This window comes from Bacillus sp. ms-22, from assembly GCF_009759805.1.
GTDB classification, from domain to species: Bacteria; Bacillota; Bacilli; order Bacillales; family Bacillaceae; genus Bacillus; species Bacillus xiamenensis.
Map to the genome: position 1 here is coordinate 2,995,821 of NZ_CP046653.1, position 57,367 is coordinate 3,053,187.

The 57,367-nt window shown below is 41.0% G+C and carries 61 protein-coding genes and 1 pseudogene (2 of these 62 only partly in view); 25 read left to right on the forward strand and 37 right to left on the reverse strand.

All coding sequences use genetic code 11. The features are described 5' to 3' along the window. On the reverse strand, positions 1-118 hold the beginning of the coding sequence (locus GPA07_RS15635; RefSeq protein WP_008360607.1) for a YfhJ family protein. 155 nt of this gene lie to the left of the window's left edge; 118 of the gene's 273 nt are visible here — the first part of the coding sequence; it begins with the start codon at positions 116-118; its stop codon lies off the left edge, out of view. Positions 119-234: 116 nt separating this feature from the next. Between GPA07_RS15635 and GPA07_RS15640 the strand changes: the two genes are divergently transcribed. Both GPA07_RS15640 and GPA07_RS15645 read left to right on the forward strand, forming a co-directional pair. Further along, positions 235-384 carry a small, acid-soluble spore protein K gene (locus tag GPA07_RS15640; RefSeq protein ID WP_157292936.1) on the forward strand — a complete coding sequence of 50 codons (150 nt, stop codon included), beginning with the start codon at positions 235-237 and terminating at the stop codon, positions 382-384. 25 nt (positions 385-409) lie between these two features. After that, positions 410-583: a YpzG family protein gene (locus GPA07_RS15645; protein WP_008360604.1), complete on the forward strand. Its 174-nt coding sequence runs from the start codon at positions 410-412 to the stop codon at positions 581-583. Between the two features lie 424 nt (positions 584-1,007). Here GPA07_RS15645 and GPA07_RS15650 read toward each other — a convergent pair whose 3' ends face one another. Next, positions 1,008-1,322 (reverse strand): YfhH family protein, encoded by a 315-nt coding sequence (locus tag GPA07_RS15650; protein WP_008359305.1) that lies wholly within the window; start codon positions 1,320-1,322, stop codon positions 1,008-1,010. Positions 1,323-1,325: 3 nt separating this feature from the next. Then, positions 1,326-2,117 carry a recombination regulator RecX gene (recX, locus tag GPA07_RS15655; RefSeq protein WP_157292937.1) on the reverse strand — a complete coding sequence of 264 codons (792 nt, stop codon included), beginning with the start codon at positions 2,115-2,117 and terminating at the stop codon, positions 1,326-1,328. 94 nt (positions 2,118-2,211) lie between these two features. Between recX and GPA07_RS15660 the strand changes: the two genes are divergently transcribed. From GPA07_RS15660 to GPA07_RS15670, 3 genes are all read left to right on the forward strand, one after another. After that, positions 2,212-3,108 (forward strand): TIGR01777 family oxidoreductase, encoded by an 897-nt coding sequence (locus GPA07_RS15660; RefSeq protein WP_071167881.1) that lies wholly within the window; start codon positions 2,212-2,214, stop codon positions 3,106-3,108. Positions 3,109-3,161: 53 nt separating this feature from the next. Then, complete coding sequence (locus GPA07_RS15665) at positions 3,162-3,272, forward strand: YfhE family protein (protein WP_017358836.1); 111 nt, start codon at positions 3,162-3,164, stop codon at positions 3,270-3,272. A gap of 61 nt (positions 3,273-3,333) precedes the next feature. After that, positions 3,334-3,489, forward strand: coding sequence for a YfhD family protein (locus tag GPA07_RS15670; RefSeq protein WP_157292938.1), 156 nt, complete (start codon positions 3,334-3,336; stop codon positions 3,487-3,489). 39 nt (positions 3,490-3,528) lie between these two features. On the opposite strand, the gene GPA07_RS15675 is transcribed toward GPA07_RS15670, so the two are convergent. Then, positions 3,529-4,116 (reverse strand): nitroreductase family protein, encoded by a 588-nt coding sequence (locus GPA07_RS15675; protein ID WP_034739279.1) that lies wholly within the window; start codon positions 4,114-4,116, stop codon positions 3,529-3,531. A 271-nt stretch (positions 4,117-4,387) separates the two neighbouring features. Here GPA07_RS15675 and GPA07_RS15680 point away from each other — a divergent pair, with 271 nt between their 5' ends. Further along, positions 4,388-5,644, forward strand: coding sequence for a transcriptional regulator (locus GPA07_RS15680; protein ID WP_008359300.1), 1,257 nt, complete (start codon positions 4,388-4,390; stop codon positions 5,642-5,644). Between the two features lie 36 nt (positions 5,645-5,680). Here GPA07_RS15680 and GPA07_RS15685 read toward each other — a convergent pair whose 3' ends face one another. From GPA07_RS15685 to mprF, 3 genes are all read right to left on the reverse strand, one after another. Then, entirely contained in the window at positions 5,681-6,148 is a 468-nt protein-coding gene (locus tag GPA07_RS15685) for a thiol-disulfide oxidoreductase DCC family protein (RefSeq protein ID WP_008359299.1), read from the reverse strand. Positions 6,149-6,485: 337 nt separating this feature from the next. Beyond that, positions 6,486-7,034 (reverse strand): thioredoxin family protein, encoded by a 549-nt coding sequence (locus tag GPA07_RS15690; RefSeq protein ID WP_008359296.1) that lies wholly within the window; start codon positions 7,032-7,034, stop codon positions 6,486-6,488. A 92-nt stretch (positions 7,035-7,126) separates the two neighbouring features. Then, complete coding sequence (mprF, locus tag GPA07_RS15695; RefSeq protein WP_071167883.1) at positions 7,127-9,697, reverse strand: bifunctional lysylphosphatidylglycerol flippase/synthetase MprF; 2,571 nt, start codon at positions 9,695-9,697, stop codon at positions 7,127-7,129. Between the two features lie 168 nt (positions 9,698-9,865). Between mprF and GPA07_RS15700 the strand changes: the two genes are divergently transcribed. Then, a complete protein-coding gene (locus tag GPA07_RS15700; protein ID WP_008359293.1) occupies positions 9,866-10,345 on the forward strand; it encodes a MarR family transcriptional regulator in 480 nt (159 codons plus the stop codon). 31 nt (positions 10,346-10,376) lie between these two features. Here the strand turns inward: GPA07_RS15700 and GPA07_RS15705 are convergent, their stop codons facing one another. From GPA07_RS15705 to GPA07_RS15715, 3 genes and pseudogenes are all read right to left on the reverse strand, one after another. Beyond that, positions 10,377-10,667, reverse strand: coding sequence for a hypothetical protein (locus GPA07_RS15705; protein ID WP_008359291.1), 291 nt, complete (start codon positions 10,665-10,667; stop codon positions 10,377-10,379). Further along, positions 10,660-10,872: pseudogene (locus GPA07_RS15710) on the reverse strand (DinB family protein); the annotation flags it as partial. The pseudogene GPA07_RS15710 and the gene GPA07_RS15705, both read right to left, overlap by 8 nt. 95 nt (positions 10,873-10,967) lie before the next feature. Beyond that, a complete protein-coding gene (locus GPA07_RS15715) occupies positions 10,968-11,975 on the reverse strand; it encodes a zinc-binding alcohol dehydrogenase family protein (protein WP_157292939.1) in 1,008 nt (335 codons plus the stop codon). 949 nt (positions 11,976-12,924) lie between these two features. On the opposite strand from GPA07_RS15715, the gene GPA07_RS15720 reads away from it, so the two are divergent. Next, positions 12,925-13,251 carry a YnfA family protein gene (locus GPA07_RS15720; protein WP_071167887.1) on the forward strand — a complete coding sequence of 109 codons (327 nt, stop codon included), beginning with the start codon at positions 12,925-12,927 and terminating at the stop codon, positions 13,249-13,251. A gap of 17 nt (positions 13,252-13,268) precedes the next feature. On the opposite strand, the gene GPA07_RS15725 is transcribed toward GPA07_RS15720, so the two are convergent. From GPA07_RS15725 to GPA07_RS15755, 8 genes are all read right to left on the reverse strand, one after another. Continuing rightward, entirely contained in the window at positions 13,269-14,984 is a 1,716-nt protein-coding gene (locus GPA07_RS15725) for an ABC transporter ATP-binding protein (RefSeq protein WP_071167888.1), read from the reverse strand. 12 nt (positions 14,985-14,996) lie between these two features. Continuing rightward, on the reverse strand, positions 14,997-15,365 hold the full coding sequence (locus GPA07_RS18900) for a TroA family protein (protein ID WP_232532057.1): 369 nt from the start codon (positions 15,363-15,365) through the stop codon (positions 14,997-14,999). 32 nt (positions 15,366-15,397) lie between these two features. Further along, positions 15,398-15,919: an ABC transporter substrate-binding protein gene (locus GPA07_RS18905; protein ID WP_232532058.1), complete on the reverse strand. Its 522-nt coding sequence runs from the start codon at positions 15,917-15,919 to the stop codon at positions 15,398-15,400. A gap of 110 nt (positions 15,920-16,029) precedes the next feature. After that, a complete protein-coding gene (locus GPA07_RS15735; RefSeq protein ID WP_157292940.1) occupies positions 16,030-17,634 on the reverse strand; it encodes a helix-turn-helix domain-containing protein in 1,605 nt (534 codons plus the stop codon). A gap of 78 nt (positions 17,635-17,712) precedes the next feature. Beyond that, a complete protein-coding gene (locus GPA07_RS15740; protein ID WP_008359275.1) occupies positions 17,713-18,753 on the reverse strand; it encodes an NAD(P)/FAD-dependent oxidoreductase in 1,041 nt (346 codons plus the stop codon). A 152-nt stretch (positions 18,754-18,905) separates the two neighbouring features. After that, complete coding sequence (locus GPA07_RS15745; protein WP_071167891.1) at positions 18,906-19,535, reverse strand: rhamnogalacturonan acetylesterase; 630 nt, start codon at positions 19,533-19,535, stop codon at positions 18,906-18,908. 103 nt (positions 19,536-19,638) lie between these two features. Continuing rightward, the gene (locus tag GPA07_RS15750; RefSeq protein ID WP_008359271.1) at positions 19,639-20,154 is read right to left on the reverse strand and encodes a DUF6884 domain-containing protein; all 516 of its coding nucleotides are present in this window, start codon (positions 20,152-20,154) and stop codon (positions 19,639-19,641) included. Then, positions 20,151-20,699, reverse strand: a complete 549-nt coding sequence (locus tag GPA07_RS15755) for a VanZ family protein (protein WP_008359269.1) — start codon at positions 20,697-20,699, stop codon at positions 20,151-20,153. The genes GPA07_RS15750 and GPA07_RS15755 overlap by 4 nt, the downstream gene beginning before the upstream one ends. Before the next feature lie 167 nt (positions 20,700-20,866). Here GPA07_RS15755 and GPA07_RS15760 point away from each other — a divergent pair, with 167 nt between their 5' ends. The 3 genes from GPA07_RS15760 to GPA07_RS15770 all read left to right on the forward strand — a co-directional run bounded on the left by GPA07_RS15760 (position 20,867) and on the right by GPA07_RS15770 (position 22,182). After that, complete coding sequence (locus GPA07_RS15760; protein ID WP_157293162.1) at positions 20,867-21,445, forward strand: TetR/AcrR family transcriptional regulator; 579 nt, start codon at positions 20,867-20,869, stop codon at positions 21,443-21,445. Positions 21,446-21,521: 76 nt separating this feature from the next. Beyond that, the gene (locus GPA07_RS15765; RefSeq protein ID WP_008359264.1) at positions 21,522-21,866 is read left to right on the forward strand and encodes a DMT family transporter; all 345 of its coding nucleotides are present in this window, start codon (positions 21,522-21,524) and stop codon (positions 21,864-21,866) included. Position 21,867: 1 nt separating this feature from the next. Next, complete coding sequence (locus GPA07_RS15770) at positions 21,868-22,182, forward strand: DMT family transporter (protein WP_008359262.1); 315 nt, start codon at positions 21,868-21,870, stop codon at positions 22,180-22,182. Between the two features lie 53 nt (positions 22,183-22,235). On the opposite strand, the gene GPA07_RS15775 is transcribed toward GPA07_RS15770, so the two are convergent. The 3 genes from GPA07_RS15775 to GPA07_RS15785 are packed head-to-tail and all read right to left on the reverse strand — an operon-like array spanning position 22,236 to position 29,328. Continuing rightward, positions 22,236-22,571, reverse strand: a complete 336-nt coding sequence (locus tag GPA07_RS15775; protein WP_157293164.1) for a hypothetical protein — start codon at positions 22,569-22,571, stop codon at positions 22,236-22,238. Next, positions 22,564-23,166, reverse strand: a complete 603-nt coding sequence (locus GPA07_RS15780; RefSeq protein WP_157293163.1) for a class D sortase — start codon at positions 23,164-23,166, stop codon at positions 22,564-22,566. The genes GPA07_RS15775 and GPA07_RS15780 overlap by 8 nt, the downstream gene beginning before the upstream one ends. 21 nt (positions 23,167-23,187) lie before the next feature. Further along, positions 23,188-29,328 (reverse strand): SpaA isopeptide-forming pilin-related protein, encoded by a 6,141-nt coding sequence (locus GPA07_RS15785; RefSeq protein WP_157292941.1) that lies wholly within the window; start codon positions 29,326-29,328, stop codon positions 23,188-23,190. 672 nt (positions 29,329-30,000) lie between these two features. Here GPA07_RS15785 and GPA07_RS15790 point away from each other — a divergent pair. Further along, complete coding sequence (locus tag GPA07_RS15790) at positions 30,001-31,509, forward strand: AcpB/EbpR/MafR family transcriptional regulator (RefSeq protein WP_157292942.1); 1,509 nt, start codon at positions 30,001-30,003, stop codon at positions 31,507-31,509. A 125-nt stretch (positions 31,510-31,634) separates the two neighbouring features. On the opposite strand, the gene GPA07_RS15795 is transcribed toward GPA07_RS15790, so the two are convergent. From GPA07_RS15795 to GPA07_RS15805, 3 genes are all read right to left on the reverse strand, one after another. Then, positions 31,635-31,916, reverse strand: coding sequence for a hypothetical protein (locus GPA07_RS15795; protein ID WP_008359250.1), 282 nt, complete (start codon positions 31,914-31,916; stop codon positions 31,635-31,637). Positions 31,917-32,421: 505 nt separating this feature from the next. Further along, positions 32,422-32,991 carry a TMEM14 family protein gene (locus tag GPA07_RS15800; RefSeq protein WP_071167893.1) on the reverse strand — a complete coding sequence of 190 codons (570 nt, stop codon included), beginning with the start codon at positions 32,989-32,991 and terminating at the stop codon, positions 32,422-32,424. Between the two features lie 217 nt (positions 32,992-33,208). Beyond that, positions 33,209-34,390 carry a DUF1835 domain-containing protein gene (locus tag GPA07_RS15805; RefSeq protein ID WP_008359244.1) on the reverse strand — a complete coding sequence of 394 codons (1,182 nt, stop codon included), beginning with the start codon at positions 34,388-34,390 and terminating at the stop codon, positions 33,209-33,211. 148 nt (positions 34,391-34,538) lie between these two features. Here GPA07_RS15805 and GPA07_RS15810 point away from each other — a divergent pair, with 148 nt between their 5' ends. Together GPA07_RS15810 and GPA07_RS15815 are read left to right on the forward strand one after the other, a co-directional pair. Next, positions 34,539-35,366, forward strand: coding sequence for a nuclease-related domain-containing protein (locus GPA07_RS15810; RefSeq protein ID WP_157292943.1), 828 nt, complete (start codon positions 34,539-34,541; stop codon positions 35,364-35,366). A 103-nt stretch (positions 35,367-35,469) separates the two neighbouring features. Beyond that, a protein-coding gene (locus GPA07_RS15815; RefSeq protein ID WP_145939419.1) for an IS3 family transposase occupies positions 35,470-36,623 on the forward strand; the annotation gives its coding sequence in 2 pieces (ribosomal slippage) (positions 35,470-35,743 and positions 35,743-36,623; 1,155 coding nt in all). Between the two features lie 127 nt (positions 36,624-36,750). On the opposite strand, the gene GPA07_RS18910 is transcribed toward GPA07_RS15815, so the two are convergent. The 4 genes from GPA07_RS18910 to GPA07_RS15835 form a co-directional block, all read right to left on the reverse strand. Beyond that, a complete protein-coding gene (locus GPA07_RS18910; protein WP_232532060.1) occupies positions 36,751-36,999 on the reverse strand; it encodes a hypothetical protein in 249 nt (82 codons plus the stop codon). Between the two features lie 232 nt (positions 37,000-37,231). Further along, positions 37,232-37,642, reverse strand: coding sequence for a DUF6508 domain-containing protein (locus GPA07_RS15825; protein WP_157292944.1), 411 nt, complete (start codon positions 37,640-37,642; stop codon positions 37,232-37,234). 140 nt (positions 37,643-37,782) lie between these two features. Continuing rightward, entirely contained in the window at positions 37,783-39,180 is a 1,398-nt protein-coding gene (gene rlmD / locus GPA07_RS15830; RefSeq protein WP_157293165.1) for a 23S rRNA (uracil(1939)-C(5))-methyltransferase RlmD, read from the reverse strand. Positions 39,181-39,276: 96 nt separating this feature from the next. Next, the gene (locus GPA07_RS15835) at positions 39,277-40,143 is read right to left on the reverse strand and encodes a DNA-3-methyladenine glycosylase family protein (RefSeq protein ID WP_071167896.1); all 867 of its coding nucleotides are present in this window, start codon (positions 40,141-40,143) and stop codon (positions 39,277-39,279) included. A gap of 431 nt (positions 40,144-40,574) precedes the next feature. Between GPA07_RS15835 and GPA07_RS15840 the strand changes: the two genes are divergently transcribed. From GPA07_RS15840 to GPA07_RS15850, 3 genes are all read left to right on the forward strand, one after another. Then, positions 40,575-41,084 carry a stress protein gene (locus GPA07_RS15840; RefSeq protein ID WP_157292945.1) on the forward strand — a complete coding sequence of 170 codons (510 nt, stop codon included), beginning with the start codon at positions 40,575-40,577 and terminating at the stop codon, positions 41,082-41,084. A gap of 133 nt (positions 41,085-41,217) precedes the next feature. Continuing rightward, positions 41,218-42,177 (forward strand): magnesium/cobalt transporter CorA, encoded by a 960-nt coding sequence (gene corA / locus GPA07_RS15845; RefSeq protein ID WP_157292946.1) that lies wholly within the window; start codon positions 41,218-41,220, stop codon positions 42,175-42,177. Positions 42,178-42,210: 33 nt separating this feature from the next. After that, positions 42,211-42,705: a DUF2716 domain-containing protein gene (locus tag GPA07_RS15850; RefSeq protein WP_157292947.1), complete on the forward strand. Its 495-nt coding sequence runs from the start codon at positions 42,211-42,213 to the stop codon at positions 42,703-42,705. A 34-nt stretch (positions 42,706-42,739) separates the two neighbouring features. On the opposite strand, the gene pdaA is transcribed toward GPA07_RS15850, so the two are convergent. Both pdaA and GPA07_RS15860 read right to left on the reverse strand, forming a co-directional pair. After that, positions 42,740-43,519, reverse strand: a complete 780-nt coding sequence (gene pdaA / locus GPA07_RS15855; protein ID WP_442859336.1) for a delta-lactam-biosynthetic de-N-acetylase — start codon at positions 43,517-43,519, stop codon at positions 42,740-42,742. Between the two features lie 114 nt (positions 43,520-43,633). Next, the gene (locus GPA07_RS15860; RefSeq protein ID WP_003218031.1) at positions 43,634-43,825 is read right to left on the reverse strand and encodes an SE1561 family protein; all 192 of its coding nucleotides are present in this window, start codon (positions 43,823-43,825) and stop codon (positions 43,634-43,636) included. A gap of 158 nt (positions 43,826-43,983) precedes the next feature. On the opposite strand from GPA07_RS15860, the gene yfkAB reads away from it, so the two are divergent. The 3 genes from yfkAB (at position 43,984) to GPA07_RS15875 (ending at position 47,056) form a co-directional block, all read left to right on the forward strand. Further along, positions 43,984-45,105: a radical SAM/CxCxxxxC motif protein YfkAB gene (yfkAB, locus tag GPA07_RS15865; RefSeq protein ID WP_157292949.1), complete on the forward strand. Its 1,122-nt coding sequence runs from the start codon at positions 43,984-43,986 to the stop codon at positions 45,103-45,105. Between the two features lie 7 nt (positions 45,106-45,112). Then, positions 45,113-45,949: a mechanosensitive ion channel family protein gene (locus tag GPA07_RS15870; RefSeq protein ID WP_157292950.1), complete on the forward strand. Its 837-nt coding sequence runs from the start codon at positions 45,113-45,115 to the stop codon at positions 45,947-45,949. 387 nt (positions 45,950-46,336) lie between these two features. After that, on the forward strand, positions 46,337-47,056 hold the full coding sequence (locus GPA07_RS15875) for a YebC/PmpR family DNA-binding transcriptional regulator (protein WP_007496614.1): 720 nt from the start codon (positions 46,337-46,339) through the stop codon (positions 47,054-47,056). Between the two features lie 374 nt (positions 47,057-47,430). Here the strand turns inward: GPA07_RS15875 and GPA07_RS15880 are convergent, their stop codons facing one another. From GPA07_RS15880 to GPA07_RS15890, 3 genes are all read right to left on the reverse strand, one after another. After that, on the reverse strand, positions 47,431-48,213 hold the full coding sequence (locus GPA07_RS15880; RefSeq protein ID WP_071167902.1) for a YfkD famly protein: 783 nt from the start codon (positions 48,211-48,213) through the stop codon (positions 47,431-47,433). Between the two features lie 67 nt (positions 48,214-48,280). Continuing rightward, the gene (gene cax, locus GPA07_RS15885; RefSeq protein WP_157292951.1) at positions 48,281-49,348 is read right to left on the reverse strand and encodes a calcium/proton exchanger; all 1,068 of its coding nucleotides are present in this window, start codon (positions 49,346-49,348) and stop codon (positions 48,281-48,283) included. A 65-nt stretch (positions 49,349-49,413) separates the two neighbouring features. Continuing rightward, positions 49,414-49,791 (reverse strand): OsmC family protein, encoded by a 378-nt coding sequence (locus GPA07_RS15890; RefSeq protein ID WP_008357720.1) that lies wholly within the window; start codon positions 49,789-49,791, stop codon positions 49,414-49,416. 75 nt (positions 49,792-49,866) lie between these two features. Here GPA07_RS15890 and GPA07_RS15895 point away from each other — a divergent pair, with 75 nt between their 5' ends. Continuing rightward, complete coding sequence (locus GPA07_RS15895; RefSeq protein WP_157292952.1) at positions 49,867-51,030, forward strand: MFS transporter; 1,164 nt, start codon at positions 49,867-49,869, stop codon at positions 51,028-51,030. Between the two features lie 14 nt (positions 51,031-51,044). Further along, positions 51,045-51,554, forward strand: a complete 510-nt coding sequence (locus GPA07_RS15900; protein WP_008357716.1) for a GNAT family N-acetyltransferase — start codon at positions 51,045-51,047, stop codon at positions 51,552-51,554. A 206-nt stretch (positions 51,555-51,760) separates the two neighbouring features. On the opposite strand, the gene GPA07_RS15905 is transcribed toward GPA07_RS15900, so the two are convergent. From GPA07_RS15905 to GPA07_RS15915, 3 genes are read right to left on the reverse strand one after another with little or no spacing between them, the layout of a single operon-like run. After that, positions 51,761-52,579: a YihY/virulence factor BrkB family protein gene (locus tag GPA07_RS15905; protein WP_071167904.1), complete on the reverse strand. Its 819-nt coding sequence runs from the start codon at positions 52,577-52,579 to the stop codon at positions 51,761-51,763. Between the two features lie 18 nt (positions 52,580-52,597). Beyond that, positions 52,598-52,930: a YtxH domain-containing protein gene (locus GPA07_RS15910; protein WP_008357711.1), complete on the reverse strand. Its 333-nt coding sequence runs from the start codon at positions 52,928-52,930 to the stop codon at positions 52,598-52,600. 20 nt (positions 52,931-52,950) lie between these two features. Then, positions 52,951-53,421 (reverse strand): low molecular weight protein-tyrosine-phosphatase, encoded by a 471-nt coding sequence (locus GPA07_RS15915; protein WP_008357709.1) that lies wholly within the window; start codon positions 53,419-53,421, stop codon positions 52,951-52,953. 173 nt (positions 53,422-53,594) lie between these two features. Here GPA07_RS15915 and GPA07_RS15920 point away from each other — a divergent pair, with 173 nt between their 5' ends. After that, on the forward strand, positions 53,595-54,950 hold the full coding sequence (locus GPA07_RS15920; protein WP_157292953.1) for an alanine/glycine:cation symporter family protein: 1,356 nt from the start codon (positions 53,595-53,597) through the stop codon (positions 54,948-54,950). 75 nt (positions 54,951-55,025) lie between these two features. Continuing rightward, on the forward strand, positions 55,026-55,244 hold the full coding sequence (locus tag GPA07_RS15925) for a DUF1128 domain-containing protein (RefSeq protein WP_008357705.1): 219 nt from the start codon (positions 55,026-55,028) through the stop codon (positions 55,242-55,244). Between the two features lie 304 nt (positions 55,245-55,548). Here GPA07_RS15925 and GPA07_RS15930 read toward each other — a convergent pair whose 3' ends face one another. Further along, complete coding sequence (locus tag GPA07_RS15930) at positions 55,549-56,067, reverse strand: type 1 glutamine amidotransferase domain-containing protein (protein WP_008357704.1); 519 nt, start codon at positions 56,065-56,067, stop codon at positions 55,549-55,551. Positions 56,068-56,321: 254 nt separating this feature from the next. On the opposite strand from GPA07_RS15930, the gene GPA07_RS15935 reads away from it, so the two are divergent. Beyond that, positions 56,322-57,367: the 5' end (the start) of a multifunctional 2',3'-cyclic-nucleotide 2'-phosphodiesterase/3'-nucleotidase/5'-nucleotidase gene (locus tag GPA07_RS15935; RefSeq protein WP_071167907.1), read on the forward strand. The gene runs 3,223 nt beyond the window's last position; the window shows 1,046 of its 4,269 coding nt (coding positions 1-1,046); it begins with the start codon at positions 56,322-56,324; the stop codon falls past the right edge of the window.

Below are 57,367 nucleotides of genomic sequence, written 5' to 3' on the forward strand. Positions count from 1 at the left end.
CATAGGTCGTTTCAAAATCACTCCATAGCAGTTCTACCCATGTACGTGCTTCTTCATATGTCAGCATATTGTTTTTTTCCATCAATTGTTCGGTTAATCGCTCAAAGTATTGTTCCATACCGGTTCCTCCTTCGTCTAGCAGAAAGTGCCTTATTAAAAAAATCTCTTTTTTCATATACTACCCTTACGTCTTCAAAAGACGCAAATGATTTGTATTGTTTGGAGGGAATCAGTATGCGTAATAAAGCAAAGGGCTTTCCAAATCAAGTGAATCACAAGTTTGAAGGCGAACCAGGCGCCACAGATGCGTATGCATCTAAAAGGACGAATGGTGAGACGAATACTCGTCCACAGGAACGTATGAGGGCATCAGGGAAACGCTAATTTTTCCAAAGGGAGTGCTTGAGATATGAGTTCAAATGGGAAATCGTATATGGCAGATTTTGTTCAATTAAGGACAACCGCTTACCCTCAACCATGGGCGAATGCAAAGCATTCTGCCTCTCAGGTCAACGGAGAAACTCAGCAAACGCAGCACGACATCGTACTTCAGAACAACGTCCGTAAACAACGTTCGAAGTAAAGAGAAGGACTGATCTTAGGATCAGTCCTTTCAGATTGTTGACAAAGGGCTAAAATGAACTTGATTTTAACCCTTTGTCTTCTTTCCAGCGTGATCTGAAAACCTTTGCAGTCTAGGAAGGACGAGTACCGGCGCGGAGCGAATTTGACATTCGTGAGCACCGGCACGCAGGACTGACAAAGAATGCGAGGGTTTGTCTACACGCTGAGGACTGATCTTAGGATCAGTCCTTTCATTGTTGACAAAGGGCTGAAATGACCTTTATTTTAGCCCTTTGTCTTCTTTTCAGCGTGATCTGAAAACCTTTGCAGTCTAGGAAGGACGAGTACCGGCGCGGAGCGAATTTGACATTCGTGAGCACCGGCACGCAGGACTGACAAAGAATGCGAGGGTTTGTCTACACGCTGAAGGACTGATCTTAGGATCAGTCCTTTTTCGTGAGCAATGAAATCGGCAGTGCATCTTCTGTTTCTGGCGCTGATACTCGGTATCCCCAAGCAAAAACCCCATTCAAATACTCTACATAAAACTGCTCGTCCGTATCTTTGATGTGATAGGTCGTCTTCGTCTGAATGGCCGATGGATCTAATAAATAGGCTTTCGCCATGTCAATTTTCCGCTCCAACACAGCATATTCATTCACAATGCCGAGCTGCTCAGCCTTTCTTGCTTTTTCAGAAAGGGCGGCAATCTCCTGCTTTAATTCGTATTCTGTCATCTCACTATAGCGTTTTTCCATCCGTCATTCCCCTTTGTCTAAAACGTGATCAATTGTATTAAGATCAAAGCCTTTCCGGTAAAGAAACTGCTTCACTTTCATCTTCTTTTCAAATGACCCGTCATATCCTACCTTGCGTTTTGCCTTCTCCAGCATATAGTGGAGGGCTTCTTCTTCCTTTTCCTCTTCTTGTCCATCATAGGCTTCTTGAAGGGCTTTATCAATGATATCAAATGAAAATCCCTTGCGCTGAAGCTGCAGCTTGATGCGCTGCTCAATCTCTTTTGCAGAACGATTTTTCTCTTTCTTTACAAGCTTGAGAACTTGTTTGACAGCTTCCTCTAGCTGCAAATCGTTCGGATATTGCGATAGCGCTTGTTCAATGGTGTCATCGTCTATGCCTTTTAGCTTTAATTCTTTTTTTAGGACGGACGGGCCTTTGCTGTTCGTTTTTCGGTGAGTGCTCACATATGCTTCAGCAAATTCAAGATCATTGACATACTTGTAATGCTTTAATTTGTGTATAATTTCACTAATAGCAGGTGCAGGTATGTCTTTTTTCGTCAAATAATCGGTGACTTCCTTCACCGATCTCATGCGATAGGATAAATAATCAACGGCCTGCTGAAATCCTTTTTTCACTGCATCACCGAATTGAATCTCTATGATATCGGCTTCGTCCAGTTCTTTCCCCTTTTTCAAATCGTGTTGGACGAGCACATCTAGATCCACGCTAAACGCGTACTTTTCATCAAGAAAGATGTTCACGCGCTCTGTATTGTTTTTCTGAGCAGAAATTTTCGTAATATACGGCATCCTGTGATCACTCCTTTTTTCAAACAGTCAGGATGTTTCTTCTGATTCAAAATCGTGAAAGATATAGGTATGTATATGAGAGGAGAGATGTCAATTGAATATCGCCATCACCGGAGGAACCGGTTTTATTGGCCAGCACGTCACAAAGGTGCTCGCAGCTGAAGGACATCATCTATATATTTTAACAAGAAATCCGAAGGAATCCGAACAAAATCATTTACATTACGTGCAGTGGCTGACAGATGGTGCGTCCCCTGAACATGAATTGCCTGCCATTGATGTATGGATTAACCTCGCAGGAAAATCCATCTTCACACGCTGGACAGACAAGGCAAAAGAAGGCATTCTCTCCAGCCGTCTACAATCAACGCAGGAAGTGAAGCGCATCATAGAAGCGCAGAAAACGAAACCGTCTGTACTCATTCAGGCAAGCGCTGTCGGTATTTATGGCACTTCGAAGACAGAGGATTTTACGGAGGAATCCCCTCCAGCCGATACAGATTTCTTAAGTCATACGTCCAAGCTTTGGGAAGCTGAAGGTCAAAAAATAGAAGCACTCGGCATTCGCACGGTTTATACACGTTTTGGGGTTGTGTTAGGAGAAAAAGGCACACTCCCTCTTATGACCTTGCCATACAAGCTCTTTGCTGGTGGAACGATTGGCTCTGGCTCGCAATGGGTATCATGGGTTCACGTGGAGGATGTGGCACATCTCATTGCTTATGCCATTCAACATGAACAGATATCAGGTCCACTCAATGTCACGTCTCCAAACCCTGTTCAAATGAAACAGCTTGGACAAACGATTGCTTCTGCCCTTCATCGCCCGCACTGGCTGAAGGTACCATCCTTTGTCATCAAAACTGCACTTGGCGACATGTCATTACTTGTTTTAGAAGGTCAGCGTGCCCTGCCGAAAAAGGCGCTGCTGTCTTCTTATGAATTTTTGCATCCTGAGCTTCAAGAAGCGATTTTGCATTCAGAGGAATAAAAAATGGACAAAACACCCATCCTATGAAGAAATGATATGAGGGGGCTGTTTTGATGAAGAAAAAAGAACACCAACCAACGTCTAAGCTGAAGAAAACTCAGGAAGTCCTGTATCAGCAGGAATTCAAAAAAGCGGAAAGAGCAGCAGAAAAAAGAAACAAATAAAATGGATATTCCTCCTTCACAAGCACATAACTATAGTGATCTTGTAAAGGAGGGAAAGGCTTTGAAAAAAGACCAACAGAAAGAATTTAACCACCAGCTCGCTGCACAGGAGACGGATGGCGAATATGTTGAATTTTCCAAAGAACTTGCAGATCCAAATGACGTAAAAGCAATGGCACGTATGAAAGAAGCCGATCAGCGTGCCAAAAAACAATAAGAAAAAAAAGCAGACCTTCTCACAGGGTCTGTTTTTCTTTTACTTGATTTCAGTAAGCAGGCTTGATGCTTTCTGACGTGATTTTTCCTCAGGCACTTCATCTGGATAACCGATGTGAAGAATCGCTGCAAAACGCTCGTTTTCGTTTAATCCCATCTCCTGTTGAAATCCTTTATCGTATAAAATACGGCCGCTCTTCCATACCATGCCGATTCCTTGATCCCAAGCAAGCAGCTGGAAGTTTTGAATAAGGGCGCTCACTGCAGCAAAATCATCATTTCTCACGACTGGGTTCTCGTCTTCTTTTAGCACGACAAGTAAAAGAGCTGGTACTTTTGAAAAATAGTCTCTGTATTGATTCAGCTTTTCTTCTTTTGCATCTGGGTTATTGCGTGTAAAGAAAGCAATGAACCGCTCAACAAATACTGCCTTTGCTTCATCAGTCGTTGCATATAAAAAGCGCCATGGCTCAGTGATTTTATGATTTGGTGCATAGACTGCATCTTCTAATAATGGCTGGAGCTGCTCAATGGTCACCGGTGTTTCTTTGAATTTCCGAATCGATCGTCTATATCTGACAGCGTCTCGAACTGTTAATGCCTCTGTTTGTTGTTTGATTTGTGGCATATATGTCATCCTTTCAATCAATTTTAATTGAAATTGATTCTCATTCACATTATAAACATGATGGTGTGTTGTTGCAAATAGAGTCCCTTCCCTGTCAGCTAAAAAGTTGTTTGATTTTTTCAAGTAATGTTACAATCATATTACGTTTTAAACAAATTTTGAGAAAACATCCAAGATGATGAAATGATTTCATGTATTCCCATTTCATTTGATTCGGCCATTTTTTCAAAAGGCTTTCAACCCATGATTGGAAGGGAGGCTTCTGGATGGAATGAAGATCAATATTGGACAAATCATCAAGCTATATCGTTATAAACAAAATATGACCCAATCTGAATTGGCAGAAGGCATTTGTTCTGTCTCTCATTTAAGTAAAATTGAAAATGGCTCAAAGGAGGCCAATCAAGATACGATTAATCTCCTGCTTGAGCGGCTTGGCATCAGTCAAGAAACACTGTCGCAAAAGGCTCGTCACCTGCTGTCATTGCTCGATGAGTTTCAAATGAACATGTATTTCTATGCACTCGATCAGGCTGAACAAAATGCAGAAATGATTATTCATCACGAAGAACAGTTCTTTTCGCTCGATTTGGGGATTCAATATCATTTGTCCTTATTTCAATTTTATTTATTAACTGACAAACAGCCGCTTGCCTTAAAAACGTACCGTGTGCTTAAAAAGTTTGAAAAAACCTTTATTGAAACAGAAAAAGAAATTTTTGAATATCTAGATGGCATCCATCAGATCAAAAATGGTCAGCTGGAAGAAGGGCTGAAAAGACTTGAAAACTGTTTTTCTTATGCTTCTGTTGAACAGAGCGACCTGTATTATCACTATGCAAAAGCACTTGGAACCATGGGGCATCTCGGTGATGCGCTTGAAGCAACACATCAAGCAATGGATTTATATAGACAAAAGAATAATTTCAAGCGGGTCATCCATTGTACACTCATTCATGGCGTGATCTCACTCGAACTAAAAGCCTTTCAAACAGCTAAAAAATATATAAAAGAAGTGATTTTACACACTTCCCTTCACCCTGATGCCTATATTAAAATGACAGCTTATTTTTATTACGGAGTTCTCTTAAAACGTGAAGGCGATTTTTCATCAGCTGTGCCTTATTTACTAGATTCACTCAATTATTTTAATCAAGAGCAGATAGAAGATCGTTACTGTGAAACACTCTATGAAATTGCGACATTGTATGCAGAATATGATCGAAAAAAGGCGCTTCCTTACATACACGAGCTGTTAAAACAGCCTCGTATTCAGCCAAACTGTTTATATATGATTAAAATCTATAAATTGATGATTGAGGAGAATCCTCATGATTTAAAAACGTATTTAGTAGAAGCGGCCATTCCTTACTTTGAACACAATGAGTTGCATAGCGAGTACTTGTTTGCCCTTAGAACCTTGCTATCCTATGCGGCTTCAGAGCTTGATGAGAAAGCCTATAAGTCCTACACAACAAAGCTGCTTGATCACTTGGCATCATTTGTCCCATATTACAAAAAAGCATGACCTTCTGCCGATTGAAGGTCATGCTTTTTCTATTGATTAGATGGTCTTTTGTTGATCTGTATCAGGACGGGTGACTTGTTCGACAGAATGAATATACCGTTTTCTCGCAAAATAATCGTACGCATGCTGACCAAAGCCAAGCCAAATGCTGAGTACAATGAATGGGACCGTTCCCCATAGGGCAGGAATGTTACAAGCAATTCGAAGCCAAGTATAAATCCCTGAATTTTTCTGATTTTTAGCTAAGGAAATAGACACGATTCGTTTTTCTGCCTTCTCTTCACTTATTTTATTCAGCCTCAGCAGTTGTGAATGTCTAAATGATTCAAAGTGAATTCTGTTCTTCCAATCGAGTGATTTCAACAGGTCAATCGCTTTTGCACATGTAGGACTTTGTCCATCATAAAACACAAGCAGCCTGAGTGATTTGATGGAACGCTGTTCTCTTTTTTTTGATTCAGCGAGCTTCTTTTTTTCTTGATCGAGATAGATGATTTTTTTCATAGATTGATCGCCAGTCCTTTTCCGTCATTTGTTTTTTTAGTTCGTTCAAAGGAGATTACAACTAGATTACTATAGTTGATGGGCCTCTTGTATTGGGAAAAAGCCATCCGACGTGCGTTATATGAGCCTTTAGATAAGGGCAAAATAGCTGATTTCATGGCATATATGAGGTTTTTCAACTAAAAGTGGTTGGGAAAATCGTGATGCTTTGCGGTTTTCTGCGGTATTTGATAGAATTCTGCGGTTTTTCTACATCTTTATGCGGTGTTTTGTAGGTAAAACGCAAAAACAAGATAAAAAAAGACTACTTCCCATTGCGGCGAAGTAGTCTTTTGGTTTATATTTTTGCCAAAACTTCTACTATTTCTTTCTCAATATCTTTCCATAAGTACCGATCTGTCGTATAGTGGTGTGCGGCTTCTTTCGCAAACACCTGAAAAGCTTCTTCAAAATCAGGTGCATCTTTGTCCGGCTTTTTCTCGTCGACAAAGCGCTGAGCTTCTGCTGAGCGAGGTCCCCATTTCCCCACTTCATTCCCGTCTTGATCAATGATGACGATAATCGGAATCGATCTTGCGGTCCCGTTCGTTAAATACTGATCCATTAGGTCTAGATGCTCATCCCGAATGAAATAGCGCGCATCAATCAGTGCTTCATTTGCGATACGCATGAAAATTGGTACATTAACCATTGCATCCCCGCACCAATCCGCTGTGATCACAAGCGCTCTTAGCTTTTTCTTTTGCAGCCGTTGAAGCAGCTCTTTTTCTTTTTGATGAATTGAGTACTGGTTGTACACCGTGAGTAAGTTTTCACGGTTTTTCTCCATATTGTGTACATATGTACGTTCAGTTAATCCCTTTGTAAACCATCCATTTAATGTCATATGAACATCCCCTTTACTCTTCAACTTTACCACTTTTGCTATTCTTTTGTCTAAAAAAACCTTCACCTAGTGAAAGGTAAAGGTTTTTGCTCTTATGGACGCCTGTTTCGATTTGGGTCCATCCCAATCAGCTTGGTGACAAGTACCATTGTGACGGGCAGTGACGTATTCTTTTTATAGGCTAAATATTTTCCGCGCCATTCGGGTTTATATTTCTGTTTAAACGACCGTAAGCCGCTGAAGCTATACATATATCTGACGTTGTTGAAGATGACACTCGCCAAACGCTCTGTGAGGAAGGACTGTTGGAACGTCCCTACATTCGATAACGGCGCCATTCCCATGTTAAAGGACTTATAGCCTTTTTCTTTCGCCCATTGAAACAGGTGGATAAATAGCGCATCCATCATCCCATTCGGCGCATCATGCATATGACGCATTAAGTCGATTGATATCTCTCCTTCTTGATACATCGGCATTAACGACACAAAGGAAATGATTTGACCTTGTTGATCTTTTAAAATGGCAATTGGCGCTTTTTGAAGGTAGTTTTCATCAAAATAACCGAGAGAAAATCCTTTTTCTTTTTTCTTTCCAAGCCAGCTGTCAGATATCTGTTTCAACGTCGTGAGCAATTCATCCGAAAAAGGCGGTTCCAGCATTTCAAAGGTGTAGCCTTCTCGTTCAAACTTATTCGCAACAGCTCGTAAATTTGATTTTTTCTTCCCTGACAAAGAGAATGTTTCTAAATCAATGATGGCTTCTTCCCCAAGCTTAAAGAAGTGAAAGCCTAAATCATGATAAAGAGCCATTCCTTCCCTTTCTACTTGATAAAAAGCGACACGATAGCCCGCTTTCTCTGTCTGCTGCAAAAATTCTTCCAGTACTAGCGGATAAGACGCTTGACGACCGGATGGGTCACCGAGCACAATGACGCAGCGGCCAATACGGCCAAATTGAAGCATCGCCTCGCCATCACTGGAGAAAAACAGCTTTTTGTCTCCTAAAAAACCAAGATGACTGAGGGCATTTCCTCCCTTTTCTTCTAAAAACGTTTTTAATTTTTCTTCCTCTGCTTCTTCTCCAATTGGAAATGCCTTTTTATTAAAAATCAATTTGCTAATGAAAAAGAAAAGCGGTACCCCAATTAAGGCGATCATACTTGTCATCGTGATATGCCGTTCATTATGAACCAAGTAGTCCTTACTTAGGAAATGTCCGATTTTTGTCCAAATGAAGTTCCCAATGACATTATAGTTAAACAAAACGAGTAAATATCCAGCGGCAGCCGCTACAAATTCATACAGGGAATAAGGTGCCTGCTGCTTCACAAATTGATTTCGAAGGGAGAAAAACACCGCCATGATGACCGGCAGAATAAAGATTAAACTCAGGTTAAACCCTTTTAGCAAGGTGAACACAAAACCACCAGCTAGGGCAATCATTGTCAAAATATAAGATCTTTTCGTTCTTTTATACACTTCAATGGACAAAATCATCAAAATGATCCCGAACATTAAAGAAAGACCATTAAATCCTGACAGCAGAAAGTGTGGAATGGTTGTAATCACACCTAAGCGATCAACAGGAAGCACAACGGAAGCCATAATCAACAGTCCGCTTCCAAACGTTAAAATGGATAAAGAGCCGTACAATAAACGAATTAAAAGGGCACGGTGCAAAATAATTAAGACGTTCGTTGTTTCAATCGCAGGTGCCATTCTCGGGTTGCCTTCGAGACGTCTAATCGTCGTGCCGGTTAAATCATATGCGGCAAGACAAAGCCCAAGAATAAACGGGAAAATCGAGTAAACAAAGCGGTACAATACAAGAGCCGTCAGCACCATCTCTTTATCAAAACCAATGTATTGCATGCTGAGTAAAAAGATGAGATCAAACGATCCAAATCCGCCAGGAACCATACTGATTAAACCGCCGATTGATGCAATCGCAAACACGCCTAATATGATACGGACATCGACGTTCATCCCCATGGAGACGACAGCCATATACATGACAAGGCCAGCTGCCAGCCACTCTAAAAACGATGCACCAATATAAGCGTAAATCGGGTGCTTCAGTCCATTTTCACCGCTCTCAATCGAGCTTTTTCGAATGGAGGCCATGATGATGTAAATGGGCACAATACAGGCAAAAATAATGACAAATGCCCATAGCCATGGCTCCCGACTAATAATACTTTCAACAGGCAGAACCCTGACCAAGATCAAATCACTGAAAATAGATAAGCCCAGCAGGACAGAGGATGTCAAAAGGGCAATGCCTTTCAGTAGCTTTTTCGTATCTGTGATGTACTCCTTGTATAAAAGCGTTCTGAGCCCTGCTCCTGATAATCCGCCGAACCCAAGTACACTGTTAAAGGAGTTGGCAATCCAAGAAATACGAATCGTTTTCCAGCCACTGATCGGCATATCAAGGCTTCTTCTTAAAATAAAATCATATAAGGACATTGATAGAACAGCGACAAGTCCTAGAAAAACAAGAATAAACAAGTCCATTCGATTCAAGCTATCAATAATATAAAACGTCTTTTTAATGGAAAGGCCGCTCAGCTCCTGCTTGGCGAAAAAAATTAAGACAAGGATGATGACGATGGGAAAGAGCATTTTTAAAATCGTCATACCCGTTTTTTTGTTCCACATGTTTCTCCCAACTTTCTAGGTTGCTTCATTTATTTCAACTGAACATTATTATACAACAAATACCACTTGATTCATGCAGTTTCACATTCAAAAGCTTCATGATACTTTCAATTAGAAGTAAAAATCAGTAATATAAAGAAAAGAGCCGCTTAAAGGAAGTGAACAAGCGTGGAATATAATATTCATGACACCACCGTACTAAAAGAGGAAATTCTATCTCCTGAGGAAAAAAAGACATGGGTGCTTTATATGAAAGTGCTCACTGCCGCAGGACTTGGAGATGTTTCTGAATGGATGAAGCTTGATATGAGTATGCCTCAAATGAAGGTGCTCATGCTGCTTAATAACCATGGCTCCCTTAAAGTGTCCGAAATAGCTGAAAAAATGGGCGCTTCTTTGTCTAATATGACAGGTCTGCTTGATCGATTAGAGCAGTCTAACTTTGTTGAACGAAAGCATTCAGAGCGTGACCGGCGAATGATTGTCGTAGAACTGACAGAGGAAGCGAAAAACATTTTCAGAAGTATTTATCAAAAAGGGCACGAAAAAATTAAAAATTCCCTACAACGGCTCAATGATGAGGAAAAAGCAAAAGTCAATGAAGGTCTAGCCATTTTAGAAAAGGCACTTCGTCCCGAACGTGGCTAAAAGGAAAAAAGAAAAAAAGGAAAAAAGACGGTCACTTGAGATCCGTCTTTTTTATTTCTTCTGTTTCTTGTCGATCTGGGGTGAAAAGATATTTACGAATCACTTCCCTATCATCCCATAAGAGATAGCCTGCACCGATGATGAGGAAAAGGAGGCTGATCCATGTTCCACCAGGCAGAACTTCTTCAAGGAGCTGAAATTTACTCGCATCATCCTCTAGATTCGTATTAAAATAATGTATCTCGAATAAAACATATTTTGCTATATAAAACAAAGTGGCCATGAAGATAAACATGGCGCCGACAATTCTTCTACTAGACATGTTTTCGACTCCTTTCATTCCACTGATTTCTTTTGATTAATTCCGTTATATGGGCAAGGTGATGCTGTGAATGCCAGACGTACATTCCTGTTGCATCATATAAGGACACCGTTTGTTGATCAGCTGGATGGTAATAAACAGCGTTGAAATCTTCCTCTGTCATCTCGCGAAGTAACGTGACCCATCGGCGATGCAGACTGCTAATCAATCCATGCCTTGAGCTGTTCTTTCGTTTGTCGTTCGACCGGTTTATATAAACCAATCGGATATTGTCATGATGTCGTCATACGATGCCCCTCCTTAAAATCCTTCAAGCACAAATTTGCCGATCATTTTCCCTTGCTCAAGCGTTTGATGCGCCTGCTTCAAATTGGCCGCATTGATAGGGCTGAGTACCTTTGTTAACGTATGCTTTAATGTCCCCTCCTCAAATAATGCACTTGCTTCTTTTAAAAGCTCGTGCTGCTTGATCATATCCGCTGTTTCGTACATAGGCCGTGTGAACATGAATTCCCATACAAATGCAGCACTTTTGTTTTTGAGCAATTGAATGTCTAAATGATGTTGATTTTCAACAATGCTACAGATCGTCCCTTGGGGTTTAATCGCTTCTGCCATTCCTTTGAAATGACCATCTGTATCATTTAAACATAAAATATAATCCACTTCGCCAATCCCTTTTTCCTGAAGCTGCGTTAAGAGCGGCTGATGATGGTCAATGATATGATCAGCACCTAATGAGAGACACCATTCTTTTGTTTCGGGTCTTGATGCGGTAGCGATCACAGTTGCTTTTGCTAATTTGGCCAGCTGAATGGCAATTGAGCCCACCCCGCCTGCACCGCCGATGATCAGCAGTGTCGCGCCTTCTGCATTCCGCTTCATATGCATCCGGTCAAATAACGCTTCATATGCCGTAATCGTTGTAAGAGGCATTGCGGCTGCTTCTGCGAAAGAGAGATTTGCAGGCTTTTTCGCCACAATGCGCTCATCCACAAGCTGGTACTCACTATTTGAGCCTTGACGCGTGATATCTCCTGCGTAATATACGTGGTCACCCGGTTGAAACAGCGTACACGCTTCGCCTACCTCCACCACTGTACCGCTTGCATCATAGCCAAGAATTTTCAGCTCATCTTCCTTCTGCTTCTTCGGTGATCTCACCTTTGTATCAACTGGATTCACCGACACAGCCTCTACCTTCACCAATACATCCCTGCCAGATGCTTGAGGCTTTGCCACCTCATGATCAATCAGGCTTTGCTCATCCTCAATCGGCAAGTACTCAAATAATCCAACTGCTTTCACTCGCTTGCACTCCCTTTCTCCATGCTTCTTTTCCACATTTTATCATAATTTTCTAAAGTTTATGGATTGGTCAGCAAGCGCTGGCACATTTAGGACCTCTTGAAAGCCTTTCGCTCCCTCGCCATGTATGAAGGGCGAGCCTTTTGCAAAGAGAGAACATAAGTGAACCAGCTGGTGGACTTAAAAAAGAGCTGAACGTAATAAAACTGAATGTGCTGTAGGATAACGATGATCAATAGAAACATAGTGAATGAGAGGATAAAGTTATCTGCCCCTCCCTGTATCCACTCGCTGACCCAAAGCATCACAAATCCAAGCATCATGAGCTGTTCGAGTCTTTGCACGAGCTGGACCAAGATATGTCCCCGCTTGGATAGGTCGCCTGACTGGCGCTTTCTAATTTTCCTCGATTTGTAAAACCACACAATACTTACTACGAGATTGTGAGTGATGAAAAGAGCGATCAACACAATAAATAAAGGGGACGGCACAAAAAGGACTTTTGCAATGAATGGAATCAACAAAGAGTATAATGCGATAAATGCGTATCTGAATGATAAAAGAAATAATTGTTTCTCTGTACATGACTGCATGCGTTTCACCTCTACATGTACTACGCCTCATTTTGAGAAAAGTTCCCTTTGCCTATCAAAAAAGGATGCCCTTTAAAAGGCATCCTTTTTTGATTCAAGGCTGACAGCTGACGTATGCTTCCTTTTACCTGTCTATTTTCAAAGCACCGGCTGAGCTCCTTTAATGGGCCCTATTTGATAAACGGCAGATGCCAGACATTTTGCCGCAACGATTTTTTACAGGTTTTTCTGCTTGTTCTGTCCTCTTTGTCAGGACATACAAGTTCCCAGCAGCAGGGCTGAATGGTAGTGCGGGTGGAACACATTCTTTCATCATGTCATAATAGAACGAAATAGGAGAACTGGAGTGTCCGTAAATGATTGTAACGATTGTCCTTTTTTTATTAGCTGGTTTGGCTGAAATTGGTGGCGGCTACCTTGTCTGGCTGTGGCTGCGTGAAGCAAAACCTGTGGGCTACGGGATTGCCGGCAGCCTCATCCTGGTCGCTTATGGCGTCATCCCCACCTTCCAGCAGTTCCCGACCTTTGGGCGGGTTTATGCTGCCTATGGCGGTGTTTTTGTCGTCCTTGCTGTGTTTTGGGGCTGGTGGGTCGACCGAAAAACCCCTGACCTCTATGACTGGATGGGTGCTTTGATCTGTTTAGCCGGCGTCAGTGTGATGTTATTTGCGCCCCGCAGTTAATTGCCGGCTTCTCTCTTTTACTTGCTAAATTGTGTTTCATATAACCGCCGGTACAGCCCGTCCTTTTTGAGCAGGTCTTCATGTCTTCCTTGCTCTTTTATGCCTTCTTTTGTTAAGACAACAATACGGTCGGCATGCTGTATGGTGGCTAAACGATGGGCAATGATAAACGTTGTTCGTCCTTCAGCCAGCTCTTCAAGTGATGCTTGGATAAATGACTCTGTCTCCGTATCAAGCGAAGATGTGGCTTCATCTAAGATAAAAATGGGCGGGTTTTTAAGGAAAATACGTGCAATGGAAATCCGCTGTTTTTGTCCGCCGGATAACATCATGCCACGCTCACCAATGATCGTATCCATCCCTTTTGGCAAGCTATTCACAAAATCCTTCAGCTGCGCCTTCTCTAATGCCTTCCACACTTCTTCATCAGATGCATCTAGTTTTCCATATAAGATATTTTCTCGGATTGTTCCATGGAATAAATAAATATCCTGCTGCACGACACCAATTTGTCTACGCAGTGAAGCGAGTGTCATCTTTCTTGTCTCAATCCCATCAATTGTAATGGTTCCCTCCTGCCATTCGTAAAAACGAGGCAGCAGACTGCAAAGCGTAGATTTCCCAGCACCTGAAGGGCCTACGATGGCAATCGTTTCTCCCTGTTTGACCTCAAGATTGATATCATGCAGAACTGGTTTATCTGATTCATATTGAAAAGACACGTTTTGAAAAACGATATCCCCGTTTAACTGATCGACTTCAATTGCGTCATCAGCATCCTTTTCATCTGGCGATTGGTCGATGAGTGATGCAAATCGTTTAAAGCCTGCTGCACCTTTTGGATACATTTCAATGACTGCATTGATTTGTTGAATGGGCCCTAAGAAAATGCCTGTTAAAAGTACAAATGAAACAAATTCTCCATACGTCATATTCTTTTGCAGCACAAACCATGCCCCGCACACAAGACCAAAAACCGTGACACTTTTCATGAGAAAATGACTGACCGCTGTATGCACTGCCATCATTTGATAAGTGGCCAGCTTAGTTTTTCTAAACTGCTGGTTATGTTCAATGAAACGGTCCATTTCATGTGACTCATTCCCAAATGCTTTTACAACACGTATTCCACTAATGTTGTTTTCAACACGTGAGTGGAATTGTCCAATGCTTGAGAACATTTTATCAAAAGCAGCGGACATTTTTTTCGTAAAGTAGACGGATAATCCGATCAGGAATGGAACGACAATAAATGTGAGGACGGCAAGCTGCCAGTTAATCGACAGCATCAGGCCAAAGGCCCCAGTTAGTGTCATCACAGCGATAAATAAATCCTCTGGACCATGATGAGCGATTTCGCCAATGTCCATTAAATCATTTGTCATACGGGAAACGAGTTTCCCCGTTTTCTTTTTGTCAAAGAAGCGAAAGGACATTCTTTGGACGTGAGAAAATAGCTGATTCCTCATATCTGTTTCAATATTAATCCCCAATTTGTGGCCAAAATAAGTCACAACATAATGCATGGTGGAGCTGATCACATATAAAATGAGGAGCAAACTGCCCCAAAACCAAATGGCTTCCCAATCACCATTTGGCAGCAAGTCATCCATGACTTTACTGATGGCAAGGGGGAAGGATAATTCGAGTAAGGCGGCCAGTACTGCACAGGAAAAATCTAGTACAAACAGCCCCATATATGGTTTGTAGTATGAGAAGAAGCGCTTTAACAATTGACAGACCTCCTACCGATCAGACGTTCCTGTCAATATGTCGGCAAACTTCTCCGCTTGATTCGCTACTGCAATCGGATCATAAGGCCAAAAGAACTCTGTATCCAGTTGATAGGTTTGCTCTTTTTTGACAGCTTTTAGGCTTTTCCAGATGGAATTATTTTGATCAAATGTCCCGCCATTGGATTCATCAATGAAGATATGATCCCCCGCATATTTCGGAAGGGTTTCATATGAGATCAATTCATAACCTGTCTTACTATTTAAAATCGTGTCTTTGACCTGTTTTGGTGGATTTACCTGTAGTTGTTGATAGAGCGCCTGCCCGCCTCGGTAAATTCCGTTACCATACACATAAACATCGTTTTTAAATGCGCCCATGATGGAAACTGTTTCACCTTTTAAAGCAGATGTCACTTTTTTCTAGCTGCCTCAATTCGTTGATCAAAGGTGGTAAGGAATGCTTTTCCTTCCTCCTCTTTATTTAAAACTTTTGCCAGCGTTGTCACTTCTTCATGTGCATCTTTGAAAGAACCGTAAGGATACACTAAGGTAGGGGCTATTTTTTTGTACACATCATAGACTTTTTCATCCTGTACGGCTGTGATAATCAGATCAGGCTTTAGGCTAAGTGCTTTTTCAGCTGAACGTTCGTCACTGATATCCTCTATTCCTTTTATCTTGCCCTTCAAGTGTACGTTCTTTAAATCTTGTGTGGTCGCACCTACAGGTTGAACACCAAGTGCAATGGCGCTCCCTAAATATCCATCTACGATAATTCGTTTTGGATGAGCTGGAATCTCTATCTTTCCTTTCACTGTTTCGACCGTTTTCGTTTGCTGCTTTGATTCTGCTGTTTTGGCTTGTTCTTTATTGCCACAGGCCGCCAATATCATGAGCAGGATGACAGCACATATCCAATACGCCTTTTTCATCTGAATATTCCTCCTTTATTTCCCTACTTCAAATGAGAATAGTTATCAATTACTAGTCTCATGTATTCTATCAACCTCACTTGAAGTGGTCTATGGAGGATTCTCGCAACTTACATATGGACAATTGTTGGATGAGCTGTCTGTGACAAGCGGCAGACGAATCGGTCAATCAAATAAAGCGCACGCTCCCCTTCATCAAATCGAAACTCCTCCAGTTTTACTGGATAAAAGGTTCCGTTCTTCACAGCCGGTAATTGCCGGAGAACATCGCTTTCCTCCATCCGCTTGTCCATTTGCTGATACCATCCATGTTGAACTCCGACAATAAAAAACATATGATCCGCTTCGTATTCTCCTAGCCTCTCTAAAGGAATGACCATATGTTGATTTGGGAGAAGAACTTCTTCTAGAATCGCCTTCGGAGGCTTTAAGCCGAGCGTTTCGTAAAGATAGCGGGCACCTCTCGCCTGATAGGACCATATATACACTTTGTCATGCCCTCTCATTTCATAGATCGCAGCTGTCTCTCCTTTTTTCCTAAAAGAAGACAGGCTATTTCTTGCCTTTTGAGTAAGGATTTCGAAACGTTTCACCCAATCCTTCGCCTCTTTCTCTCTTCCTAAAAGGCGTCCTAAAGACAACACCTCTGTCACAGCATGACCACCGCCATATCGTAATACAAGCACAGGTGCAATACGTTCCAAACGCTTGATCAGCGCAGGCTTTGAATAAAAATAATTCGGTATGATCACTAAATCTAATTGAAGTGATTTAAAGACGTCATCCGGGGTGTGTTCATCTATGACGAGCGAATTGGCCAGTTGTTCTTTGAACATGTCTGAATGGAGAAAGGTTTCTTGATCCATGCAAACTGGCTGAATGCCTAATGCGATCAATGAACCGGCAAATTGAAAAGCGGCAATACGCTCCGGTTTTCGGTTCATTCGAAACTGACTAGGGGATCTTCCTGTCTTCTGGCGAAACTTCCTGCTGAAATACAAACTGTCTGTATATCCTACTTGTCGTGCAATGATTTGAATTTGATCATCGGTTTGCAGGAGACGTTTTTTTGCTTCATCTATTCGAATTTGTGCAATATATTCTGTCACACTCATTCCCATACTTTGTTTGAAAAAGGTTGAAAAATAACTTTCATGAAAACCCATCTTATGAGCTAAATCTTTTCTTGTTAGTTTTTGATCATAGTGTTCATCCAAATATTGCAAAATCATTTCGATTGAATAATGAACATTCTCTGAGAATGGTTGAGATTGATGCTGAAAAATCTGCATGATTTCTTCCAGCCATTTCGCCTGTTCTTGTACACTTTGACTCGTCTTTATTTGTTTGATATAGGAAAAAAGCAAGGCAGAGCCTTTGACAAGCTCTCCATTATCAGGGAGATCATCATGATTGACTTTATAGATCAATTCATTTTGCGCATTGCTTGCCAAAGTGAATTGTTCAAATGTGACAGTATAGATGGCCACCGGCACGCTGGATAAAGACTGAATGATCACTGCGATATTTGATCGGATGAGTATACTGTCTTTTGCATGCAGCTCGTATTCCAATCCTTCCATATCAAGCCTCACAGCACCATCCGCAGTCAAAATCATAGGTGAAGATGTTTGCCAGGAGACCGTTTGTTTCACAGAAAGAGATCGCTCACTGCTTTCTTTCATGTGAAGAATTGTATGAGTATAGGATGTCATTCTCTCTTTCTCCTTCCATATAAAAAAGTGCTAAAATAAAACATTATTTTAGCACTTCAATGTTTGACTGGGTGATGATTATCGAGCTCCAGCCGTTTGTAATTCTTTGTTTTTCTCTTTAAAGCGTTCGTTATGTGAGGAGACATACGCCACTTTTTCCGCTTCTGGTTCGATGTAAAGCTTGGCACTATTCAGCGCATTGACGCCATCGACAAACGTCCCGGCAATTAAACGGACTTTACTTTTATGTGTACATAAGTCGCCTACCGCATAGACGCCCGGTAAATTGGTTTCCATTTTTTCATTGACCTCGATGAGTCCCCATTCACCTTGTTTGAGTCCCCATTCTGATAGAACACTCAAATCACCTTTCATCCCATGATTGACGATGACCGCATCTGTTTCGATTCGTTCGATGTCACCTGTCTCCAAGTGCTGGACAGTGACCGCATCAATTTTGTCACCTTGACCGTGAAGCTCTGTGAGTTCATGCGGTGTTAATATTCGCGCACAAGATGCCTTCATGTTGGCAACGTTTTTTTCATGACCGCCAAACATATCACGGCGATGAACGACGGTGACACTTTCAGCAATTGGAACAAGGGCATTTGCCCAATCGACTGCTGAGTCTCCGCCCCCAGAGATGACTACTCGCTTTCCTGCAAAAGTCTTTAGTTCCTGCACGGTGTAAAAAAGATTTGTCACCTCATAACGGTCTGCATGCTCGATTTCAAGCTTCCGTTGAACAGGAATTCCGTGACCCATTGCTAAGATCAAAGTCTTTGTCAAATGACGATCACCATTTTCAGCCGTGAGCAGGATATGACCATTCTCTACGCGCTCGAATTGCGTGATTTTTTGATTCAGCGCAATCTCTGGCTCAAATGTTTTCGCCTGCGTCTCGAGCTGCTGAATCAGCTGTTCTCCTCTTGTTGGCGGCAAACCGCCTACATCCCAAATGACTTTTTCAGGGTAAAGAAGGATTTTCCCGCCAAGGCTATCGTTGTACTCAAGTACTTTCGTCTTTAAATCCCTCATCCCACTATAAAAGGCGGTGTACATTCCTGCTGGACCGCCGCCAATAATGGTGACGTCAAACAATTCAAGCTGATCTGCCATTTGAGTCCCTCCAGTTTTTCATTGATTGATCTATTATAATTGATATTGATTCTCATTATCATATGTATCTATTGTAGTCTACTCTGCTGAAGGGAATCAATAGCTTTCTTCAAAAAAAGAACAGGACGAGCGCTCACTCGTCCTGTCATACATCATACAATGGTTAAACCAAGGTCCTTTAGTTCAAGAGAGACAAGCCTTGCAATCGCATCTGCCCCTTCTTTTGTAAAATGTGTGCGGTCATCAATGCCTGTCGACAGCATAAAGTAAGAAGTTGTTTTCTCTATGCCGGAGGTTTGATAAAACTGAAGACTTACGGTATTTAAATCAACGAGAAGAACCTCTTCTTCATCGGCTAGTTCTTTCATAGCGGAACAATAATCAGGGAAATCATTGATATATTCTCCGTCTTTTTCATGAAAACGGCCTACAGGGGTTAACAAAAGCGGGGTTGCCCCTTTTGCTCTGGCCCCATGAATATATTGAGACAAGTAGCTTTTATACGTTGTAAAAGGATCTGTATGCCGTTCTGGCTTATCCTTAGAAGCATCATTGTGTCCCATTTGTGTAAAAAGCCAGTCTCCCGGCTGAATGACGGCCAGAATATCATCAAGTCGTCCTTCTTCAATGAATGTCTTTGAGCTTCTTCCACCGATCGCCCGGTTCTCTACTTTAACATCATGTGCCGTATAGCGGTGTAAAAACTCTCCCCATCCTCCTTGAACAGGACGATCTGGGTAAGATGAAACAGTTGAATCACCAGCTAAATAGATGGTTGTCATGTTCATGCGCCCCCTTTTTCATTGAGCCACTTCTTCATGAGCGATGCGGACACCCTAGTGGCTGCTGAAAAGATATGAAAAACCATTCACATCGCTCCTTCAATTATTCTCTTTTTGATGATGAAAACCCTGCTTGCAAAGAGACATGAGTGCATGAAATATGCGGAGAAAGTTCTATTTTTGTCTCAGCCGCTCTCTTTAATGCCTGAAGCATATAGCCAATGCCTTGATAGGGAGCGAGCGGATAATTCGCTTGTTGGTGAGGCTGTAATAAAGGGTCCATCACTTTCCGATATTTCTTTCCACCTAGTATGACAAGCTCATCATATGTGGCGAGATTTTTTTCATGGAATTGATGACTCAGTTCTTCTCGCGTGAGCTGTTCTTTGTGCGGTGTGCCAAATGCTACATCATAATTTTCATGAACAATGTCATCTGCCTTTAAGAATCCGTGCTTTGCGGATAAAATCATCCAGTCTGAAAAGAATGTTTGCGCATAGATTTTCGTTCGCTGGTGGAGCGGACTTAAGTAGACGAGACCCGCTGGCTGGCTTCCTGCCTCTGGATGCACGTCCCATATTTTCTTGGCGCCGCACGGGATGATACATATTCGTTTCACCTCGTATTCTCCTTCCTTCGTCGATATATCTGATAGACAATGCAGCCTAGCGCTGCTCCAAGTGTATTTAAAATGATATCATCTATATCACTGCTTCTTGTAATCATACCAGATTGTGAGAATATCCACTGAAGGACTTCAATCATCGCTGACAGCATAAACCCAGCCAGCACCGCCTTTTGCCAGCGCATGGTCCGAAAGGTTTGATAGAGAAAAAAACCGAGCGGAACAAATAATAGAATGTTTCCTGCCAAATTGAAAAAGACGAGATTTGGATAGCCGTGGTGATAGGCGTGAAGATTTTGATGGATTGAGTGAAAAGGAATGAGATTGACGCTCACTTGATCTCTTGCCGCAGAAAAACGATTCGGAAAAACCGTCAAATACAAGAGAACATTCGTATAAACAAACAGACAGGCAAGAACCATTTCTGTTCGTAAATAGATAAAGCGTTTCTTCTTTTTTGCCAGCCTGTATCTCATATATAGATAGAACGGGACGAGCAGGAGGAAATAAGCCATTGAAAACATAACGCTGGATGTCATACAAAGAGCTGCCCCTTTCTCACGTGATGCTTGACCATATTACAGCTTATTCAAGCCTGCCTCTATTCATCACTTATTCTCACAATCCATCAGAGGATGCCACATTGACAAATCGTCATTTTCTCGTTATACTGACTGACATTCAGTCATTTAAGGTCGGTGATCATATGTCGAAACGAGAAAAAATTATGCTTGCTGCGATTGAGGCGTTTAAAGAAAAAGGAATTGAAAAGACGACCATATCGGATATTGTGAAAACAGCAGGGGTTGCACAAGGAACATTTTACTTATATTTTCCGTCGAAGCTATCTGTTATGCCTGCCATCGCAGAACATCTCATCGCACAGATGGTGCCTGCGATTGAAAAGAAATTGACTCAGCATGCAGATGTACTCGATCAAGCAGATGCGCTTGTTGAATTTATTTTCGCTTTTACAAGACAATACCGTGATGTTCTTGCCCTAACCTACTCAGGTTTAGCTGCCACCGAGCATTTAAAAGAATGGGAAGATATTTATGAACCGATTTACAAATGGGTTGCCGCTTTTTTAGAAAAGGCAAAACAGGACAAAAGAGTACGTGAAAATTTGAATTGTCATTATGCAGCGAAGTTTATTATCGGATTGCTGGAATCTTCAGCTGAACAAATGTATTTATTTACAGAAACAGATACAGATGAGGTCCTCATTCAAAAACGAGAGGTCAAGCAATTTCTCCTTTACGCACTTGGCATAGAGACACCTTAACATAGTACAGCACATGATGCTGTACGCTCTTTTTTGGTTTCAAAATGACGAATCGTCAGTTCTGGGAGGAAAGATGATGAAGAAAAGCTGGATATATGTCGCACTCACTTGTTTATTCGAATTACTTTGGGTGTTTGGTTTAAATAAAGCAGATGCTGTTTGGGAGTGGGCGGTCATTATCTGCCTCATCCCGATTGATTTTTATTTTCTCATGAAGGCCTGTGAAAAGCTGCCGACAGGGACAGTGTACGCTGTGTTCGCTGGAGTTGGGACGATTGGTACGTCTATTATGGATTATGCGCTGTTCGGCGGTTCGTTTTCATTAGAGAAGCTCTTATTTATGGGGATTTTACTCCTCGGGATTATTGGACTAAAAGTGTCTGATAGAAAGGCGCTTGAGCAGAAAGGAGAAGCGGTATAACATGGGCTGGTTTTTTGTGCTATTAGCCTCTGCCTGCGAAATCGGCGGGACCATCGGCTTGAATATGTTTAGTAAGAAAAAACAAATCACAACAGGCATCCTGTTTGTCGGAGGCTTCGCCTTATCCTTTTTGTTTTTATACGCCTCGTTCTCGTCTCTTCAAGTGTCCATCGCCTATACGGTCTGGATTGGACTTGGTACGGCTGGCTCAGTCTTGTTTCATATGATTCTATTTAAAGAATCGAAAAACATCATTCGGATACTTAGTCTACTGCTGATTGTGATTGGCGTGGTTGGGCTGAAATTGTTTGCCTAAATAAATCAACCAAAAAAAGGAAGGGGCATATCCCTTCCTTTTTTACATTTCATTTAATGAGTAAAGTCCTGTTCAACCAAGAGATCTATTGCGTAAAACGACTCGCCTTTCTCATCCAATAAAAAGTACACAATCAAGGGGGAGCCAAGAGATATTGTCTGTTGCTTGAACAAAACACAGGTGAATTTCTCGACACCAAACGGTAGTTTTCTTTTTAATGAAGGGTGCAGAATGGGTGATGCCCGAATGGTATCCACATCAACCACCCAATGTTCACTTTTTAATGTGGGATAATGTTCTATTAACAATTGATGCAGCATGTCAATACTCAACGACTTGTTCCCTTCTTTTTCCTCGCAGCCCGTATCTAATACATTGTACTTATGCATGGGAATTACGCTCATTCTTATGTTCATTTGTTCGTATCCCTTTTAAGACAAAGCGTTTCTTGCCATCGAGTGTACAGGTGATCAATGTCAGTTCATCTTCCCCTTGATCTTTTAATACATCCACGTTCGTCGGCTCAATTGTAGCAGAGCTGACAATTTTATATTTGTATGTTTCCCCTTGATGATGTAAGAGGACGTTTTCCCCTTTAGGCACCTCTGGCAGCTGTCGAAAAAGACGATCTCCTCGAAATCCTCTATGACCTGCAATCGTAAAATTCCCTTTCCCAGGTACTTGATGAGGTTTGATTTGAGTCAGTGCAATGCTTAAATTTTCTGCTGAGGTGACAGGCAGCACTTTTTCGTTTAAATCAATTGAAGGGATCTCAAGCTCCATGACGTCACGCAGGTCTTCCTCTGACACCGTTAAATGTGGAATGGAAGAAAGATCATCACTGTCATTTTCCCCCATCATCTTTAGCGCTCGTTCCATTGCAGCTGTCTCTTGAGATTTTTGCCATTCATATATAAAAGGAACGGAGATGAGCATAAGACCCATGAACACCAAAAGGCCGCCTAATAGGGTTTTTGTTTTCACCAATAGACTCATTCCCTCCTTTTATTGAATGGCTCTTCTTCTGACAACAAGTAAAACAGTTCCAGCAGCTACTAGTAAAATCCCTGCATACATCAAATAGCGTAGCCATTCTTCCCCGGTCTTTGGAAGTTCACCGTTATGAGGCGGATGCTGATCACCTTCATGAGGGCTTGGCGGATTGGAATGATTCTGATCATTCTTCACTGCTGCATTTTTTACGATAATGGTCTTTATATTTAATTGGCCCATTTCAATTGTGAACTTGATTGGCTTCTTTAAAGTCATATAACCGTTTGGTGCTTTCGTTTCTGTGAGTGTATAGTTACCAGGTTTAAGCCCTTTGACGATGACTTCCCCCTCTTTTCCTGTTGTCACAGATTGTATGGTTTTTCCGCCTTTCGATTGAATATCAAAGGTTGCTCCTTTTAAGGTTCTATCTGTTTGACGGTCTACTTTTATGATGCGAAGGCTTCCTAAGATCAACTGATTCTTTGCTGTTAATTGAAGGGGTTTTTTCTGATTCTTCTCAATGGTAAATGGAATGGATGTTCCATTTAATTGATACCCATGAGGTGCTTTTGTTTCAATCAATTGATAATCACCCGGTTTTAGGTCATTGATTCTTATTTTGCCCTCTTGATCCGTGACAAGTGCCCTTTTCAATGTCTTTCCTTCATGAGTAAGAAGATCAAATTCTGCATGTTCTAGCGTGTGTCCTTCTTCATCCACTTTGGTGAGTTCCACCGCACCTGGGCTGAGCTTATTGATCATCTCTACTTTTGCCGGTTTGTCTTGACCTAGTTGAATAGTAAAGGAGATCGGTGTCTGATCCAATTCATAGCCTGCTATGCTTGCTGTCTCGACAAAGTGGTAGGTTCCTGGCTTCAGAGCATCAACTGTCACTTGGCCATTTCGGTCGGTTTTCAGTCCTTTCTTGATTCGCTTGTCATGTCCATCGAACAGATCGAAGGTCACACCAGCTAATCGCTTGCCATCCTCCCCTTTTTTCTGAAGCTTTACAGCACTCGTCATACGGACATTTTCCTTTGTGACTTCGACCTTTTTTTGAGGGTTAAATTCAATCTTAAAGTCAACTGGTTTTGAGTCCAATTGATGGCCGAATGGTGCTTTCGTTTCAATGAATTGATATGATCCTGGGTTCAGATCGTTTACAGTAATGGTGCCATTCTTATCGGTTTTTAAACCTGACATGAGTTCTTTTCCATTTTCATTTAAGAGTGTAAATTCTGCTCCTTCGAGTCTTTCCTTTTCTTCGCCTAATTTCGTCAGTTCTACTGAGCCTTTCTTTAGTTGATTGATTGCTTCAACATGAACCGCTTCTGTTTGGCCTAGTTCAACCTTAAATACAAGTGGTTTTTCACTCAATTCATAGCCTTCCACACTTTTCGTTTCGACAAATTGATAGCTTCCTGGTTTCAGACCCGAGAACTTAATCTGACCCTCTTGATTTGTGATCAGTCCTTCTCCACCTTCAACCATTTTTCCATGTTCATCGAACAAATCAAAGACAACACCTTCTAATGATTTGCCATCTTCTCCTTTTTTCTGTAACGCGACACCGCCTGTTTTCCGGCTATTTTCTTTTGTTACGTTCACCATCTTTTGAGGATTAAATGGAATAGCGAAGGTCACAGGTGTTTCATCACGTTCATGACCAAATGGAGCCTTCGTTTCAACAAATTGATAGGTTCCCGGTTTAAGATCATTGATTGTGATCTTCCCATCTCGATTTGTGATTAGTCCGGTTTCGATCTCTTTTCCATTTGCATCTAAAAGCTTGAACTCTGCACCTTCCAGTACATCATTCTTTTCGCCAAGCTTCGTAAGCTGGACAGAGCCCGTTTTGAGGTCATTGATCACGTTGATCACTGTTGGTGTTTGTTGTGCAAATTCTATGTTAAAAGGATATGGTGTACTCTTGGTTACATAGCCTTCCACACTCTCTGTCTCTACAAGCTGATATTTGCCCGGTTTGAGATTGTCGACAAAAAGTTTTCCATCCTCATCTGTTTCTAAACCCTTCCGAACGACTTCTCCATTCTGATCAAGATCAAGAATGTCAAAACGAACACCTTGCAGCGTCTTGCCATCTTCCCCTTCTTTGATGACTTCTACTGCACTTGTTTGATATAGGTTCTTTTTCGAGACGGTAACCAGCTCTTTTGGATCAAGCGGAACTTCAAATTTAATCGGCGTATCATCCAGTTCATAGCCTTCAGGTGCTTTTGTTTCGATCAATTGATACGTACCTGGCCTTAGATGATCGACCATCACCTTGCCATCTTCTTCTGTCACAAGATGCCCATTCAATTCATGTCCATCATTATCTAAAAGCTTGAATTGTGCACCTGCTAGTCTCTCATTGCCTTCACCGAGTTTGCTCAGTTCTACGGAACCTGTCAGAATCTCATTCATGGCTGTCACAAGTGTTGTTTCCGTTTGATTCTCTTTGATGGTAAACGGCCATTTCTGAGTATTTAGTTGATAGCCTTTCGGCGCTTTTGTTTCAACAAAATAATAGGAACCTGGTTCAAGGTCTTTGAAAAGGATTTCTCCCTTTTCATCCGTTTTCATATTGGTTTGTACCGTATCTCCTGCTTCATTCTTCAGTTCAAATTCCGCATTCTCTAATGCTTCGCCTGTATCTCTATCTTTTTTCGTCAATTTGACATGCTGCTTGATCTCTTGGTTCTGAACGGTCATGACCGTTCCCATTTTCGTTTGATCTCCTGCTTCATATGGCTGATCAATCGTTACCTGTATCGCTTCATCGTTTTTGATATAACCATCAGGTGCTTTCATTTCTGTTACTGTATAGTCGCCATACAATAGACGATCAAACATGAGATTTCCTTCTTCATCTGTCGTCTTGTTGCCGATGACGATTCCACTTGCAGCATCGGTCAAGGAGAAGTTCGCACCTTTTAGCACTTTTCCACTGCTCGCATCTACCTTTTTGATGGTTAACGCACCAACAGATCCCGTTCCATCTCCCATACCAGCCGTACGTTTTACAACAATTGAGGCTTCTGATTCTTTCTTTATTTCTTGAACATTTTCGCCTTTAAAAGTCACTTCGTTTTGTAGTGTACTTCCCACTTTATCTAGAATGAGAGATTGGTATTCCAAAATATACGGTCTGGTGATTTCTTCTTTAAATTGGATTTGAAAAGAATCTGGATTAAGTGCCAGATTTAGCTCATAATCTTTCCCTTTTTCTAACTCATCCTTTTTTGTCACTTGCCCCTTTTCATCTATTGTCGTCGTATAAAGTTGAAAAGAATGTTCTATTAATGCTTGATTATCGCTCGGATGATCGATGATCGTTGCATCTTGTACTGTCGATTGACCAAAGTTGATATTCAGCCTCCAATCAACTACTTTCCCCTGTTGATTCCCTGATTTGCTCGTGTATTTCCCGCCATTTGGGATAGAAACTACCGCATTCACATCAGATTCTTTCGTGTTTCCTTCATAAAGGGTTGCTTTATTTCCATACGTTTTCTCTACTAAAGCCATCCCTTCAAGACTCGTCTTATATGTGATTTTGTATGGTGAATCAATTGCTTTTTTGAAGATGACTTCAAATCCTGTTTCTCCTTTTTCATTTTCAAGGAATTTGATTTCATAATCCTCTTTAGACAGGATCTCTTTCTCTTCCGTACCATTTTCTCCACCATCTAGATCAAGCGAATAAATGGTGATTGAATCTTTGACCAATCGCTGGTTTCCTTGAATGAAATCTTGAACTCTTGCCTCATCTAGATGCTTTAGGTTATAGTTCACACCAATATTCCATGTGATCTCTTTCGTCTTGGCATTATATGATCCATTCTTAAAGCCATTGGATTGCGTATACGTGTCCGGTGTGAAGACAGCATCAGTCTCCTTCGTTAGGTCTTTCCCATCTTCATTGGTCCATTCGAGCTTCACATGATTCCGCAGATTCTTTTGATCTTTATCTGCTCTTTTTTCATAATCAAATGAAGTTGTATACGTGACGGTATGTTCGGTCTTGATTTCTTTTGTCAATTGAATATCAAATCCATTTTCATGCTCGACGATTTGATATTCAATGCCTTCTTCAAGAACTGTATTCCCCGTCATGACTTTCAAACTGTCCTTTTGCAGCGTCAATCCTTCATTTGTGAAAGTATCCTTTAGCGTCAGATTGTTCATCACTTGTTGGTCCTTATTGAACGTGATACTCCAAGGAATGGTTTTGTTCTTGTAGTTCGGTGTTCCATGGTGTTTCGTCAAGATTTGTTGATCAATCCTTTGATTGGCTTGTTTGCTCTCGTCGCCAGCCGTAACGGTATTGACAATCTGTTCAGCCTCAAAAATTCGCTCTGTGGCTTTTGTTTTATACGTAATGAGGTAGGCTGATTGAATATCATGATTGAATTGAAGAACAAATCCGTTTTGATCGCCCTTTTGTTGATCTTGAATGGTGTAATCTTCCTCATCCTTTGTCCCTGCTTCAGCACCATTTTGATCAATGGTGACTTCCTTCACTTGAAATGAATCGGAAATGAGCTCCTGTGTGCCATTAAAAAAGTCGACTAATATAGCATCCTTTTTGGCAATCGCCTTTTCATTGTAGTTATAACGAATTTCCCATGTAATGGTCTGGGTCACTGGATCGTAGTGAGCGGCCCTTTTTTCTAAAGGACTGCCTCTTGTGACATTTACTGTTCCTTCAGCAGCACTGATCACCTTATCACCTGAGACAAGTGATGCTTTATTACGAAACGTAGACTGATCTTGGTCAGTGATGTCAGTCTCATACACTAAACGATAGGCCAGATGCACTTCATCTTTAAATTCGATCACGAAATCTTGACCATCTTCTGTTTGCCCTATTGAGTAGTGACTTTCGTCAATCTGCTGGCCAATTGATGTTTCACCATTCAGCTTTGTATCAATGCGGTAAAGCTTGATCGAATCTTTTTTCAAAGATTGACCGTTTTGAATCGGATCCACTAGCCTGGCTTGCTTGACATCATCTAAGTCCATATTAAAATCTACTGTCCATTGAATGGTTTCAGCATTGTACGATCGATTTGGCTCACCCTTTTTTGAAACGTTTGGACCACTTGGCAGGTAATGGATAGGAATTGTTACGGTATCCTTCCCTTCAATTGGGGTAATGCTGATTTCTTTTTCTTCGGTTATGACTGTTTGTTGATCTAATTTCGTCCAAATTTGGAGTGTTCCATGGATGTTTGAATATTGCTTGATAAAATCAGTGAACTCTATGGAGGCGTTTCCACTTTCATCTACTGAAAAATAACCAATGGTCGTCTGATTAAATTTCATCTCAAGACGATTGATTTTTTCGTAAATCACTAATTCATCTGGAACCTTGAAATGAAATTCATCTCCACCATTGTAGCTATGCCCATTTGGAAGCGCCCACTCATAGTTCATTGAAATAAGCGAGTTTATATCTGGTTTATCGACTGGGTTCCCTTGCTGATCTTCATACTTTAATTGAGCATCCGTGAGAATATTCTCTTTAATCAGCGTTTGTTGAGTAACACTTTGTAATCCTAAGCGCTTAGACACTTGGACTTTATTGAGTAATTCATCCTCCTCGGTTTGTTTTTGCTGCGGTTGAACGTCTTCTTGCACGTTGCTTGTCTGTTCTTCCTCCGTTGTGATTGAGTCACCTGCAGCAGAGGTTTCTTTACTTTGCTTTGTTTTTTCTTTTTGTGCCGCTGTATTCGTTACTTCAATGACCAATGTTTCTTCTAAATTTGGGTCAAGCTCAACGTCTTCTTTCAATACGACGGTCACTTCATTTTGTTTAGAAACGGTATAATCGCCAACATGTATTTGATTGACGATGATCGACTCTTTTTGTTCCTTCTCTACCTGAATCGTTGAAGGAAGAGAGAGTACATACGGATATCCTCTTTTTATTTCGATTCCTTTGATTGACCAATGTACAATGGCTTTACTTATATGCTGATCTTCATGGTCTGATAAAATATTCCCTTCGTCATCAGCAAACTCAATGCTGCGATAAATGTCTTTTGGGAATTCTTCGGCTTGTGCATTTGCCAAAGGAAAGATTCCTAATATACTAGATTGTATAAATAATACAATAATGAGATTTAGTGACAAAATCTTTTTCAATACATTCACCCTTTTCTTCAATCAATTTCAACACAAGTTACATCACGTGACTGGAGACACTCACCCCGCTTATTTATGTAATATCACCCATAAAAAATCACACCTTAAGACCCTATGCATGCAAAGAGAAAAATAATACTTCGTATAAAAAATGCTCAAATGAATGACTCATGCGGCTGGATAGTGGCGTGGAAAATGGGGAATGACGAGAGGAATCGCAGATTGAACAATTGGTACGTATCTGTTATTTTTTGAATGGTCAATATATACATGCTTATATAAGCATGTATTCACATATGGTCCAATCATATGAAAAGTAAGCTTGTCATGAATGGTATGGTGGTAGGACATTGCAGTATCATATAGACAGCATTCCTCTCTGCTTCTTTACATATGTTAATCAAAAACCCTCTACTTTTTATTCTTTTATTTACCGTTTTGACAGCAAAAAAATAGACTAAATTCCTAAAATGCTCCATTTTTTCGATATTTATGAATCAATAAGACCATTTTAAAGGGAAAATTTGGCGAATTAGCTAATAAAATTCGATTTCGTCTAATTTTTTTCTTCTTTATCATGAAAAGAGAAGACAAATCAAAATCACCTAAAGATTACAATCATTTCATGTCTATTCTGATTACCTCATACTTGAGAAAGGAGTTATTTGTTTGATGGAACTCATTGATAATAAATCACGGCGATGGATCAACATTTTAAAGCTGCTTGTATCCCAAAATAAATGGTGGACTCTTCAAGAAATATCGAAGAAGAAAATCGGCTCTGTTCGTGCGATACAAAGTGATTTAGAACAGATGAAATCATTTCAAACAGAGGATGGAGAGCCATTAATTCGAATGAAACCAAGACAAGGCATATCCATTTGTTTTACGCAGACCTTGCGAGTGGATTACTATATAAAGGAGATTCTAAAAGACAATATTGAAATACGTTTGATTGAAGGGATATTTTTCGAACAAAACATGTCTTTTTATGAATGGATGGACGTTCTCAATATCAGCAGATCCACGCTGTATAATACAATCAATAAAATCAATTCTGTGTTAGCCTCCTATGACATTGAGTTACGTCCAGATAGTATGCAGTTCTATGGAAATGAAAAAGAGATACGGCATTTCTTTGTGGAGTTTTTATTTGAAGTGTATGGAAGTAGACTTTGGCCGTTTGATGAGATTCAAAAACAAGATGCAGCTGATCTCTTACAAGAGCTATTTCAGGTGGTTCAAGTGACTGTACCTGATGTCGCCATAGATAAATACTGCCTATGGCTTGGCGTATTTATTCATCGAATCCGCAAGAACTATACGATCAAACGTAATTTTACCTACTCCATGCTTGAAGACAAACAGTCCTCTACAGCTAAAAGCATTTATAGTCAAATCAGAGCTTGGGAGGATCATATTTGTCAAAAGGCGAAGGACATATTTGATATTACACTGGATCATCATGAATTTGTCTTTTTACTGTTGATCGAACCATCGATCGGCCACTTTAAATCAATTGAATCTGTGGAAGAAAAATTGACATTCTTTCAGTCACATGCACCACATCTATATGAAGCCATCCATTCATTTATCAATCAATTGGCATTGATTTATCATACAGACATTGCGAATCGAAAGGTACTAACATTACTTCTTCTCCAATATTACGTGTATTCTAATGAAATTACTGGAAGAGATGGCTTCCTTTTTAAAAAGAAATCGCATTATTTATCTGAGGTAAAAAAGCAGCTGCCCTATTTTTATTCAAGAATCACTCATATCATCCAGCAGTCAAAAACAGATGACATCCTAGCCTCTTTTGTTAAGAACGAACGAGAATTAATTCGTATCATTACATCTAATTGGAGAGGACTTGTTCAATTGGAAATGGAACGAAGAAACATACTGAACATTTTTGTTACTTCAACGCTAGGCTATAATCACAGCTTGTTTATTGCAGATTTAATTAAATTGAGAGTACCTCCTCTGATTCACATTTTCACAAGTCCCGAAAATACTTTAAATGAATCGACCATGGAACAACTTCAAATAGATGTGATTGTGACGGATACAGAGCTCCCTATTCAATTTGGGCGATCTACGCTACTGATCAGCTCTTTTCCAACGAAGAAAGAATTAGACAACTTACACCGAAAAATATCTGACATGACCGACTGAATCATCAGAATTATATGGTATTCATTGGTGTCATTTCGTTATAAAATAGAAAAACTTCATGAAAAAAAGCTGTTGAGCATCTCTCAACAGCCTTTTTCAGGAATATCTGTTTCCTGCTTTCTTCATTAGTGAAGCACGATTTGTTCATTCATCAAATCAATGGCATAAAGTGACTGCTCATGTTCATCTAACAAAAGATATACTTTGAGCGGAGCATCTGTTTGATCTGTCTGCTGCGTGAATAGCACACAAGTGAATTTTTCAATCCCTTCTGGCAGCTTTCTTTTCAGAAAAGGATGAAGAATAGGAGAGATTCGAAGGGTATCAACATCTTTCAGCCAAAGCTCATCTTGTAACGAAGGATAATGGTCAACCAAAAACTGACGAAACACTTCCAATGTACTCAAGGTAGATATCCTCACTTTCTTCTATCTTGACTTCAAACTCACCTAAACACAAACATCATCAACTCATCATATGATCTCGGCACACGTATTTTCGCATACGACTTGAGACACAATACTGTCACGACTATTTTATATATACAAACGTTTACGATGTCTTCTCATTGACTCCATCACGAATCCAGACAATGGACCTATGATCATATTCTTATCTGTTTCCTTTCGTGATGAAACGACAACTTCCTGCTACAATATTCCATTTTTCTTCAAAAAATGAGGGGGATGGGACAAAAAAAAGAACAGCACCTTCCTGTTCTTTCAAAATGGGTAAAGTGCCTATTCAAATATCCTGGCTTCTTGCTTTGAAATGGTGATTTCATCTGGAGGTTGAATATCCCGCATAATTGAAATATCTCTTTCTTATCTATGAAATGTCACCCTTGTCTGATCGATCAGATGCTGTATCGTTTCATTCATTTGTTTCACCTCGACATGTTAAATGATTCTTTTAAGGAAGGACAAAGACGACGATAAAAATGAATATGACGATTACGGTCAAAAGGCCAAAGGCCATTGACATCATATTTGCTTCTTTTGTAAAGCCCTCTAATTCATGCTTTTCAGTAGACCGGTCAATTTTTCTAAAGCGAAAAAGCATGCTTACATTGATAAGAGCTAGAGCAATAATCAATAAAAAAAATAGATATGCAGGTTGTATGTCAAAGAATGGGTTCGTTACATCTTGGAAACTAAATGACTGAAGGAACATCAGACCGCTCAATACCAATCTTGAAATGTTTTCTGATCTCTGTTCTTTCTCCCACTCTTTCCCCAGTTTCTCTTTTTCATAAATGGCTGCCTGCTCGAAAATGGGAATGAAAGACTTCGTTGATCCTTTTTTGATAAAGCCTATAATGCCTTGTATGAGCATTAAAATTCCTAAACAAAAAAAGAAATGTGTAAATCGAATTTCAGAAATTTGAATCAAAATAAAAAAAGTCACGATCATGATGCCAGCTATTAAATTACAGGCGGCTATTTGTTTTCTTCTCATCTTTCTTATTGCGGCTTGCTCCATATCATTCTCCTCTCCATTTCAAAGGTTTCTATTGAACGCTCTAACTGTATTACGTTTTTATCGAATAAATGTTTCAATATTTTCCCTTTCCATCGTGGATTTGGTCTTTAAGCGTCTATTGAGTTCTCTTATCATAAATAAAAATAAGAATGAAATATCCGTGTTCATTCAGCTCAACGAATGCTTAATATAAATGAATGAAGCTTTCCCTGCTGTTTTATATATAATATCTCGTCATTTCACTCGGTATGTACTCGATTTGATACGCAGGGGATAATGCCAGCTTTATGTCTTCTGTTATGCGCTCACCTTCTTCATTGAACCTCTTTTCCATTTCCACTCCATATGGCAGCAAGTCTTCTGTCTCTTCGTCAAACCAGCGACCATATTGTATGGCCCAATACCAGATTTTCGAGAAGAGCGTATCGCTTAGAGGTACTTCATCTCTTTCTAAATGACATTGACAATGTCCACATTGAAAAGGTACACCGCCGTAGGTTCCTTCTATTTTCACAAATGGGTGTTCCTCAAACTCACGACAGCACACCCACTTTTTAAAGTGCTGACCAAACGCTGTCAGTTTAATCGAGTAATAACGCATGGAAATCCGTTTTCCTTTCATATCAAAAACACCCTGATCAATCAACTTCTTTAGCCGATACTCAATAAAATCATCTCCGATATACTGTTCTAAATGACCAATGACTTCTCCAATTAAGCGAGGCGTCTTGATGTACTCCTCTTGGTCTGACTGATGAACTCGCTTGGCCATTTTCACTAAATATGCATCAAATTCATCTTCTGGTACGTTAATCGTTTGTTCATTTCGCCATATCCTTAGGGTATGGTTCTCATGAGCAAATGAAAGCCATTCGTTTTTTAATTTCTCTCTTTCTTCTTTTGTCACTAATTGAATATGATCTTTACTCCCGTACAAAACCTTAAATTTCCCAGGTGTGATTTCCCCGGTATGTCGAATATCCATTCGTCTTGTTTTTGTATTGAAAAGATGATCAAATGCAGTCGTTGTATTGATTAGAGACAATTCAATGTTTTTCTCTTTTAATAAATAGATGGCATATCGTAAGGCTATTTGTTCATGTGCATTGTTGCCTGTCCAGATGAGAATACTCGTACTTCCTTTTATATCTTTTATTTGCTGAAACATTTTGTGCTGATCGGTGACCATATCGTCAAAATCGCCAAATTCATTTGATATCATGTTACGCAGCCACGCTTTACGCTTTTCCTGTCCTTCATGTTCATGCAAATGTAGAAGTGGTCCAATCGAATAAATGTCATTAAAGGCGATGATATCATCTTCTTGATCTAGCTTCATTTCTCGTAATGCTTGTTTTAAACTACCGGCAGCTGCTGCCCCAAATACAATATGTATCATCATTCGTCTCCCTTTATCTTACAGTTTATTTCATCTTCACCTATTCTTGGTTCTTTCGTCAATTCTATTGAGTCAATTTCATTCAAAAGTACGACAACAAGACGATAAAATACATACAGAACAAATTGAGGCAGAATCGAGGAGACACATGTTCCTAGACTTTTTATTTAAGAAGAAAAAAACGACAACACCCGTTGTACAGAAAAACGTCCAGCAAAAAACAACGAATAACAAAAAAGCAGAACGAAAAGGGGCACTTGGGGAATACAAAATCGATATTCAGCTCTCGCAATTGCCAAAGGGTTTTCTTTTTTTGAATGATGTGATGATAGAAAACCCCGCTTCATCAACAGGTTATTCTCAAATCGACCATATCGTCATTTCACCGCATGCCTTGTTCGTGATTGAAACGAAGAACTATCAAGGTACCATTTACGGAGGAAAAAAGCGTAAAAACTGGCTCATAAACGGGAAATTCCCGTTTATGAGTCCACTCGCTCAAAATTATGGACATATCCAAGCCATCAAGCGTTGCGCAAAAGATTTGATCGATACCTCATCAGTCGTTTCTTTGATCTCATTTACGAAGCGCTGTACATTTAAAGTAGATGAAGAATTAAGGAAAGTCACTTCGAATGAGTTAGTCATCTATGATATAGAATTGACCGAATTTATCCAACGAAAAAGTGCAAATATCCGACTACAGAAGCCAGCACCAATATATTCAGAGAGCGATAGAAAGCGTTTGTTTGAATTACTCAGCCAAGGGAATATCACGGATGACAGCTTACGGAAACAGCATGTTGAGCACATTAAGCAAACGTCCTCTGAAAAAAAATCTAAGAATGCCGTTTGCCATGAATGCCAATCTGCTGTATCTGAAAAGGTTCGATCTTACTGTTTGTCCCAATCAAAATTCCAAGGGGAAATTTATTGCTATACTCATCAAAAAACATTTACGAATCAAAAAAGGTAAGGAAACATGGGACTGACCCCATCAGATGAGACAAATAAAAAACACCTTCAAGTTTGAAAATGGATCGTTGTGATCCGAAATAAAACATGGAGGTGTTTTTTCTATGGGGACAAGAGTGAGTTATCCGGTTGAAGTCAAACAGAAGGCTGTAGAAATGAGATTGGCAGGCGTACCTATGAAAGAGATTATGCAAAAATTGAATATCAAGAATAAGACGCAGGTTCAGACATGGGTGAGGTGGCATAAGGCTGGGGATACACACCGGTTTGAACAGCCTGTTGGAAAACAATATACCTATGGAAAGGGTCCTGAGTACTCTTCCGAATTAGAGAGACTTCAGGCAGAAAATCGCTATTTGAGTCAACAGAATGAAGTTTTAAAAAAGTACAACGAATTGGAAAGGAAGTTGATAAGGAAACGTCAATCAAACTGGTAGAAGAATTGTGCGAAACGATGACGATACAGGACACCTGTTTCCATTTAGGTATCTCACGCACTTCGTACTATAGATGGAAAAAGGATCTGACTCAGAATCACTCTAAAAGACAACTAGAGAAACAGGTCGGCACGTTGTGCCGAGAGCACAAGTATCGATATGGTTATCGAAAAATCACCGCCATACTAAAAATGAGCATGCGTATTAACCATAAAACTGTTCAACGTATCATGCAGAAAAACCAGTGGCAGTGCCGAGTTAAAATGAAAAAGCGTAAGAAGAATGGGCAGCCCTATGCCGTGGCTGGTAATATACTGGATCGGAACTTTCAGTCTGATCGCCCTCTTGAAAAACTAGTAACGGACATCACGTATTTGCCTTATGGACAGAAACAATTGTACCTTTCCAGTATATTGGATTTATATAATGGAGAAGTGATTGCTTTTAATATTGGTGATAAGCAGGACACAGACTTTATCTTAAACACACTTAATCAGCTCCCATCACTGCCTGAGAACTGCGTGTTACATAGCGACCAAGGTTCTGTGTATACATCTTACGAGTATCAGAAAGCTGTTCATAAGAAAGGCATTACCATGAGCATGTCCCGTAAAGGGACGCCCGCTGATAATGCCTCCATCGAATCGTTTCATTCCTCACTAAAGTCTGAAACGTTCTATCTTAACAGGATTGATCGAACTACGAACACCATTGTAGAACGCACTGTCAAAGAATACATTTATTATTATAACAACATTCGTATTCAAACGAAACTAAACAACCAATCACCGATAAACTATCGGCAACTGGCTGTTTCGTAAAGGTGTTTTTGATCCCTGTCTCAAAAACGGGGGTCAGTCCCACATGTCCTTACCTTTTTCTTTAGATGCTAGTTCATCTCTATCATCTTATCTATCAATCCCATCTGCTCAACAACCTTCATATCATTCATAAAACGCTGCAAACTAATTTTCTGCTCTTTTTTTGTAAATCTGTTGAATAGCCTAAGCATAGATTAAAAATACTATCTAACCTTTCTCCGAATCCACTATAAAAATAATTCGTCAGTTCGCCATTATTTTCACTTGCAAGAACCACAACTGTAGCCATCTCTAATACATATTCTATATTTTCTTCAGAAATCGTCCGATCCTTTTTCTTTGCATTAATGAATTCATTGCTATGAATAGAACTCATCCTACCTTCAAGTAAATTGAGTATAGACTTCTTATAAATGACATACACTCCTTTAATTAGGACCATATGGATCACATAAAATACATTCTACACGTTCATCTTCTTTTTCAATTTTTATTGCATCTCATATAATCATATTTTATTAATTTCTTCTATTTTCATAGGAGGAAAAGCGTCGGCTGCCTCTGTTTTACTTTTCATTCGAACCTCCAATAACAGTAATAAACCTCTCTTACTCCAAACAATCCAATCTTTCAAGCCACTTTAACATGGCTCCGCTTTTAAAGAAATTGAATATGACACCATCGCAAAATCGTTCAGCTCTCACAACCCCCGTCACGAGAGCAAGTACACACTGCGCATTTAAATCTGAAACGTCCACATTCTCCAAATCGTCCATTTCCCATTCAAGACCATTTTCTTTAAGAATATCTGCGTAACGGGTAAGCTCCATATCCTTATTTTGTTCTTCAAAGGTATACACATCATTGATAAATTGACGCACCATTTCGGAATAATTCACAAAGGGCATTTGAATCGGATGTTCAGCTGTTCCATCATTTTCTCGATCGATTACCCAAACTCCAATACGATTCTCCTGAAGCATCGGTATGTATTTTGTCAGAATCTCGAATTTGTTCATCCTTATCCTCCTCCTCCTCCATTTTCATCAAGATCAAATAACCATTGAAGCCTTTTTATCTATTTTCATTCTATAGAAAACCCATGACTCTACAGGAGAGTCATGGGCTGTTTGAACCTATTTTAAATCATAAAAAGCCTTTATTTCCCTATCCTTGACATTGATACAACTGTCTCCACATGCGCCGTATGCGGGAACATATCCACTGGCTGCATGTATTCGATTTTGTAGTCTTTTGACATGTATTCGAGGTCTTTTGCTAGTGTGGATGGGTTGCAAGAGACGTAGACAAAGCGTTTTGGTTTGACTTGTTTGACGGTGTCTAAGAAGGTGCGTTCGCAGCCTGTTCTTGGCGGATCGACGACGATGACGTCAGGGCGGAAGCCTTCTTTGACCCATTTTGGGAGCCAGTGTTCCGCTGTGCCTGTCACATAGGTTGCGTTTTTCATGCCGTGTTTTTTGGCATTTTTCTTGGCATCATCAATGGATTCTTTGATGACATCCATTCCTCGTACTTCTTTTGCGCCATCTGAGAGCCACATGCCGATTGTACCGACGCCGCAATACGCATCGACGAGCTTTTCTTTTCCTGTCAATTTGGCCGCTTTTTTCGTTTCATCGTAAAGCTTTAATGTCTGTTTCGGATTCAATTGGAAGAAGGCACGTGCACTTAGTTCAAATGAGACGTCTCCTAAAAATTCTTGGATGACCATGTTGCCCGCTAAGTGCGATGTTTTATGCCCAAAGATGACGGACGTTTTTTCGCCATTGATATTGTGCATAATAGACGTCACTTCTGGCAGACGTTTTTGAATGGCTTCGGCGATTTCTTTTTTCTTTAGAAATTCCGGCTTCGACGTGACAAGAACAACTTGAACTTCACCTGTTTCAAAGCCAACCCGTACGACAATCGACCGAACATCACCTTTTCTTGTTCGTTCGTTGTAAACCGATACGCCGAATTTCTCTAAAATTTTGCGGACAACGCCTGTTGTTTTGTTCGTTTTTGGATGCTGGACGATACATTCCTTGATCGGTACAAGCTTATGTGAATTCAGTCCGTAAAGACCTGCGATGATGTCGCCGCTATGTGATCTTCCTACTTGGAACTGACTCTTATTCCGGTAGTGCCACGGGTCTTCCATGCCAATCGTTGGTCTAATGTCTATCTTTTCAACCGACAGCTTTGTATGCCGCTCCATTGATTGAATGACTATATCGCGTTTTTCCTTTAGCTGCTGCTCGTATGCCAAATGCTGAAGCTGACAGCCTCCGCACTCTTCGTATACTGGGCACGGCGGTTTCACTCGATGCTCTGAGCGCTTGCGTACTTTCCTAACCGTACCTTCTGCATATTTTGCTTGAACATTTACGGCTTCAACGACCACTTCTTCACCTGGAAGCGCACCTGGGACAAAGACCACTTGCTTTTTAAAATAACCGACCCCTTCTCCATTAATTCCAAGGCGTTTAATGGTAAGCGGGAACTGCTGCCCCTTTTGTAGAAGGGCACCTTGCTGTTTTTCTTTCACGTACATTCTCTCCGTTCTATTTAAACCTTCATAGGTTGTCCTCATTTTATTCCATCTGATTAGTATATCACGACTTGGACAAAGAGAGAAAATGCCTTTCATTTATTCTGTCTCAATGCTTCTCCATAAATAAAGAGATGCGTAGCTTAAATACGGAGCCCACTCCTTGCTTAAAACTGCCATCTCTTCTTTTGTTGGCTTTTCAGGCAAGTCAAAGTGACGTTTAATCGCATTTTGAATCCCGATATCTGCCATTGGGAAAAGATTCGGTCTTCCGAGTCCATTCATGAGGACATTTTGAACCGTCCAAGGTCCAATCCCTCTAATTGGAAGCAGACGTTCCTCCACTTCCGCATCAGGTAAATGGTGTAATTCCTCTAAACAAAGAGAGCCGCTCACAATTCTTTTCGATACATCAATGACATATTCTGCTTTCCGCTGACTGAATTGAAGCTTTCTCAAATCGTCTGTTTCAAGTGATGCGATGGTTTCAGGTAAAGGATCGAACCACACGCCTTCTATTTGTTCACCGTACGTATGGACAAACCGTTTTGTCAGCTCATAAGCAAATGCAAGATTGAGCTGCTGATGAATGATGCATTTCATCAAGCAATGATATAGATGGAAATCCAGCATAAGCGGCATTCCGATATGACGTTCAAAAATGGATGCAAGATTTGTTTGAGAAAAATGGTCTTGCACAACGTGTAGTTGATGCTCCATTCCAAATATCCGCTTCACTTCAGAAATGATAGGTTCCTCCGGGCCGTTTGCTTGCACCCGGAATGCAGGCGCTTCTTTTGTTCCTGTCGCTTGAACTTCCACCACGTATGGTTTTTGATCCAGCCTCATCGGTACTTTCATTTCTCTTTTGTTCAAATCGACTGCCTTTAATGGATCACTCGATAAGCGTCTCATCACTTGATCGAAGTCATAAGGCGGCTCAACCACCAGCTGTTTTTCCCACATGTTTTTCCTCTTCCTTTCTGCAAACACACGCTGATGCGATTGTTTCACTTTGCATGAATGATTCTCTCTATTGAATACTTTTAAACATAAAGAGTACAAGAATTTATCAGTTATATCTTCCTGATTTGTGGTCATTCTCCTTTTGGATAGATGAAAATTTTTAGTCTAATTCAGCTAAAATTCGACAGCACCCTTCAACATTTCAGGATCATCTTCCTTAAATTAGAAATAGAACCTCTGGGTGATATCTTCCATTCCAGAAATATTTGTATAATTATTACATATCAAGGAGGTGAACAAAAAAATTAGCGGATTAGGCAATTATTTGTTTCATCTTGCAGGAACATATTTACCTCATTGATCACAGGCTTCACCTAGTTTCACGTTTTACAAAAAGAAGACCCAAAATTTAAAAACAAAGGAGATTACCAATGAAAAAAACTATTCTTTCTGTTGCCCTTGCCACTGCTGTTTCTTCGACACTACCAGTATTCGCTGACGCTGCCGAGCAAAAAACTGCTCCAGTTTCAACTACTATTCAGCAAACTGTTTTAAACAAAGCTGCTGAAGGGAAAGCTGGGACAACTGCTAGCCCGAATGTCAATGTAAACTTCGATGCACTTGGCATTGCGAATGCCATCGTTAACGCTGTCAATGCAAATGCTAACCGTTCTGGATTCGTTAAAGGCGTAATGGAGAGCACGTTCTACGCTGCTGGTGCAAGATACAATGTCATGGTTTTTAACCTTAGCCAAAACTATCAAGACCGCTTTAATGGGGTTAAAACTTTCGCAACTGTTCAATACGGAAAAGTTGTTTACGGTATTTGGGTTTTTGAAAGCGGCACATTTAAAAACAATGGAGATGGCGGCTGGGATAACTGGGCATTCAGAGGCTGGTTTGACCGTCAAGATAAATTTGTTACATTCCGTCGTCCTTAATCATTATTTTAACCATCAATCATACACGCACATTGAACCGATCTCAGTGATGAGATCGGCTTTTTTTTGTGATGAAAACGTATAAGTTCACCTGTGCTGCTTCATGATATAATGCAAGTCTGGAGGGGTGCTCATGCTGAAGAAACTTGCAGTGACAAAAAACGGCGACTTGATTGAACATGCAACATTGCAGCAACTTTCAAGCCCCGATATCGCCTGGTATTGGATTGATTTTTATGCGCCAACGGAAAAGGAAGCAGCACTGTTAAAGGAATATTTTCAGTTCCATCCGCTTGCGATTGAGGATTGCTTCCATTATTTACAGCGGCCGAAGCTTGATTTTTATGATGGGTATTTATTTTTCGTCCTTCATGCCCTCAATCAAAAAACACTTCGATCTGAAGAAGTCGACCTGTTTGTTGGAGAAAACTATATCGTAACTTTTCATTTGAAGGAAGCGCCCTACATTGATCGAGTCATTCGAAAGCTCAAAGGGTCTGATAAAGCACGAGAGAGCGGACCTGAGCATATGGCTTATATGCTGATTGATCAGCTCGTCGATGATTATTTCCCTATTATTTATCAAATTGAGGACAGGCTCAATGAAATCGAGGATGAAGAAGGTCATAAAACGTATGGCACATTGATGAACGAAGTATTTGGGATACGATCCGATTTGCTCAAACTACGCAGAACCATTATCCCGATGAGGGACCTTTTATATCGAATTGTAAACACGAATATGATGAAAAGCGATGCAAACCGGCAAGCATATTTTAATGATATTTATGATCATCTGTTGAAACTGACGGAGATCGTTGAGTCGAATCGTGATATGACGGCAGATTTAAGAGACAGCTATCAGACGCTGAATTCCAACCGAATGAATGCAATCATGATGACACTGACCATTGTCTCGACTATTTTTATTCCATTGACCTTTATTGTTGGAGTGTACGGGATGAACTTTGATAACATGCCTGAATTACACTGGAAATATGGCTATTTTGGTGTACTGATTTTCATGGGTTTGCTTGTCTCAGGGATGCTGTTGTGGTTTAAACATAAAGGATGGTTTAGGATTTTCAAATAGTTTTTTGAGAGAAATGCTTGAAAGGGAGATACTATGGAAAACTGGATTCCACTGACAGAGAAAGAACTAAAGTACGCATGGAAAACATTTGATCAAAAGTTTAAATTGAACCCTAGCATCTCTCGCTTTCCCGGTTTTCAAGCACCATCTCCTTACATCACATATGATATCTCTGCTTATTTCGAGGACCCTTCTCTCCTAAGTGCGGATGAAGACCTTGAAATGAAGGCACTGCTGTCTTTTCAGGAGAATATCACCGGAACCGACGAATATATGCAGGTACTTGATTGGCAGCACGAATGCTATTGGATCACACCATACGGCTCATTTGAAAAAGATGAATTTGGAGAATGGAGAGTTCCTGTGCTCCCAAATGGAGATTACTATTTCTTTTTATCAAAAGAGATGACCTGGGGTTTACTAGGACATCCTTGGGAGCAAAGCATAACGATTTTCGGTGAGGGCTTGATTGACTCCTTTACTCGTCATCGTCCCCTTTTGTTCCAGCGTAAAATAAGAGAAGGATAAGTCAAAAAGCTTGCAGATGTCTGCAAGCTTTTTTCTATAGCTGAGGCAGATGCCATACTTTTTCAAGCATGAGATCGTCTAGGCTTTTAAAGGAATAACCTTGTTTTTTCAGTGCTGTGATGGCATCATCCAGTGCCTCTGCATTGTCTCTTGAGACAGTATGAAGTAAGTAAATGGCACCTGGATGCGCCTGTTTCATCATTTGATTGTACGCATACTGCTTTCCTTTTTGATGATGGATATGCCAATCCACAAACGCCACTGACCAGAAAACGGTTTGGTAGCCGAGCTCTTTTGTTTCCTTCAGCACCCTTTCACTGAACACCCCGCGCGGCGGACGAAGGTAGAGATTATCTTGTTTTCCTGTGATTTTGTATACTGCTTCATTGACACGATCCAGCTCTTCTTTGATTTCCTTCGTACTTTTTGTTGTTAAATCTGGATGGTGATAGGAATGGTTACCGATGATATGTCCTTCTTCTGCCATCCGTTTGATCAGCTGCGGCTGATCCTTTACGAAGTGCCCGGTCACAAAAAAGGTGCCGGGTACTTGATGCTTTTTTAGCACATCTAAAATCTTGGGTGTGTACCCATTCTCATAGCCATTGTCGAATGTAAAATAAATCTCTTTCTTTTTCGTGTTTCCTAAATAGAACGCATCATATTTCTTTAAGAGTGTCGTCAGTTCCTTACCGGCATCTGCCGGTTTATGCTCTTTGCTTTTAGCAAATCCCCAGTGGATGGGCTTATTAGACACTGCTGATACTTCTGACAGAGGCATCAATACAAAAAGCGCACATAAACAGATCAGCATGTATTTTTTCATTTACGTCACTTCCCGGTTTTTCTTCTATTGTGCAGAATATGCCGGGTACTCATACGCTTTTTGACCTGCCAATTTAAAGAAAAAAGCCCGCATCAGCGCGAGCTATTCTTCCTTCCAATCGGTTTTAAACCGTTCATATTTCGCTTCCAGATCGTCAATCATCTGGATCAGTCTGTCTATATCCTCAACGTCCGTTGATTCGGGATCTAATGAATCAATCACATTCATAAACATATCTAATCGGTTTTTTAAATAATCCACCTGTTGTTCTTTGCTGTCTGCTGCCTTGCCCATAGATACACTCCCTTTAGCATTTGTCTATAGCTTATCTTTTTTTCCCTTGTAAATCAATTGAGCCCCTCCCCCCCCCTTGCGTATAACGGTCATGGGGCTTAAAATTAACTGTTGGCGGGTCTACGTTTGTTTGCCCGAATGAAAAGGAGATAGATACCATGAACCAAAAAACAGCACTTCGTCCGATCACACCTGCATTCGACCCTTGGGAAGCCTATCTCGATGTGCAGGATTACGGAGAAATGAAGCTGACAAATATTGAATTGACGACAACAACTTTATGTAACATGAGATGTGAGCACTGTGCGGTTGGCTATACTTTGCAGCCTAAAGACCCAAATGCACTGCCACTTGATTTGCTGCTCCGCCGTTTAGATGAAGTACCGCTCTTGCGTTCCCTTAGCATCACAGGCGGAGAGCCGATGCTTTCTCTTAAATCTGTACGCGAATATGTCGTACCTTTATTAAAGTATGCCCATGAACGCGGCGTCCGTACCCAGATTAATTCAAATTTAACACTTGATTTGGCTCGATACGATGAGATTATTCCATACTTAGATGTCCTTCACATTTCACATAACTGGGGGACTGTCGAAGAGTTTGCTACGGTTGGTTTTGCAATGATGGACCGAAAGCCAACCTTTCAGCAGCGCGAGAAATTGTTTAACCGCATGATTGAGAATAGTCAGGCACTTGTGAAAGCGGGTGTAACCGTATCTGCTGAAACGATGCTGAATAAGCGTACGCTTCCTTATATTGAACACATCCATCGTCAAATCGTGGAGGAGATGAAATGTCAGCGTCATGAAGTTCATCCGATGTATCCAAGTGATTTTGCGAGCGCCCTTGAATCATTGACGCTTCCGCAAATGCGTGATGCGATTCATCAGCTGCTTGATATTCGTGATGAAAACACATGGATGCTGTTTGGCACCTTGCCATTTTATTCATGCAGTCCAGATGAAGAAGACCAGCGTCTCCTAAAGCGATTGCGTCAGGCGAAAAATGTCACTGTACGAAATGACCCTGATGGCCGCTCTCGGTTGAATGTGAATATTTTTGATGGGAATATTATTGTAACAGACTTTGGCGATACACCGCCGCTTGGAAATATTGAAACTGATACATTGCAATCAGCCTATACACGCTGGATGAACACAAAATTGGCGAAAGAACTCAATTGTCATTGCCCAAGTGTGCAATGCCTTGGTCCAAATGTTCTTGTGAAAAACAGTTATTATCAAGATGTTGATTTTACTTCTCGTACAGCCAGGGGGTAACCGATAGATGGACGAAACATTTCTGACAGTGGTCAAGAACAAATACATTGAAATTCTCCTTGTTGGCCTCATTCTTTGGCTTGCCGTCTTTATGATCAACAAAGCGCTTCAGATTTTCTTTAAACGCACTGAATTCATTGAAGACAAGAAGAAAAAAACGATTGAGAGCTTGATCAAATCCGTTTCAAAGTATACAGCTTCCATTTGTTTTGTCTTATATGTGATTTCTCTATTCTTTCATGACTTTGGGAAAATTCTTGCGGGTGCTGGTGTTGCTGGGATTGTCATTGGTTTTGGCGCTCAGACCTTGATTCGTGATATTTTAGCCGGCATCTTCCTGATCTATGAACGCCAGATTCATAAGGGGGACTATGTAACGGTCAATAATCTTTTTAACGGAACCATTGAAGAGATTGGCCTTCGCTCTTTGCAAATTAGAGAATGGAGCGGCAAGCTGTTAACCATCTCTAACGGAGACATCCGGCAAATTCAAAACTACAATATGCACTACATGCGAATCACCGAGTCTGTCTTAATCAGTGCAAACCAAAATCCTGACATTGCTTTCAAGGCGCTAGAAACAGCATGTGATCAGTTAAATCAAACGCATCATGATTTATTGAAAAAAGATGAATTCCAAAACGCCATTGAACCCTTCCAGGTTCATGGCATTATGGGACTCAATAAGTTGAATCGCGGGATTGAGATCACAGTAAAAGGAATGGTCGAGGATGAAAAATACTTCGAAGCCGCCCTTGCTGTGAGAAAAGAAATGATCAAACAACTTCATCAGCATGATGTGAAATTGCTTGAGGATCTCGTCTATCCACAGCCTGCAACATAACCTCATTTGTGATGGGGTTATGTTTTTGGTTACTTTTTGTTAACCGGTTAATTATAATATTATTTAGTTTATCAATAGGAAGGATGTTTTTATTGATTTCTTTCATCAAGCAAATGTATCAAGAGGTGTTAATCGAATTAGATATTCTCCAGACTATCAGCAAGTAACTGATGGGAAGATCTCTTTCCTTGATAAATTTAAAAAGCGTCTATCTACATTAAAAGTCATGACAAAACAGCTTGGGCACATTAGGTGATGATTCTCTGTTTTTCAGCCCTCTTACTTCTACCCTCTTGACTGATTCATGTATAATAGAAGGCAGATTGATTTCATGCAGCATGGGGACCCTCATACTGTGTATTTACTAATTGAAAGAGAGTGAATAAGATGGGTCGTAAATGGAACAACATTAAAGAAAAGAAAGCATCAAAGGATGCCAATACAAGTCGTATTTACGCAAAATTCGGGCGTGAAATCTATGTGGCTGCCAAGCAAGGTGAGCCAAATCCAGAATCAAACCAAGCACTTCGTTTTGTCCTAGAACGTGCAAAAACATATAGTGTCCCAAAACACATTGTGGACCGTGCGATTGAAAAAGCAAAAGGCGGCGCAGAAGAGAACTTCGATGAGCTGCGTTACGAAGGATTTGGTCCAAACGGATCTATGGTGATCGTTGATGCCCTGACCAATAACGTCAACCGCACAGCGTCTGATGTTCGTGCAGCATTTGGGAAAAACGGCGGAAATATGGGCGTCAGTGGATCTGTTGCTTACATGTTTGACCAAACAGCGGTGATCGGTGTCGAGGGGAAAAGTGAAGAAGAAACGCTTGAACTTTTAATGGAAGCAGATATTGATGTACGTGACATTATGGAAGAAGATGATACGGTGATCGTCTACGCTGAACCAGATCAATTCCATCAAGTTCAAGAAGCGTTCAAACAGGCAGGCGTAGAAGAATTTACTGTCGCTGAAATCACAATGCTGCCTCAGAACGAAGTGACATTAGATGATGAATCGAAAGCACAATTTGAAAAACTCATCGATGTATTAGAAGAGCTTGAAGACGTGCAGCAGGTTTATCATAATGTGGATTTAGGGGAATAATCAGCTAAGCCATCGTGGTTGTTGGATTCATTCAACTTCTGCGTTGGCTTTTTTATTGTCTAGGTAAGGTTTACGTTCTACTCAAGACCATGTAATATGAAGAAAGAGTCGTTTCCACAAATAACCAAGGAGCTGAGTTTCATTTTTAAAACATGGTGGTTTTCGTATTATGGCTTTATGATCCTCCCTCTTATTGGCCTATGCTTAATTTTCAACAATTTGACGATATTCACTAAAGTCTTTCTCTTTCTTTTCTTTGTATGGTTTTTATATAACGCCTTTGATTTTTACATTCATGAAATGAAAAAGAAAAAAGATAGGACATCTTAATCAAAAAACAGTCATCTCCCCTTGGTAAGAGGAGATGACTGTTTTTAATTCATCCCTTGAAACCCAAACGTCAGGTGATCCTGAACAGGAATCCAAGCGCCGATTCCTTGTGATGTCACATTTTTCACGACAAGTTTGCGTTTATTTCCCTTGAGCACAAGATACACTTCTCCGTAAGTAACCTTTCCTTTTTCGTTAATGGCTGGAGCGTATGCATGCAGGGATGCTGCTTTTTTCGGAGATACGTGGTAGGACTGATCTCGCTTTGTTCCTGCACCAATCACTGTGTCGAAGGCGAGCGGAAGTTTTGTTTTTTGGATGGCTTTTTGCATCATCAATGTTTTCACATCTTCTGGGTTTGGTACTTTTGCTGTGAGCCCTCCACTTACTTTTATTTGTTGTTTTTGCACATATTTGCCGATGGCTGTTTTGTTTCCGCCTCTATTATCAATGTGATTCGTGTTCACTTTTTTGTATTCCCAATTGGCGACGGTTTCGTTTGAATCATAGCTGAGTGCCCATCTTCCAAGAAAAATCGTTGCCCTGTAGCCAACTGCTAGCGGTGTACCTGAGATACTGGATTCATTCAGCATTTTAATTAAATGTGTATTTTCAATTGGTACACTTGTTGTTTTAAATAATTCGGCCGTCAGCTCGCTCGGCTGTAGCAGCGGTTGATCCTGTGACGCATTTGGATACGTATTTTCCTTTGAGATACTGGCGACAGACGATGGCACCTTAAACGGCTTTGCTGCCTCGGCTGGAAAGCTGTATAGAAAACTTAAGGATAAGAGAACAACAAACATGATGCGGGGCATCTTTTTCATATCATCACTCTTTCTCATTCATTTTTCCATAGTATTTTCCCGAAAGACGTCCCTTATCCACAAAAGATTATAAAAGGAAAAATCCAATCGCCATAATGAAATAGGCAGCAAGTAATGTGGCGCCTTCAAACCAGTTCGTATCCCCATCATTCGATAGGATGACCGTCAGTAAAACAGAGGATGCCATCGCAATAAGCTCTGGTAATGAGAAGATCAGCGGCATTTGCTTTTCAAAAAAAAGAGAGCTGATCACAAGGATCGGTGCGACCATCATGGCAACTTGAAGCGTGGAACCGAAAGCAATTTCGACCGCGACATCCATTTTGTTTTTATACGCCATGATGATGGCAGAAGCGTGTTCTGCTGCATTACCGACAATCGCAACAATGATGACCCCGATAAATAGTTCACTCCAGCCAAACTGTTCTCCGACTGTGTCAAATGTATGGACGAGCCGCTCTGAAATATACGCCACAGCAATTGTCGCAAGGAGTAAAATCGCCGTGGCAAACTTCCCAGACCATTCTGGTGTTTCTTCTTCCGTCGCTGCTTCCCCTTCCGCAATTTCCTGCTTGGCAACATAAACACCCCTGTGGCTGACCAGTTTGAAATAAAGTGCTGCGACATAAAGCAAAATCATGACAATGCTAATGCCAATACTTAAAACAAATTGTCTATCCTCTGCCATCTCCATTGAAAACACTTCTGGAATGACAAACGCCACAATAATGGCAAACATGAGCAATCCGGCGTTATGCCTTGCATCATGGACGTTGAACTCTTGCCGTTTAAATTTTAACCCGCCAACGAAAAAAGACAGCCCTGCCACGAGCAGTAAATTCCCGATCACCGAGCCAGTAAGTGAAGCAAGAACAATGGCAGTGAGCCCTTGTTTTAATGCAAAAAATGAAATGATTAACTCCACTGCATTCCCAAAAGTAGCGTTTAACAGCCCGCCAATTCTTGGTCCCGCTATAATGGCAAGACTTTCTGTGGCTCTTCCCATAAAACTAGCAAGACCGATGATGGCGATACAATAGACGGCAAACATGGCTGCCTGCGGGAAATGAAGAAAACTGCCAATGACAGATAACGGAACACCGATTGCGACAATCACAAGAAACAAACGATTCATACAGCCAATCTCCTTTACATCATATCTGACTGTTATTCTTTCGTGAGTGCCGGCATCATATACATTTAGATTCGCTCGTGTGAAAGGGTGATGTCGATACTTCCTTTGACGGATTGCACCATGGAACAATGCTTCAACGCAAGCTTCATTCCTTTTTCCAGCTGTTCATCAGATGTATTGATGCTTTCTAAAATCATATGTAAGTGAATGCGGGTGATGTTGTTGACAGTCCCTTCTCTTGTCGTTTCAGGTACGATAGTCAGCCTTTGATAAGATATTCGTTTTTTCCGGCATACATGAATGAACATTTCTCCAAAGCATCCAGCAATGGCTGAGGTAAACAATTGATGCGGCCGGTATCCCGCTTCTTTATTTCCTGAAATATGCAGCAGTCCATAATCAGCATTTGCGATCCAGCGATCATTTTCATATGTCAGCTTCATTCCTTTTCCACCTTTCTATTGAAACCCCTATGGTTACATTGTACGATGAAAGCATGAACTTGTAAGGAGCTTCTGATGTCGAGAATTCATTTTATGATTTTAATTTTACTTGTATCCGTTTCTGGTTTTTCGCAGGGGGCGTTATTGCCTGTTATTTCGATTATTTTCGAACATGCCGGCACTTCCCCTACGTTAAACGGACTGCATGCCACAGGCTTATATCTTGGCGTGCTGCTTGCGTCTCCTTTTATGGAAGCGCCACTTCGCCGGTTCGGGTTTAAGCCATTGATCGTCATTGGAGGCGCTGCTGTCTTTTTAAGCTTGTTTAGCTTTGTCTTTTTTGAATCCTATGTCGTCTGGTTCTTCTTGCGGCTCATGATTGGCATCGGTGATCATATGCTTCATTTCTCCACACAAACGTGGGTCACCTATGCATCGTCTTCTAGTAATCGCGGACGGAATATTTCATTGTACGGGTTATCCTTTGGACTCGGTTTTGCCGCTGGTCCTTTTTTAACGCCGCTCATTGAGATCAATCCCTCCCTGCCTTTTATTGTGACAGGAGCCGTTAGTTTATGTATTTGGCTGCTTGTATTTGTTTTAAAAAATACGTATCCAGATACAGGCGACATGCAGACGTCAGAGCAGACAAATAGCCTAAAGCGCTTTAAAAAGGCCTTTCAATTTGGCTGGGTAGCGTTTATGATGCCGTTTTGCTACGGCTTTTTAGAAACGACGCTCAATAGTAATTTCCCTGTGTATGCGCTAAGAAGCGGGGTGACGATAGATGCTGTTGCATTTATTTTACCTGCGTTTGCGATTGGGAGTATTGTTTTTCAGCTTCCTCTCGGTATGCTGAGCGACCGGTTCGGCAGACGCCGCATGATTTTAGTCGTCACACTCGCTGGCTCATTCTTTTTCCTTTTGGCAGGGATTTTCATTCAGTCCGTTTTGGCTGTTGCGATCTGTTTCTTTATCGCCGGTATGGCTGTAGGCTCTACTTTCTCACTCGGCATCAGTTATATGACCGACCTATTGCCAAAGCATCTGCTTCCTGCAGGAAATTTGATGTGCGGGATGGCGTTTAGTGCAGGGAGTATTCTTGGCCCGGTTCTTGGTGGATTTTTTGTGCAAACGTTTGAGGGGATAAATTTACTTTATCTTGTCAGCCTCGTTATTTTATTTGTGTTTTGTTGTGTTCGATTTGGGAAGATGCTGGCAGTGGTTGAAAGTAACTAAATGGAGGATCTATTTTGTTTACATTTAACATTTCAGATGACTTAAAATTGGCGTGTTTACAAGTAGCGGATGCAGAGGCATTATTTGCACTTATCCAGCAGAATAAAGATCACTTGGGAGAGTGGCTACCATGGGTGAATCACTGTCATCGCATAGAAGATGTTCAATCATTTATTCAATCTGCCCGCACTGCCTATGCTGAAAAAAAAGATATAGAAGCGGGTATCGTATTAAACGATCGATTAATCGGTGTATTCCGCATGACGTTTCAGCATCCGATAGGCAATATTGGGTATTGGATTGGTGAAGATGCGCAAGGGCAAGGTATTGTGACCAAAACAGTGAAATTTATGACAGATGCCTTTGCTCCTGAAGTCGATGGATTTGAAATCTTTTGTCCTGTTGGGCATGTCAGAAGTGAACGTGTTGCGATGAAAGCAGGCTTTCAGCTCGATCCAAACTATCAGCCAAAGCCTGATGCAACTTTTCTCCTGAAACGTTATATACGGATATTGAATCATTAAAAACTCCCCTGCACCTATGCAGAGGAGTTTTTCACCTAATGATACCCATTTTGCCCATTCGCACTTCCGCTTGTTTTGTGCTTTGGCTGATGGCCTTTGTTTTGTTTTGTGTTGCTTCCGCCTTTTTTCGATTGTTTGGACATATGTGATTCCCCCATCCGTCAAGATTGAACACGTTCGTTCTTCTTTAGGATGCCCTGTTTTCTTTACAGCTTGCCTGGCATGATTTTACGCTTATGTAAAAGCGCATTGAGCTCGCCTCCGAGGATAATCATGATGCCGGTTAAATAAAACCAGATCATTAAGATAATGATTCCCCCAATGCTTCCGTACATCGCACTATAGTTGGCAAATTCGCCTACATAAAATGAGAACAGCATGCTGACGAGAATCCAGCCAACAGATGCGAATATGGCGCCCGGCAGCACAAATTTCAATTTCAGCCTGATGTTAGGGGCAAAATAATATAGGGATGTAAAAACAATCAGTAAAATCAGTGGACTAATAATCCACCTCATCGCTGTCCAAATGGTCAGAAACGCATCGGACTGTCCGACTAATTTGGCGAGAAATAAGCCAAGCTCTTTTCCAAAGACAGGCAGCATTAAGGCGAAAATAATCGTAAGAACCATCGCAATGGTTAAGATGATTGATGTTAAACGTACGAGAATGAAGGAACGATTTTCCTCAACTTCGTATGCGTGGTTAAATGCTCTAACAACGGCATTAATGCCGTTGGATGCAGACCATAAGGCGGCAATAATCCCGAAAGATAATAATCCCCCGTTACGGTTGTTCAGCGTCTGTTCGGCAATGGACTCAATCATCGAAAGCGCTCCCTCTGGCGCATAACCAGAAATCACGCTTAAGACATCCTTTGACGTTAGCGGCAAATAGCCAACAAGCGTCAGCACGAAGATGAGAAACGGAAATAATGAAAGCAAAAAGAAGTACGCAAGCTCAGCTGATTTTGCCGGTCCTTCATGCAGCAAAAAGCGTTCAATTAACGCTTTAACAAAACCCATACGTCTCATCTCCAATGATCAGTCTTTCTGTTTCGTTCGAAAGTGATCCTTTGTTTCTTCAATAATCTCTAATACTTTTGGGGTTGTTTCCTTTAACTGATTGACCTGTTCATTTAAAAATGATAAATCATCTGAGACCGTTCTCATCAGCTGCTTCGTTTCTTCCATTTTTTCTTTCACGCAAGCAGACATTTTGCCTGGCTCCTGGCGGTATTCATCCAGCTTTTGCTGGCAGTCATTCCATTTCTCTTTCAGTGCAACCCTTGTTGGCCGATGAAACAATGTCAGCAATATGCCACAGGCTGCGCCTATGACGGCTCCTCGAAGCATGAGTTGATTATTCTCTTCCATCTCATCTGATCTCCTTTCAGTTAAAGGTGTTTCTCTTTTTTTACATACGTCAAAAATCGATCAATTCCTGTCTCAATTAAATCATGTACTTCCTCAAAGTTCCCAGTGTAATAAGGATCTGGTACATCATCTCGATCGTCGTCTTCTACAAAATCAAGAAGACGGCCAATAAAGTGATGTTTTCCATAGCCGGCTATACTGCGGAGAGCCCCTACATTTTCAGCATCCATCGCAATGATATAGTCATATGTGGTGATGTCCTCATCCCTGATTTGTCTTGCGGTCATTCCTTCATAGCTGATGCCTTTTTCATCCAGCAGCTTTCGTGTTCCTTCATGCGGAGGACTGCCTTGATGCCAGCCGCCAATGCCTGCTGAATCAATGACAAAGTGCTCACTCAGTCCTTCGTCTTCTACTCGTTTTCTAAACATCGCTTCTGCCATCGGTGACCTGCATATATTGCCGAGGCATACGAATAATACATGAATCATCCTTCATTCTCCTCCTATCTTTTCCCTAAGAGTCCCTTTCGAAAACCTTTTCTCTATCATATCAAGCTCTTTTTCTTTTGGAAACTTTGCAAGAAAAACTCCCATCGGCATTGACACATTATACAAAAAAAGGTGACACTTTAGGAGAATTGCACAAAAAAAGGGGGATACTTATGGGATGGGTTGAACAGTTTGTCAGCAGGATTAATGATGTATTATGGGGACCGCCGCTTTTGCTTTTCATTGTGGGAACAGGGATTTACCTTACCTTTCGCGTGCTTTTTATTCAAATTAGGCTGCTCCCCTATTCGCTTAAGCTTGCATTTTCAAAGCAGGATAAGACTTCAGAAGGTGATATTTCTCACTTCCAAGCATTAATGACAGCTCTTGCTGCTACGGTTGGAACGGGAAATATTGTGGGGGTCGCCTCTGCTGTCATTGCCGGCGGACCAGGCGCCGTCTTTTGGATGTGGTTTGCAGCGTTCTTTGGAATGGCGACAAAATATGCTGAAGCTGTTCTTGCAGTCAGATACCGCGTAAAAAATGAAAAAGGTGAAATGTCTGGCGGACCTATGTACTATTTGGAGCATGGTTTAAAGCAAAAATGGCTTGGGGTGCTGTTTGCTGTGTTTGGCGCTAGTGCTGCCTTTGGGATTGGAAACCTCGTGCAGTCTAACTCCATCTCAGGGGTCATGTATTCAACGTTTCACATCTCGACATGGGTGACAGGGATCATCATTACCGCCTTTACGGCACTCGTGATTTTAGGCGGGATTAAAAGTATCGGCCGTGTGACGGCTATTTTTGTACCCGTCATGGCTTTATTCTACGTCATTTGCGGGCTGATCATTCTTGTTATGAATGCAGATCTAGTCCCAAGCGCCGTCGGGCTCATTTTCTCTGATGCCTTTACAGGTCAAGCCGTTGCTGGCGGTGCCATCGGAACGGTGATCCGCTGGGGTGTGGCACGAGGCGTATTTTCCAATGAAGCAGGTCTTGGATCGTCTCCTATTGCTGCAGCTGCTGCCAAAACCGATATGCCTGCTCGCCAAGCCCTTGTGTCGATGACACAGGTCTTCATTGACACAATGATTGTTTGTTCTATTACCGGGATTACGATTGTGATGGCAAACATGTATCAATCAGGGAGCAGTGATGCACTCACTTCCGTTTCCTTTTCTTATTTCCTCGGTCCAATTGGTTCAATTATTGTCGCCATCGGCTTATTGTTGTTTGCATACTCCACCATCATCGGCTGGTCGTATTATGGGGAGAAATGCTTTACATACTTAGTCAAAGACTCGCACGTGATGTATTACCGGATTCTATTTGTCATCGCCGTCTTTTTTGGCGCTGTGTTTAAAAATGACTTTGTCTGGGGCTTGGCAGATATGCTCAATGGGCTGATGGCTATTCCAAACTTGATTGGCCTCATCGGTTTATCAGGCGTGGTCGTATTTGAATCCAAACGAATCATTGATAAGATCAAGCAGGAGAAAAAGGAGAAAAACATTTCAGTCTCCTCTTAATAGCCCTTTTATTCTTTTGCATTTCTGTTAAAATAGACATATTATTCGACACATGCAGGAAAGGACGTGCCGCCCTTGTCACAGCCAAAAGCGGCTGAAGTCAATCAGCTGATTGAAGACATTTCGCAAAAGCTAAACATGCTGAACATTGGAGTCATCAAAGCCGAGGACTTCAGTCCAGATAAGTATGAAGATATTGAATTCCTTCACCAAATGGTGATGAAAAAATCTTCATTCAGCCCAAGTGAAATGCAGGCCATTGCAAGCGAGCTGAAAAGCTTAAGAAAATCATAATGGAAAAAGAATTGCCGCGCATGTCGAGATGATCTTGAATGATGCGCAGAAAAAGTCAGCACCGTAAAAGTGCTGACTCAGATTGTTGACAAAGGGCTAAAATGAACTTTATTTTAGCCCTTTGTCTTCTTTTCAGCGTGATAGAAAACCTTTGCAGTCTAGGAAGAACGAGTACCGGCGCGGAGCGAATTTGACATTCGTGAGCACCAGCACGCAGGACTGACAACGAATGCGAGGGTTTGTCTACACGCTGAGTCAGCACCGTTAAAAGTGCTGACTTTTTTTATGCTGTCACAACTGCCGCTTATTTCGCAAGCAGTTTTAATGCTTCACGGTTAAATGCTGGAATGTCGTCTGGTGTGCGGCTTGTCACAAGCTGATCCTGACAAACGACGACTTCTTCGTCTTTGAATTTCGCGCCTGCGTTTTCCATATCCACTTGAATGGATGTATAGCCGGTCGCGCCTCTTCCTTCCAGCGTCTTCGCTGTAATGAGCAATTGCGGTCCATGACAGATCGCAAATACTGGTTTTTTCTCGTCCATAAAGGCTTTTGTGAATTGCACGTAGCGGTCATCTGCACGCAGAATGTCAGGTGAGAATCCGCCAGGAATGAGAAGTGCATCGAAGTCTTCTGGCTTCACGTGATCAATAGACGCATCCACTCTCACTTCTGCCTCTCCTTGCTTCCCTTTTACTGTTTTACCTTTTTCATTTTCAATCACTGTGATCTCATGACCTGCGTCTTTAAAGGCTTTTGCAGGCTCGGTGAATTCAACATCCTCAAAGTAATCTGTTAATACAACTGCAATTTTCTTACCCATGTAGAAACCCTCCTGCTTGATTATCGTTTACACTACACACTATACCCCGGCGCAGTAAGATCAAACATCCTATCCCTATCAGAAAACCCCTCATGACAAAAATAAGTATTTAGACTCATTCACATTCCCTTAACAAGGTAATTCGTATGATTTATGTTATCTTTACAATAATCTGCAAAAAATAACTACAAAAGTGAACGAAACATTTCTACAATAGGTATTGTGGTCAAAAAAATTAGAAAGGCGGAGATCAGGTGAAGAAGCAAGCACATAGGTCTAAACGAAGGAAAAACTTGTCTATTCTGCTCACTTCCATGATGATGATTAGTCTCATTCTCCCAGCAGTACCTACTCATGCAGAAACAGAAAGCGGCAGCGCCGTAAAGGTCAGTATCTTAGCCACAACGGATGTTCATGCGAACATGATGAATTATGATTACTACAGCGACAAAGAAACAAATGAATTTGGTTTGGCGAAGACAGCCGAGCTGATTGAAAGGCACCGTTCACAAAATCCCAATACACTCCTTGTTGATAACGGAGACCTGATTCAAGGAACCCCTCTTGGAGAATACGTTTATAAAAATGAAAAAGACAGCATCATCAATCAAACAAAGGTTCACCCCATTATTCATACACTCAACAAATTAAAATATGATGCAGGTACACTCGGCAATCATGAATTTAACTACGGTTTATCTTTTCTTGACGGTACCATTGCGGGCGCCAACTTCCCAATTGTCAATGCGAACGTCAAAAAGTTAAACGGAGAACACCGATTTACTCCTTATGTCATTCAGGATAAAACCTTTAAAGATGCAAACGGAGCCTCCCAAACTGTGAAAGTCGGTTACATAGGATTCGTACCACCACAAATTATGACGTGGGATAAGAAGCATTTAGATGGACAAGTTCAAGTGCAGGATATTGTGGAGTCTGCCAATGAAACCATTCCAGAAATGAAAGCAAAAGGCGCAGATGTCATCGTCGCTCTTGCTCATACAGGAATTGAAAAAACAGCTTCACCTAAAGGATCAGAAAATATGATCTTTGACCTTGCTACAAAAACATCAGGCATTGATGCGATTGTGTCTGGCCACCAGCACGGCACATTCCCAAGCGCTGAATATAGCGGCGTAGACAAATTTGATGTCTCAAAGGGAACCATTAACGGCATTCCTGTCGTCATGTCAAAAAACTGGGGAAGTTACCTTGGCGTCATTGATTTAACACTAGAGCCAGACGGCAGCAACTGGAAGGTCACAGACGGAACAGGCAAGATCGAATCTGTTGCCGGAGT

Coding starts and splice junctions, on each gene's coding strand:
- GPA07_RS15930 (WP_008357704.1), bottom strand. CDS start 56,067: ATGGGTAAGAAAATTGCAGTTGTATTAACAGATTACTTTGAGGATGTT.
- GPA07_RS15790 (WP_157292942.1), top strand. CDS start 30,001: ATGGAACTCATTGATAATAAATCACGGCGATGGATCAACATTTTAAAG.
- GPA07_RS15800 (WP_071167893.1), bottom strand. CDS start 32,991: ATGGAGCAAGCCGCAATAAGAAAGATGAGAAGAAAACAAATAGCCGCC.
- GPA07_RS15850 (WP_157292947.1), top strand. CDS start 42,211: ATGGAAAACTGGATTCCACTGACAGAGAAAGAACTAAAGTACGCATGG.
- GPA07_RS15680 (WP_008359300.1), top strand. CDS start 4,388: ATGAAGATCAATATTGGACAAATCATCAAGCTATATCGTTATAAACAA.
- GPA07_RS15840 (WP_157292945.1), top strand. CDS start 40,575: ATGAAAAAAACTATTCTTTCTGTTGCCCTTGCCACTGCTGTTTCTTCG.
- GPA07_RS15760 (WP_157293162.1), top strand. CDS start 20,867: ATGTCGAAACGAGAAAAAATTATGCTTGCTGCGATTGAGGCGTTTAAA.
- GPA07_RS15755 (WP_008359269.1), bottom strand. CDS start 20,699: ATGACATCCAGCGTTATGTTTTCAATGGCTTATTTCCTCCTGCTCGTC.
- GPA07_RS15915 (WP_008357709.1), bottom strand. CDS start 53,421: ATGATTCATGTATTATTCGTATGCCTCGGCAATATATGCAGGTCACCG.
- GPA07_RS15775 (WP_157293164.1), bottom strand. CDS start 22,571: ATGCATAAGTACAATGTATTAGATACGGGCTGCGAGGAAAAAGAAGGG.
- rlmD (WP_157293165.1), bottom strand. CDS start 39,180: ATGTACGTGAAAGAAAAACAGCAAGGTGCCCTTCTACAAAAGGGGCAG.
- GPA07_RS15770 (WP_008359262.1), top strand. CDS start 21,868: ATGGGCTGGTTTTTTGTGCTATTAGCCTCTGCCTGCGAAATCGGCGGG.
- GPA07_RS15895 (WP_157292952.1), top strand. CDS start 49,867: ATGTCGAGAATTCATTTTATGATTTTAATTTTACTTGTATCCGTTTCT.
- GPA07_RS15910 (WP_008357711.1), bottom strand. CDS start 52,930: ATGGAAGAGAATAATCAACTCATGCTTCGAGGAGCCGTCATAGGCGCA.
- GPA07_RS15890 (WP_008357720.1), bottom strand. CDS start 49,791: ATGAAGCTGACATATGAAAATGATCGCTGGATCGCAAATGCTGATTAT.
- GPA07_RS15675 (WP_034739279.1), bottom strand. CDS start 4,116: ATGCCACAAATCAAACAACAAACAGAGGCATTAACAGTTCGAGACGCT.
- GPA07_RS15905 (WP_071167904.1), bottom strand. CDS start 52,579: ATGGGTTTTGTTAAAGCGTTAATTGAACGCTTTTTGCTGCATGAAGGA.
- yfkAB (WP_157292949.1), top strand. CDS start 43,984: ATGAACCAAAAAACAGCACTTCGTCCGATCACACCTGCATTCGACCCT.
- mprF (WP_071167883.1), bottom strand. CDS start 9,697: ATGTGGAACAAAAAAACGGGTATGACGATTTTAAAAATGCTCTTTCCC.
- GPA07_RS15860 (WP_003218031.1), bottom strand. CDS start 43,825: ATGGGCAAGGCAGCAGACAGCAAAGAACAACAGGTGGATTATTTAAAA.
- GPA07_RS15880 (WP_071167902.1), bottom strand. CDS start 48,213: ATGAAAAAGATGCCCCGCATCATGTTTGTTGTTCTCTTATCCTTAAGT.
- corA (WP_157292946.1), top strand. CDS start 41,218: ATGCTGAAGAAACTTGCAGTGACAAAAAACGGCGACTTGATTGAACAT.
- GPA07_RS15875 (WP_007496614.1), top strand. CDS start 46,337: ATGGGTCGTAAATGGAACAACATTAAAGAAAAGAAAGCATCAAAGGAT.
- GPA07_RS18910 (WP_232532060.1), bottom strand. CDS start 36,999: ATGAGTTCTATTCATAGCAATGAATTCATTAATGCAAAGAAAAAGGAT.
- GPA07_RS15870 (WP_157292950.1), top strand. CDS start 45,113: ATGGACGAAACATTTCTGACAGTGGTCAAGAACAAATACATTGAAATT.
- GPA07_RS15920 (WP_157292953.1), top strand. CDS start 53,595: ATGGGATGGGTTGAACAGTTTGTCAGCAGGATTAATGATGTATTATGG.
- GPA07_RS18900 (WP_232532057.1), bottom strand. CDS start 15,365: ATGGGCGCATTTAAAAACGATGTTTATGTGTATGGTAACGGAATTTAC.
- GPA07_RS15705 (WP_008359291.1), bottom strand. CDS start 10,667: ATGTCTAGTAGAAGAATTGTCGGCGCCATGTTTATCTTCATGGCCACT.
- GPA07_RS15650 (WP_008359305.1), bottom strand. CDS start 1,322: ATGGAAAAACGCTATAGTGAGATGACAGAATACGAATTAAAGCAGGAG.
- GPA07_RS15685 (WP_008359299.1), bottom strand. CDS start 6,148: ATGAAAAAAATCATCTATCTCGATCAAGAAAAAAAGAAGCTCGCTGAA.
- GPA07_RS15835 (WP_071167896.1), bottom strand. CDS start 40,143: ATGTGGGAAAAACAGCTGGTGGTTGAGCCGCCTTATGACTTCGATCAA.
- GPA07_RS15735 (WP_157292940.1), bottom strand. CDS start 17,634: ATGACATCCTATACTCATACAATTCTTCACATGAAAGAAAGCAGTGAG.
- recX (WP_157292937.1), bottom strand. CDS start 2,117: ATGCCGTATATTACGAAAATTTCTGCTCAGAAAAACAATACAGAGCGC.
- GPA07_RS15640 (WP_157292936.1), top strand. CDS start 235: ATGCGTAATAAAGCAAAGGGCTTTCCAAATCAAGTGAATCACAAGTTT.
- GPA07_RS15665 (WP_017358836.1), top strand. CDS start 3,162: ATGAAGAAAAAAGAACACCAACCAACGTCTAAGCTGAAGAAAACTCAG.
- GPA07_RS18905 (WP_232532058.1), bottom strand. CDS start 15,919: ATGAAAAAGGCGTATTGGATATGTGCTGTCATCCTGCTCATGATATTG.
- GPA07_RS15810 (WP_157292943.1), top strand. CDS start 34,539: ATGTTCCTAGACTTTTTATTTAAGAAGAAAAAAACGACAACACCCGTT.
- GPA07_RS15805 (WP_008359244.1), bottom strand. CDS start 34,390: ATGATACATATTGTATTTGGGGCAGCAGCTGCCGGTAGTTTAAAACAA.
- GPA07_RS15645 (WP_008360604.1), top strand. CDS start 410: ATGAGTTCAAATGGGAAATCGTATATGGCAGATTTTGTTCAATTAAGG.
- GPA07_RS15765 (WP_008359264.1), top strand. CDS start 21,522: ATGAAGAAAAGCTGGATATATGTCGCACTCACTTGTTTATTCGAATTA.
- pdaA (WP_442859336.1), bottom strand. CDS start 43,519: ATGCTGATCTGTTTATGTGCGCTTTTTGTATTGATGCCTCTGTCAGAA.
- GPA07_RS15745 (WP_071167891.1), bottom strand. CDS start 19,535: ATGACAACCATCTATTTAGCTGGTGATTCAACTGTTTCATCTTACCCA.
- GPA07_RS15720 (WP_071167887.1), top strand. CDS start 12,925: ATGATTGTAACGATTGTCCTTTTTTTATTAGCTGGTTTGGCTGAAATT.
- GPA07_RS15825 (WP_157292944.1), bottom strand. CDS start 37,642: ATGAACAAATTCGAGATTCTGACAAAATACATACCGATGCTTCAGGAG.
- GPA07_RS15740 (WP_008359275.1), bottom strand. CDS start 18,753: ATGGCAGATCAGCTTGAATTGTTTGACGTCACCATTATTGGCGGCGGT.
- cax (WP_157292951.1), bottom strand. CDS start 49,348: ATGAATCGTTTGTTTCTTGTGATTGTCGCAATCGGTGTTCCGTTATCT.
- GPA07_RS15690 (WP_008359296.1), bottom strand. CDS start 7,034: ATGACATTAAATGGATGGTTTACAAAGGGATTAACTGAACGTACATAT.